Here is a 57671-nt window from a genome sequence, read left to right as displayed (position 1 = left end):
GCTGCCGGCTTCGGCGCTTCGTCGTCGTCCTGCTCGGATTCGGGACGCAGCGGCGCCGGGCTCGCCGGCACGACGCGGCTCACGGCCGGCCGTTCCGGTTCGGCGCTCGGCTGCGCCACCTGCGGCGGCGGCGTCGTGACGATCGGCGTCAGGCGGTCGTAGCTCGGCCGCTGGTTGTCGCCGATGTCGGCGGCCTTCAGGCGCTGGATTTCAAGATGCGGCGTTTCGAGCTTCTCGTCGGCGACGATGATCACCGCCACGTCGTGACGCTGTTCGATCTCGCTGACCTGGCGGCGCTTTTCGTTGAGCAGGTAGTTGGCGACCGTCGAGGGCGCCTGCACCAGCACCTGGCCGGTGTTGTCCTTCATCGCGTGTTCTTCGACGAGGCGCAGCGCGGACAGCGACAGCGACTCGACGCTGCGGATGCGGCCGTGGCCGGTGCAGCGCGGGCAGACGATCTGGGTCGATTCGCCCAGGCTCGGGCGCAGGCGCTGGCGCGACATTTCCATGAGGCCGAAGCGCGAAATGCGGCCGAGCTGCACGCGCGCGCGGTCGAGCTTGAGCGCGTCCTTGAGCGTTTCCTCGACTTCGCGCTGGTGCTTGGGGCTGTCCATGTCGATGAAGTCGATGACGATCAGGCCGCCGGCGTCGCGAATGCGCAGCTGGCGCGCGATCTCGATCGCCGCCTCGCGGTTCGTGTTGAACGCGGTTTCCTCGATGTCGCCGCCCTTCGTCGCTTTCGCCGAGTTGATGTCGATCGCGGTCAGCGCTTCGGTCTGGTCGATCACGATCGAGCCGCCCGACGGCAGACGCACGTTGCGCTCGAACGCGTTTTCGATCTGCGTTTCGATCTGGAAGCGCGAGAACAGCGGCGTCGTGTCGCGGTAGAGCTTGAGCTTGCGCAGGTTGTTCGGCATCACCTGCTGCATGAAGTCGCGCGCGTCGGAGTAGAGATCCTCGTGGTCGATGAGGATTTCGCCGATGTCGTTGCGCAGGTAGTCGCGCAGCGCGCGGATGATGAGTTTCGATTCCTGGTAGATCAGGAACGGTCCCGGGCGCGAGGTCGCGGCTTCCGAGATCGCCTTCCACAGCTGCAGGAGATAGTCGAGGTCCCACTGCAGTTCTTCCGCGTCGCGGCCCATGCCGGCGGTGCGGATGATGAGGCCCATGTCGTCCGGGCACTTCAGGTGGTCGAGCACCTCTTTGAGGTTCGCGCGGTCTTCGCCTTCGATGCGGCGCGACACGCCGCCGGCGCGCGGGTTGTTCGGCATCAGCACCATGTAGCGGCCGGCGAGCGAGATGAACGTCGTCAGCGCCGCGCCCTTGTTGCCGCGCTCTTCTTTTTCGACCTGGACGATGACGTCCTGGCCTTCCTTGAGCAGTTCGCGGATGCCGGCGCGATTGTGGTCGACGCCCGGGGTGAAGAATTCGCGCGCGATTTCCTTGAGCGGGAGGAAGCCGTGGCGCTCGCCGCCGTATTCGACGAAGCAGGCTTCCAGCGAAGGTTCGACGCGGGTGATGCGGCCCTTGTAGATGTTGGCCTTTTTCTGTTCCTTCGACGGAATCTCGATATCGAGGTCGAACAGCGACTGGCCGTCGACGATGGCCACACGCAACTCCTCACGCTGAGTTGCGTTGATCAACATACGCTTCATTTCGTAGTCCTTGATGCGCTCTACCGCGGACGGCGCGACAGGCGCATACCTCGCAGGTGACCCTGCGGCACGCGGCGAAGAGCTGCGTGCGGAAAGACCGGAAAAATCCGATCGGCGGACGACGGTGGCGCGATGCGCCGGTCCGGCGCCGTCCTGGTTGCGCGTCTCTCACGACGAAGCGGGAGCGCTTTTTGTCTCTATGAACCGGGAAGACTTGCGGTCTCCCCAGCGGTTGTTTGTTGCCGTGCGCGACCGGAAACCCTCGCGGCGCTTGCTGCGCTGCGGGCAATTTCCGACCCGATCCGCTACGATGCCTCAAGGCGCCTTGCGCGGCTCCGGTCAGGATTACCGACGGGGCCTTCAAGGCACGAAGCGGACGAATGCGCCGCCGCTCGAACGTGTTTTCTCCGATCCGGTGTTCCGAAAGCCGGGTTTTTCACGTTTCAGTTGGCGCGAAGCGCGTCGCCAGTCTACCAGTTGACAGCAGATTTTTTCAATCGTGGCGCGAACTTCTGGCGTTTCCCCAGACGCGGGCTCCGGTGTGCGCATCGTCCGTGTCCCGGAAGATCGCGACGGGCAGCGTATCGACAATTTCCTTTCCGGCCAGCTCAAGGGCGTGCCGAAGAGCCTGATCTATCGGATCGTGCGTACCGGGCAGGTGCGCGTGAACGGCAAGCGCGCCAAACCCGACACCCGCCTTGCCGCCGACGACGAGGTGCGCATCCCGCCGGTGCGTGTCGCCGACAAGGAGGAAACCGGTGCGCCGGCCAAGGGGCTCGTCGAGCGCGTCGGCGAAGCGATCCTGTTCGAGGACAAGGAATTTCTCGTGCTCAACAAGCCGGCCGGCATCGCCGCGCACGGCGGCAGCGGCGTCAGCCACGGCGCGATCGAGCTGTTGCGCGCGCTGCGCCCGAACGACACGCTCGAACTCGTGCACCGGCTCGACCGCGATACGAGCGGCGTGCTCGTGCTCGCGCGCAAGCGCTCGGCGCTGACCGGGCTGCAGGAACTGATCCGCGAAAACCGCACGACCAAGCAGTACCTCGCGCTGCTGCAGGGGCGCATGGCGCGTGCGACGAAGAGCGTCAACGCGCCGCTGCGCAAGTCGATCCTGCAGGGCGGCGAACGCATGGTGCGCGTCGACGACACGGGCAAGCCGTCGCTGACGCATTTCAAGGTGATCGAACTGTACGGCCCGGCGAGTCTCGTCGAGGCGACGCTCGAAACCGGCCGCACGCATCAGATCCGCGTGCATTCCGAGCACATGGGCCATCCGATCGCCGGCGACGACAAGTACGGCGACGCCGCGTTCAACAAGGCGATGAAGGTGTACGGCTTGAAGCGTCTGTTTCTGCACGCCAAGCGGTTCGAGTTCGAACTCGGCGGCAAGACGCGCAGCTTCTCCGCGCCGCTCGCGGACGATCTGTCCGCCGTGCTCGACAAGCTGCCGGCGCCGTAGACCGCCTGTAACGGCTACAGAAAGAAACGCGCGCTGACTTCGGCCGACCGCAGGATCTCGGGCGGCAGGCAGGCGAGCAGGATCGTCGCGCTGGCCACATGGGCCGCGACGATCGGCAGCAACGCGCGGTGCCGCACCCAGGTCGCGCTCCAGATCAGCCCGCCGGCGAACGTCGCGAGCATGAGCGCGGCGTTGGGCGTGTGCAGCAGCGCGAACACGAGCGCCGCCGCGAACGCGATCCAGCGCTGCGGCAGGCCGACGAGGCTCAGCCGGTCGGCGAGCACGACGCAGATCAGGTACTGCTGCAGCGCCGCCCAGGCGAGATAGCGCACGAGCATGATTTCGTCGGGCCAGTGAAAGCCGTCCTCGGCGCGATGTCCCCAGGCGGCGACGCCGATCGCGAGAACGACCGTGGCCAGCGGCGCGAAGCCCGCGGCCGGCGGACCGAACCAGCGCCACGGCGGCAGATTGTCGACCGGTCGCAGACTCAGCGCGAACGCGAGCGCGGCCGTCGCGACGAGCGCGGTCCAGGCGTCCGGGTTGTCGCCGACGAACCCGCCGATGACGAGGCCGAACGGCGCCGCGAGCGCGCCGGCGGCTTCGAGCGCGCCGCGCAGGCGCGCATGACGCGGCGGTCGCAGGCGCAGCGCAACGAGCGCCGCCACGTAGAGCGCGAGCGCCGGCCAGCGCAGGTCGAGCGGACGCGCATCCGCGTCGCGCAGAGCGAGCGCACTCGCGGCGGCATCGACGCGTTCGGCGGCGTCGACGCCCGCTGCGAACAGCGCGGCCGGCGCCTGCAGCAGCAGACGGTCGCGCTGCGCCATCGCCGCTTCGAGCGGCTGGCCGTCGTCGAGCGCATAGCGCGGCACGGCGTCGGCGGACGGTTCGGCGACGTTGATCGGGCCGGGCGCGACGGGCATCCACGGTGCGTAGTAGACCCTTTCGTGCATCGGCACCATGCGCGCGGCGGTCAGCCGGAACGCGTCGCCCCGCGGCGGTCGCGCCTGGACGCGCAGCATCGCCAGACGCTTCGGCGTTGAAACGGCGGAACCGAATTCATCGGTCCACGGCAGCGACGCCAGATCGATCATGCGCGCGCCGGTCGCGAGACGCGCAAACCGCATCGGGCCGCTCAACGCCTCGCGCACGACCAGCGTCGTCTGCGCGTCCGGCGTGTCGACGGCATCGAGTTCGAGCCGTCCGTAGACTGCAAGGTCGATCGCGCCGGCGAACGGGAGACCGACCTGGAACGTCTCGCCGTTGCCTTCCACGCGCAGGCCGCGCTCGTCGAACTCGTAGGCGCTGCTCCCGAACAGGCGGCCGGCGACGAGATCGCGTTCGCGGCGGGGCGCCCAGCGATACGGCGTGTCGCCGCGATCGAGCAGGAGGATCGTGCGCGCGGCGTCGCGCGCGAGGTGCGCGCGCCACGCCTGCCAGGCGAGCGCATCGAGGCACGCCGCCGCGGCGACGATCGCCAGCGCATAGGCGATCCAGCCGGCGACGTCGCGGCCGCGCTCGGGAAGGCGCATCACGCGGCGATGACGTCGACCTTCGCGGCGCAGATGAAATCGTTCAGCGACAGCCCGCCGACGTCGTGCGTCGAGTAGCGCATGCGGCAGTAGTTGTAGCCGACTTCGAGATCCGGGTGATGGTCTTCGCGGTTCGCCATCCAGGCAACGGCGTTGACGAAACCCATGGTGTGGTGGAAATCGCGGAAACGGAACTCATGTTGCAGCTCGCGGCCGTTCGCGGCGAGCGACCAGCCCGGCAGCTGCGCGAGCAGTTGCGCGACCGACTCGCTCGACAGCGCATGGTCGGGGCCTTTGAGCGGCTGGCAATGCGCGGCGGCGAGTTCGGCGTGGTTCATGGCGGGCTCCGTGAAGAATCTTGAGATTATAGACGCCGCATACGCGGCCGCGTTGGCGGTCGTGCAAATCAGGACTACAATGGTCCACATTCATTCGGAACCGACATGATCAACATCTCCGAACGCGCGCAGAAGCATTTCCACAAGCTGATCGAGCAGCAGGGCATCGACGGTCTCGGCATCCGCCTGCGCGCGGTCAAGGCCGGCACGCCGTCGGCCGACTGTCAGCTCGAATTCTGCGAACCGGCCGATCTTGCCGGCGACGAATGGCAGATCGAATGCACCGGCTTCATGCTGTACGTGGAGGCGGCGAGCGCGCCGTTTCTCGACGCGGCCGACATCGACTACGAGACGAGCGCGACCGGCGGACAGCTGACGATTCGCGCGCCGCGCATCAAGGGCGACGCGCCGGGCGAGGGCGCGAGCCTCGTCGAGCGCGTGCGCTACGTCATCGAGACCGAGATCAATCCGCGCGTCGCCTCGCACGGCGGCCGCGTCAGCCTCGAAGAAATCACCGCCGACGGCGTCGTGCTGCTGCGTTTCGGCGGCGGCTGCCACGGCTGCGGCATGGCCGACGTGACGTTGAAGCACGGCGTCGAAAAGACGCTGCGCGAGCGCATTCCCGAAATCACCGCGGTACGCGACGCGACCGATCACGCGACCGGCGAGCAACCGTATTTCAAGCGCGAGCAGGAAGGCAAGTCGGCACTGGTGTGACGCAGCGGCAGAACTTGCGCAAGTAAAACGCCGCTTTCGCGGCGTGGTCGTGCCTGATGTAAAAAACGCCGCTTTCGCGGCGTTTTTTTGGAAGAAACGTCGAGCGCTCAGCGACCCTGGACGTGATGGTCGAGGTCGGAAAGATCGCTCGGCAGGCCGGCGAAGTACGCGGCGAAGTCCTTGATGTCCTGATCCGACAGCGGCGTGGCGAAGCCGGTCATGATCGGGTTCTTGCGCTTGCCGGACTTGTATTCCTTGAGCGCCTGTTCGAGGTAGTCGCGGTACTGGCCGGCGAGCTTGGCATACTGCGGATCGGTCGGAACGCCCTGCGCGCCGTGACAGGCGGCGCACGGCTTGACGCGATCTTCGACGGTCGCGGCGGTAGCGATGCTCGACAGCGCGGCCAGGGCACCGAAAGCGATCAGCGAAAACGTACGGTTCATCGGTGGCTTCCTTTCGATCACTTGGCCGGAGCGGTAGCGAGGCTGGCGAGGTAGGCGGAGATGTCTTCGATGTCCTGCTGCGACAGGCTCTCGCCCTGCGCGCGCATCGTCGGGTGTTCGCGCTCGCCCTTCTTGTAGCCGGCGAGGGCGGAGACGAGATATTCGTAGTTCTGGCCGGCGATGCGCGGCACGTGATAGTTCGGATACGCGTTCTTGTAGCCCGGCACGCCGTGGCAGCCGGCGCAGGTGTAGACCTTGGTCCGGCCCGCTTCCTTGTCGCCGGCGGCGTGTACGGTGCTGGCGAAGGCGGTGGCGGCAAGGAGGGAAGCAAGCAGTAGCGGTCGGGTCATCGTTGTCGTTTCCGGCGGTGGCATGAAGCCTGGCTGGTACAAAGCGGCGAGTATAGCGTGCGCGAGCGCCGGCGCTCCACCTCCGCCGTCGCTGAACCGGACGCTACCGCCGAAAGGGGCTGTGACTACCGGCTCAAGATTCCGGCTAAACGGAATTTCATACTTCGCATCGAATGCGGAGGGCAACCGCATCCTTTCCCGGTGGATCTGCATCCATGGTGGCCATGGATGCGCTTGCGGTCTATGGTGATGTAGTTTAGTATAACACCATCATACCAGCACACAGGGCGCTCCGTGCCCTCCGGTCGCAGTCGGCTTCAAATGGGGAAAGTGAGATGTCGCGCATAGCAGCATTGATTCTTGTCGTGGCCGTGGGGCTGGCCGCGTGCGGTAAAGGGGGCCCGGACAAGGGCAAGGAAGCAGAAGCGGTCGCGACCGTACCGGTCGAAGCGTCCGTCGCGGCGCGCAGGCCGATCAATGCGAGCTATTCGGGCACGGCGACGCTCGAAGCCGACCGCGAGGCCGACGTCGTCGCCAAGACGAACGGCGTCCTGCTCAAGCTGATGGTCGAGGAAGGCGACGTGGTCAAGGAAGGCCAGGTGCTCGCGCGGCTCGACGATTCGAGCCCGAAGCTCAACCTCGCCAAGACCGAGGCGACGCTGCGCAAGCTCGAGGCCGACTATCGCCGCGCCGACGAGATGTTCGCCAAGAAGCTCCTGTCGATCGAGGAGCACGACAAGATCAAGTTCGATCTCGACAACCAGCGCGCCGCGCACGACCTCATGCGCCTGGAGCTGTCGTACACCTCGGTCGTCGCGCCGATCGACGGCGTCATCGGCAAGCGCATGGTCAAGGAAGGCAATCTGATCCAGCTCAACCAGGCGCTGTTCCACATCGTCGACTTCGATCCGCTGCTCGGCGTGCTCAACGTGCCCGAGCGCGAACTCAACACGCTGAAGCCGGGCCAGTCGGTCAGCATGGTCGTCGATGCGCTGCCGGGCCGGCCGTTCGCCGGTACGATCGATCGCATCAGTCCGGTCGTGGAAGCCGCCAGCGGCACGTTCCGCGTCACCTGCCGCTTCAAGCCCGAACCGAATTCGCTCAAGCCCGGCATGTTCGGCCGCATCGACGTCGTCTACGACCGCAAGCAGGACGCGCTGACGATCCCGCGCGCCGCGCTGATCGAAGAAGACGGTCAGACGGCCGTCTATCTCGTCGTCGACGCGCCGCCGCCGGCCGCGCCGGCCGACGCGAAGAAGGCCGCGCCCGGCGATGCGGTCGCCGCGACGCCGCCCGAACCGGCCAAGCCCGACGCGAAGATCGACGCCGGCAAGACCGACGCGCCGAAAGGCCCGGCCAAGCAGGCGCAGCGCCATATCGTGCAGGTCGGTTTCGCCGACGGCGAATACATCGAAGTTCGCGACGGCCTCAAGGAAGGCGATCAGGTCATCACGGTCGGCCGCAACGCCGTGCGCGACGGCACCCTCGTGCAGGTGCTGGAGGCCGGCAAATGAGCATTGTGGAACTGGCTACCCGCCGCCGCGTGACCGTCGGCATGGTCACGGTGACCTTCGTGCTGTTCGGCATCATCGCGCTCGCCGGGCTCAAGGTGAACCTGCTGCCCGATCTTTCGTATCCGACGCTGACCGTCCGCACCGAATACGAAGGCGCCGCGCCGCTCGAAATCGAAAACCTCATCACCAAGCCGGTCGAGGAATCGCTCGGCGTCGTCAAGAACGTGCGCAAGCTGCATTCCGTGTCGCGCACCGGCCAGTCCGACGTGATCCTGGAATTCACCTGGGGCACCGACATGGACATGGCGAGCCTCGAGGTTCGCGACAAGCTCGAAACGCTGCAGCTGCCGCTCGAAGCGAAAAAGCCGCTGCTCTTGCGCTTCAATCCGTCGACCGACCCGATCATCCGCTACGGCCTGGGCGCGGCGAAGCCGACCGCGACGTTCAACGAAGCGCAGTTGAAGCAGCTGCGCCGCTTCGCCGACGACGAGCTCAAGAAGCGCCTCGAACCGATCGGCGGCGTCGCCGCGGTCAAGGTCGGCGGCGGCCTCGAAGACGAGGTCGCGGTCGAGATCGACCAGCAGAAGCTGTCGCAGCTGTCGCTGACCGTCAGCGACGTCGTGCAGCGCCTCAAGGACGAAAACGTCAACATCTCCGGCGGGCGCATCGAAGAAGGCTCGCAGCGCTACCTCGTGCGCACGATCAACCAGTTCGCGAACCTCGAGGAAATGCGCGAGCTGCTGGTCAAGATCGACAACGGCGTGCCGATCCGGTTGAAAGACGTCGCCAAGGTTCACCAGAGCTACAAGGAACGCGAAGGCATCGTGCGCATCGACGGCGCCGAGGCGATCGAGCTTGCGATCTACAAGGAAGGCGACGGCAATACGGTCAGCGTCGCGCAGGGCGTGAAGAAGGCCGTCGAAAAGCTCAAGACGACGCTGCCGCCCGACGCGAAGCTGTCCGTCATCGACGACCAGTCGATCTTCATCGAGCACGCGCTGCACGAGGTGAAGATCGACGCGCTGATCGGCGGCCTGCTCGCGATTCTCGTGATCTTCTTCTTCCTGCAGGACAGCTGGAGCACGTTCATCATCTCGCTGTCGCTGCCGGTATCGCTCGTCACGACGTTCTTCTTCATGGGCCGCGCCGACCTGTCGCTCAACGTGATGTCGCTCGGCGGCCTCGCGCTCGCCACCGGCATGGTCGTCGACGACTCGATCGTCGTGCTCGAAAACATCGCGCGACTGCGCGAGAAGGGAATGTCGTACGTCGAAGCGGCGATCCAGGGCACGAAGGAAGTCGGCATGGCGGTGACCGCGTCGACGCTGACGACGGTCGCCGTGTTCTTCCCGCTCGTGTTCGTGCAGGGCGTCGCCGGCCAGCTGTTCCGCGACCAGGCGCTGACGATCACGTTCGCGATGCTGATTTCGCTGATCGTCGCGATGACGCTGATTCCGATGCTCGCGTCGCTCAAGGGTCAGAAGCCGCTCGCGTTCGTCGAAGAAGACGAGAACAAGGCGCGCGTCCGCACGAAGCCCGAGCGCCGCCCCGGCGTGTTCGGCTGGCCGGGCTGGCTGTTGCGCATGCTCGGCTACGGCATCGGCGTGGCGATTCGCGCGATCGTGTGGCTTGCGGCGATCGTGATCGGTTTCGTCGCCCGCATCGTCGGCGCCGTGCTGCGCTTCGTCGGCAAGGGCGTGCTGCTGCCGTACAACGCGATCGCCGCCGGCTATACGCGCATGCTGCCCGGCGCGCTCAAGCACCCGTGGCTCGTGCTCGCGTTTTCGGCCGCGTCGTTCGTCGGCTCCGTGATGCTCGTACCGACGCTCGGCATGGACCTCATTCCGCAGCTCGCCCAGGGCCGCTTCGAAATGACGGTGAAGCTCGCGCCGGGCACGCCGCTCGCCGACACCGACGCGCTCGCGCGCGAACTGCAGTTGAAGCACGCGGACGATCCGAACATCGAGTCGATCTACGGCGTGTCGGGCGTCGGTACGCGCCTCGACGCCAACCCGACCGAATCGGGCGAGAACATCGCCAAGCTCCTGATCGCGCTCAAGCCCGGCGTCGGCGAAAAGGGCGAGCGCGCGGCGATCGAAGCGCTGCGCAAGACGATGACCACGCACCCGGGCGGCGACACGAAGTTCTCGCGACCGCAGCTGTTGTCGTTCTCGACGCCGCTCGAAATCGAGATCCGCGGCTACGACCTCGACGTACTGGAAAAGGCCGGCAAGAAGCTGGCGGGCCTGTTGCGCGGATCGCCGCGCTTCGCCGACGTCAAGTCGACCGTCGAGGGCGGCTATCCCGAAGTGCAGATCCGGTTCGACCAGGATCGCGCCGCCGCGCTCGGCCTCACCACGCGCACGATCGCCGACCAGGTGGTGCGCAAGGTGCGCGGCGAAGTCGCCACGCGCTACAACTTCCGCGACCGCAAGATCGACGTGCTGGTGCGGGCGCGCGAAGACGACCGCGCGAGCGTCGACGACATCCGCAACCTCATCGTCAATCCCGGCGCCGAAAAACCGATCCGCCTGTCGGCCGTCGCCGATGTCATCGCGACCGAAGGCCCGAGCGAAATCCATCGCGTGAGCCAGGAGCGCGTCGCGATCGTGTCGTCGAATCTCGCCTACGGCGATCTCGGCACCGCGGTCGAGGACGTGCGCTCGATCCTGGCGAAGAATCCGCTCGCGGCCGGCGTCGCGGTCAATATCGGCGGCCAGAGCGAAGAGCTCGACCAGTCGACGAATTCGCTGATCTTCGCGCTGGGTCTTGCGATCTTCCTCGTCTATCTCGTCATGGCCTCGCAGTTCGAATCGCTCTTGCATCCGTTCGTGATCATGTTCTCGATCCCGCTCGCGGCGGTCGGCGCGGTGCTGGCGCTGAAGCTCACCGGCAACGCGATCAGCGTCGTCGTGTTCATCGGCCTCATCATGCTCGTCGGCATCGTGGTGAAGAACGCGATCGTGCTGATCGACCGCGTCAACCAGCTGCGCGAGGCCGGCGTGGAGCGGCGCGAGGCGATCGTGCAGGGCGCCGAGTCGCGCCTGCGTCCGATCGTCATGACGACGCTGTGCACCCTGATCGGCTTCCTGCCGCTCGCGATCGGCCTGGGCGACGGCGCCGAAGTGCGCGCGCCGATGGCGATCACGGTGATCGGCGGCCTCGCGGTGTCGACGCTCCTGACGCTCATCGTGATTCCGATCGTCTACGACCGCCTCGATTTCCGCGGCGACGCCTGGTACCGCGCGCGCGCCGAGCGCCACGCGGCGAAGCAGGCTTCCGCGACGCTGGAGCATGCGTCGTGACGCTCGCGGAGCTGAGCCTCAAACGGCCCGTCACCATCATCATGTTCTTCGTGTCGATGATGGTGATCGGCCTGATCGCCGCGGTCCGGCTGCCGCTGGAGAAATTCCCCGACATCGAAGTGCCGTTTCTGTTCGTCGACGTGCCGTATCCGGGCTCGACGCCGGCCGAGGTCGAGCGCGTGCTCGCGCGGCCGATCGAGGAGGCGCTCGCGACGATCCCGGGCATCCAGCGCATGCAGTCGACCTCGCGCGCCGACGGCGCGCAGATCTTCCTGCAGTTCAAATGGGGCAACAGCGTCGCGGTCAAGGCCGTCGAGGCGCGCGAGAAGATCGACGCGATCCGCAAGGACCTGCCGTCCGATCTGCAGCGCTACCAGGTGCTGAAGTTCTCGACGTCCGACGAGGCGATCCTGCAGCTGCGCGTGTCGAGCGACATGGACATGTCGAACTCGTACGAACTGCTCGACCGCAAGGTCAAGCGTCCGCTCGAGCGCATTCCGGGCGTGGCGCGCGTGCAGATCCAGGGCGTCTCGCCGCCCGAGCTGCAGATCGAGCTGTCGTCCGATCGCATCGCCGCGACCGGCGTGAGCCTCAACGAGCTGTACGAAAAACTGCAGAAGGCGAATTTTTCCGTCTCCGCCGGCCAGATCCTCGACGGCCAGACGCGCTATCGCGTTCAGCCGCAGGGCGAGTGGAAAAATCTCGACGACGTGCGCAGCCTCGTCATCAACGACCGCGGCCTGAAGCTCGGCGACGTCGCCGACGTGAGCCTGAAGCCCGCGCGCCTGGACTACATGCGCCGCCTCGACACGCGACCGGCGATCGGCATCGACATCTTCAAGGAGCGCAACGCGAACCTCGTGGAAGTCGGGAAGCTGGTCAACGAGGAGGTCGACCGCATCAAGCAGTCGCCGGAAATGCGCGGCATCGACGTCTACGCGCTCGAAGACCAGGCCGACGCGGTCACCTCGTCGCTGTACGAGCTGTCCGAGGCCGGCATCATCGGCACGCTGCTGTCGGTGTTCGTGCTGTTCTACTTCCTGCGCGACATCAACTCGACGCTGATGGTGTCGCTCGCGATTCCGATCTGCTTCGTGATGACGCTCGGCTGCATGTACTTCTTCGGCATCACGCTCAACATCCTGTCGATGATGGGGCTGCTGCTCGCGGTCGGCATGCTCGTCGACAACGCCGTCGTCGTCGTCGAAAGCATCTACCAGTACCGCGAGAAGTACCCGGAAAAGCCGTGGTACTGCGCGGTGCAGGGCACGCAGGCCGTGGGCGTGGCCATTGCCGCGGGCACGTTCGCGAGCATCGTTGTGTTCCTGCCGAACATCTTCGGCACGAAGAACCAGATCAGCATCTTCCTGACCCAGGTGGCGGTCGCGATGTCGATCGCGCATCTCGCCTCGTGGCTCGTCGCGGTCACGATCGTGCCGATGCTGTCGGCGCGCCTGCCGACGCCGAAGTTCGTCGGCAAGAAGACGTTCGTGACGCGCCTGCAGGACAGCTACGCGCGCCTGATCGACTGGACGCTCGCGCATCGCAAGATCACGACGTTCTGCGTGCTGCTGCTGACCGTGGTCAGCATCGCGCTGCCGATGACGAAGACGAAGTTCGACATGTTTCCGTCCGGCGAAGGCTCCACGCTGCGCCTGCAGTACGACCTCAACGGCCTGTACCGCCTCGACGAGCTGAAGAAGTCGATCGCGAAGGTGGAAGAGTACCTTCTGTCAAAAAAGAAAGAGTTCCAGATCAAGTCGGTGTACAGCTACGCCGACGAGCGCGGCAACGCGATGACCAACGTCATCCTGATCGACGCGAAGGAGATGACGCGCACGTCGCAGGCGGTCATGGAGGACATCCGCAAGGAGCTGCCGAAGATTCCGATCGGCAAGGTGACGTTCGACCGCAACGGCGGCGGCAACAGCGAGGGCCTGCGCATTTCGCTCAGCGGCGACTCGATGGAGCAGCTGCACGAGCTGTCGGAGGCCGTGATGCCGGTGCTCGCGCGCGTGCCGGGCCTGCGCGACGTGCGCACGGCCGAACGTACCGGCGACCGCGAAGTGGCCGTGCGCGTCGACCGCGAACGCGCCAAGTCGTACGGCTTCTCGGCGACCGAGGTGGCGAGCTACGTCGGCATCGCGCTGCGCGGCGCGCCGCTGCGCGAGTTCCGCAACGGCGACACCGAGATCCCGGTGTGGCTGCGCTTCCAGGGCGCCGACGCGCAGAGCGTCAACGACATGGCCGACTTCAAGCTGCGCCGCGCCGACGGCACGCTCGTGCCGCTCCTGGCGATGGTCGACGTGCGCACGCAGGAGGCCGCGTCGGCGATCCAGCGCGACGGCCGCCAGACCTCGCTGCCGATCGCCGCGAACCTCGCGCCGGGCACGACGATGGACGATGCGAAGAAGGCGATCGAGGCGGCGATGAAGTCGGTCAGCCTGCCGGCCGGCTATCGCTGGAGCTTCGGCCGCAGCTTCGACGAGGAAGACGAGGCGGGCCAGCAGATGGCGAACAACACGCTGCTCGCGCTCGTGCTCGTCTATGTGGTGATGTGCATCATGTTCGAGTCGCTGATTTTTCCGGCCGCGATCATGACGACGTTCGTGTTCTCGGTGTTCGGCGTGTTCTGGCTGTTCTGGCTGACCGGCACGGTGTTCTCGATCATGGCGTCGATCGGGATACTGATCCTCATGGGCGTCGTCGTGAACAACGGCATCGTCATGATCGTGCACGTGAACCAGCTGCGGCACGAAGGGCTGAGGCGCACCGAGGCGCTGGTCGCCGGCGCGCGCGACCGCCTGCGGCCGATCCTGATGACGATGGGCACGGCGATCCTCGGCATGGTGCCTCTGTGCATCAGCAGCACGGAAATGGGCGGCGACGGCCCGCCGTACTATCCGATGGCGCGTGCGATCGCCGGCGGCCTCGTCTTCTCGACGGCGGTGACGCTGCTCGCGCTGCCGGTGATCTACGCGCAGCTCGACGACATGCGCATGTGGGTGCGGCGCGTCTGGCGCGACGCCATGCGCGGCTGGATTTCGCGCAAGAGCGAGCCGGCGGCGTAACCGCAACCCTTTCCCTCGAGCTTGCTCGGGGAGAGGGCAGGGTGGGGCGACGCACGGGTGTCGTCGACCTCGACGCAGCGCGCCGCGTCGCCCCCTCACCCCGGCCCTCTCCCCCGACGGCGTCGGGGGAGGGGAGAAGTCCGACGTCTCGCATGTCTCGAAGTCCTGCGCCGCGCATCCGCGCCGTGAGCACTCCCGCACAAGCACCCCCGTTTTCGCTGGTATGATCGCCCTGATTGCGCGGCCGTCGGCCGCAACCCACGGCTTTTCGTAGCGGAGTGATCGCACGTGCTTGAAATCCTGATGGCGGGCGGCTGGGCGCTGGCGCCCATTCTGGTCTGTTCGGCGATGGCCCTGGCCATCATCCTGGAGCGCTTCTGGACCTTGCGCCGCAAGGCCGTGATTCCGCCCGAACTCGGCGAGCAGGTGCGCGCGTGGGCGCGTACGCGCAAGCTCGACCCGTCGCACATCGATACGTTGAGCAAAAATTCCCCGCTCGGCGAATTGCTCGCCGCCGCGCTGAACGTGCGCAATCGCCCGCGCGAAATCATCAAGGAACGCATCGAGGACACGGGCCGCCACGTCGTGCACCGCCTCGAGCGCTTTCTGAACACCCTCGGCACGATCGCGCTGATTTCGCCGCTGCTGGGCCTGCTCGGCACCGTCATCGGCCTGATCCGCATGTTCCTCGCGGTGATGGTGCACGGCATCGGCGACGCGCAGCAGATGGCCGGCGGCATCGGCGAGGCGCTCGTGTGCACGGCGCTCGGCCTCGTCGTCGCGGTGCCGGCGTACGTGTTCCACCGCTTCTTCCGCTCCAAGGTCGCCGGCCTCGTCGTCGGCATGGAGAAAGAGGCTACCTCGCTGCTCGACGAACTCGCCGCGCAGTCGGCCGCGGAAACCGCGGCCGCGCCAGGCGGTACCGTGCGCGCGGTGCGCTGAGGACGACGCATGAAGCTCGGCGCCGCCCGGCGTGAAGACGATTTCGAGATCAACGTGATTCCGTTGATCGACGTCATGCTCACGCTGCTGATGTTTTTCGTACTCACCGCCACCTTCGAGCAGCGCGCGCGGCTCAAGGTGAATCTGCCGCAGGCCAGCGAAACCGCGGAATCGTCGCCCGACCAGTCGCTGACCGTGCAGATCGACAGCGACGGCCGTTATTTCATCGATTCCAACGAAGTGTTGAATCCGAGCGTCGACACGCTCAAGGAAGCGCTCGTGCAGACCGCCGGCGACGACCGCACGCGACCGGTGACGATCCGCGCCGACGCGAAGACGCCGCACCAGGCCGTCGTCACCGCGATGGACGCGCTCGGCCAGGTCGGCTTCACGCGGCTGTCGATCGCCACTACGCCGTCGAAGGAAGCACCGAAAAAGTGAGCGCCGCGAAGCCGGCGTCGGCCGCCGTCACCTACCGACGCCTGCTCGGCTACAGCGCGCGGCACTGGCCCATCGCCTCGCTCGCGCTCGCCGGCATGGCGCTCGACGCCGGCATCGCGTCGCTGTTCGCGTGGCTGATCAAGCCGATGCTCGACGACCTCTTCGGCGCGCGCAATCCGACGACGATCTTCTGGATGCCGATCGTCATCGTGTCGCTGTTCGTCGTGCGCGGCATCGCGACGTGGTTCACCGACTACGGCGTCGCGCGCATCGGCCGCGGCGTGGTGCACCGGCTGCGCGAGGAAATCTTCGGCCGCTACCTTGCGATGCCCGCAAGCTTCTTCGATCGCGAGCCGAGCGGACAGCTGCTGTCGCGCGTGACGTTCACGGTGGAGCAGGTGGCCAACGCCAGCACCGAGGCGGTCAAGGTGATCGTGCTCGACAGTCTGATGGTCGCCGGCATGATCTGCGTGATGCTGTATCACAGCTGGCAGCTGACGCTGACGCTTTTCATCATGGCGCCGCTGATCGCGCTCGTCGTGTGGTTCGTCGGGCGGCGCTACCGGCGCATCGCGCGGCGCATCCAGGATTCCGTCGGCTCGGTCACCGGCATCGTCGAGGAAGTGGTCGGCGGCCAGCGCGAAGTGAAGGTGTTCGGCGGCAGGCGCTACGAGACCGGGCGATTCGCCGAGGTCAACGAGCAGAACCGCGTGCTCAATCTGAAAGTGGCGTCGACCAATGCGCTGTCGACGTCGCTCGTGCAGATCGTCGCGGCGTCGGCGCTCGCGATCATCATCTTTTTCGCCACGCGGCCGGCCACGCTCGAAACGATGAGCTCCGGCGCGTTCATGTCGCTCATCACCGCGATGCTGACGATGCTGCCGTCGCTCAAGCGGCTGACCACGGTGCAGGCGATGATGCAGCGCGGCGTCGCGGCGGCGCAGGACCTGTTCGCGATCGTCGACCTGCCGTCGGAGCCCGATCACGGCACGCACGAGCTCGACCGCAGCCGCGGCGAAATCGACCTGAAGCGCGTCACGCTGAAGTATCCGGACAGCCACGTCGACGCGCTGCGCGACGTGAGCCTCTATTGCGCGCCCGGCAGCGTCACGGCGCTGGTCGGGCGTTCGGGCGGCGGCAAGTCGAGCCTCGTGAGTCTCATTCCGCGGTTCTACGAACCGAGCGACGGCGAGATCGTCGTCGACGGGCGGCCGATCGGCGACTGGACGCTCGAGAGCCTGCGCCGCCAGATCGCGCTGGTGAGCCAGCATGTCGTGCTGTTCAACGACACGGTCGCGCGCAACATCGCCTACGGCGCGCTCGGCGGCGCGAGCGAAGCCGACATCGTCGCGGCCGCGCGCGCGGCGAACGCGATGGAATTCATCGAACGCATGCCGCACGGCATCCACAGCATGGTGGGCGAGGGCGGCGCGCTGTTGTCGGGCGGCCAGCGCCAGCGCATCGCGATCGCGCGCGCGATCCTGAAGAACGCGCCGATCCTGATCCTCGACGAAGCGACGAGCGCGCTCGACACCGAATCGGAACGGCTGATCCAGGATGCGCTCTCGCGACTGATGAAGGAGCGCACGACGCTCGTCATCGCGCACCGGCTCTCGACGATCGAACACGCCGACCAGATCGTCGTGCTCGACCACGGCCGCATCGTCGAGGCGGGCAGTCACGCCGAACTCCTCGCGCGCGACGGCCACTACGCGGCGCTGCACAAGATGCAGTTTCACGACGCGGTGTCTTAGGCGATGGAACGCCTCGGCACGGCATCGCTGCTGCGACAGGGAAAACTTTGGCGTCGCCCCCTCATCCCGACCTTCTCCCCCAACGCGGTTGGGGGAGAAGGCGTCGAGGATTCCGGCGCTGCGCCGCTTGAGCCCTCTCCCCCAAGCTCGCTTGGGGGAGAGGGTTGGGTGAGGGGGCTACGCGAACGATCGCCCCGAATTCCGATTCTCGCGATTGCGGCCCGCGGCAGTGTCTGACGCATCCCGCCACGAAGCCGTTTGGTACGGCAACACCGCACCGCCCCTTTCCTGGCGTCTCGCCGCCTCGCTCTACGCCGGCATCACCGCGCTGCGCCGGCGCCTCTATCGCGCGGGCATCCTGCGCACGCACCGCATCGACAAGCCCGTCGTCGTCGTCGGCAACGTCACCGTCGGCGGCACCGGCAAGACGCCGCTGACGATCGCGCTGATCGAGGCTCTGCGCGCGCGCGGCATCGCCGCCGGCGTCGTCAGCCGCGGCTACGGCGGCACCGAACGCGGTCCGCTCTGCGTCGATCACGCGACGAGCGCCGCGCAAGTGGGCGACGAACCGTTGCTGATCCATCAGCGCACGCACGCGCCGGTCGCGATCGGCCGCGACCGCGTCGCCGCCGCGCAGCTGCTGCTGCGTTCGGCCGAGGTCGATGTCGTGATCGCCGACGACGGCCTGCAGCATTATCGACTTGGCCGCGATGTGGAAATCTGCGTCGTCGACGGCGCGCGCCGCTTCGGCAACGAACGGCTGCTGCCGGCCGGCCCGCTGCGCGAACCGCTCGAACGTCTGGAACGCGTCGACTTTCGCGTGTGCAACGGCGGCGAGCCGCAGGGCGGCGAGATCGCGATGCGGCTCGTCAACGACGGCGCGTATCGCGTCGACGATGCGCTGTTTCGCGCCGAGATCGCCGCGTTCGCCGGACAGCGCGTGCACGCCGTCGCCGGCATCGGCAACCCGACGCGCTTCTTCGACGCGCTGCGCGCTTTCGGCATCGAACCGGTCGAGCATCCGTTTGCCGACCATCACGCCTACGCGGCGAGCGATCTCGCGTTCGGCGACGACGCGCCGGTGCTGATGACCGAGAAGGACGCCGTCAAATGCCGCGCGTTCGCGCCGACGCACTGGTGGGCGCTGCCGGTGGTCGCGCAGCTGCCCGACGCGTTCTTCGACGCGCTCGCCGAACGCCTCAAAGCGCGACCCTGATCTGCACCTGCGCGTAGCCGCCGCTCGCGGTCAGCGCCGTGATCGACTGCTCGCCCGCCTGCGCGAACTCGTGCACGAACGCGCGCGCCGCGTCGGTTTCGCCTTCGAGCCGGCCGTTGACGAGCCATTGCACGCGGCCCTGCGCGCCGAGCGCGCGCAGCGACAGGCGCGGCGCGCGTTCGCCGCCGGGCGCGCGGACGAGGGTCGCGCCCGGCGCCACGCCTTCGATGCGCAGGTTCGTCGCGGCGTCGAGTCCGTCGTCGGCGCAGCCGGCGCGTAGCGGCGGCAGGCGCGACGCGCGGCGCTGCGCCGCGCCGAGCCACGGCTGCGCGAGCGACGGCCAGCGCGCGATTTCGACGCTGCGCTCGACCGGCGCGCCGCACGCGGCCGAGAGGCGCCGGCCGTCGGCATCGACGCGCAGCCGCACGCGATGATCGTTCCACGCGAGCGCGTCGCGCTCGGGCAGCGTCGGCGGCACGACGCCCGCGAGCGTCCACGCGGTGTGCTTTTCGTGGCACAGCTCGGGATGCGCCGTATCGAACGCGACGCCGAGCGGCCAGCAGATGTCCGCTTCCGCCACCGTGGACGGCGGCGGCGACGGCGTCGCGTCGACCGGCGACCGCGGCAGGCTGTCGACCGCCTGGAACAACAGCGGCAGCGCGGTCATCGCGCCGTACTGGCCCGGCACCGGCGTGCCGTCCGGGCGGCCGACCCACACGCCGACCGTGTAGCGCCGCGTCGTGCCGATCGCCCACGCGTCGCGAAAACCGTAGCTCGTGCCGGTCTTCCACGCGAGGCGCGCGCGCGAACCGGGGTCGAACGTGTCGCGGCTCTGGCCCGGCCGCGGATTCGCCTCGAGCATGTCGCGCACGATCCACGCGGCGCCTTCGCTGAACGCGCGGCGCTCGACGAGCGGCGCGTCCGGCGTCAGGCGCACGTGCGCCGCGACGCCGCCGCGATTGAACGCGACGTAGGCGCCGACGAGTTCCTCGAGCCGCGCGCCCGTGCCGCCGAGGATCATCGCGAGGTTCGGCTGCGCGCCGCGCGGCCATTCGAGTTCGAGTCCCGCGTTCGCGAGCCGCGCGGCGAAGCGCGCGGGGCCGACGCGGTCGAGCAGGTCGACCGCCGGCACGTTCAGCGACAGCCGCAGCGCCTGCGCCGCCGACACCGGACCGTTGAACGCGAGGTCGAAATTGCCGGGACGATAGCTGCCGAACGACTGCGGCGCGTCGACGAGCAGGCTTTCGGAGTGGATCAGGCCGTCGTCGAGCGCGAGCGCGTACAGGAACGGCTTCAACGTCGATCCCGGCGACCGCGGCGCGCGCACCATGTCGACGTGGCCGAGGCGCGCCGCGTCGCCGAACGCGCCGGAGCCGACGTAGGCGAGCGTATCCAAAGTAACGTTGTCCACCAGCAGCAGCGCCGCCGACGTGCGTTCGGGCAGCCGCGCGAGATAGTTGCCGACGCGCGCTTCCATCGCGGCCTGCAGTTCGCGGTCGATCGTCGTCGCGACGACGCGTTCGCCGGCTTTTTCGCCGCGCAGGCGTTCGGCGAGCAGCGCGGCCGACAGCGGCGGATCGAGCGTGCGCGCCGAGACGGTTTCGATGCGCGCGTCGGCGATCGTGTCGGCGCTCCAGCGCGCGAGCGCGGCCATGCGATCGAGCACCTTGTCGCGCGCGCGCCGCGCGCCGTCGGCGTTGCGGTCGGGCCGCAGCCGGCTCGGCGCCTGCGGCAGCACGGCGAGCAGCGCGGCTTCGGCGTGGCTCAGGCGCTTCGCCGGCTTGCCCAGGTACGCCCACGACGCCGCCTCGACGCCTTCGATCGTGCCGCCGAACGGCGCGTAGTTGAGATACAACGTCAGAATTTCATTTTTGCTCAAATGCGCTTCGAGCTGCAGCGCGCGCAACACCTGTTTGCACTTGCCCCACGCCGTGCGCGAATGCGGATCGAGGATGCGCGCCACCTGCATCGTCAGCGTCGAGCCGCCCGACACCGCGCGGCCGTGCCGCGCCATCTGCGCCACCGCGCGCGCGATGGCCACCGGATTGACGCCCGGATGCGCGTAGAACCAGCGGTCCTCGTACGTCAGCAGCGCATCGAGATACAGCGGCGACACGTCGTCCGGCGTCACCGGATAGCGCCAGATGCCGCGATCGTCGGCGAACGCGCGCAGCGGCGTGCCGTCGCGCGCGAGCACCACGGTGCTGCCGGCGCCGGGCGCCGGCAGCGGCAGCGGAAACGCGAGATCGAGCGCGAACGCGGCGACGGCGAGCGCGAGCGCCGCGCCGCCGGCGATCTTCGCGGCGCGCCGCGCGCGTTCGCGCCACGTTCGCTTCATCGCGGCTCGACCACCTTGATGCGCGCCGGCTCGCTCTTGCCGACGCCGCGAATCTCCGGCCGGTACATGTCTTCGACCTGCGTCGGCGGCACGACGTACGTGCCGGGCGACACCGCGCGCACGAGATAGAACACGTGCGCCTGCTGGCCCTGCGACAGCGCGAGCGCGGCGACGTAGCGGTCGTCGCGGAACTCCTCGTGCTTCACGTCGGCCGCATACGCGCGTTCGGTCACCGTCACGCCGTCGACGACGACGCCGGCCCACTGCTTGGCGTCGGTGAGGTTGAAGTTCTCGATTTCCAGGCCGCCCGGCAAGAGGTCGGTGAGGATCGCGTCGGGCATCGCCTCGCGCGCCTCGAGCTTGATGCCGACGATCAGGCCTTCGCCTTCCTTGAGATCGCCGCCGTCCCACGGCTCGCCCGCGAGCGTGTACCAGCGCCGTTCGATCGAGACTGCCTTGTCGTTCGCCGCCGGCGGCGTGCGCGGCACGCCGGCCACGTCCTCGCTGACGTACAGCGCGCCTGACGACAGCGGCGCGACACGCACGCCGCCGCGCAGTTCGTCGGCACCGAAGCCGCGGCTCCACAGCGTGACCGGATCGATCGGCGTCGTCGTGCCGGCAACGGTCACGTCGCCGGCCACCTTCGCGTCGCCGTCGCCGACCAGAGCCTTGCCGAGCCGCGCGAGCGCGCTCTGTTCCTGCGTCGAGTACCAGCGCCACTGCGAACTCTTGCGCGCGACCAGATCGCGGCCGAGCGCGATCACGCGTTCGTCGTACTCGGGCTTGTCGAGGTCGAACTGGTGCGTCAGCGCGACCATCAGCGCGTCGTCGCGCAGGTCGCTGCCGTAGTCGCCGAGATAGCGCGGCCGTTCGAATTTCTTCGCGAACGCTTCGGCCAGCGCCTTCTCGCCGCGCGCCTTGTCGCCCTGCAGCGCAAGCGCGATGCCGAGGTGCACGAGCGGCAGCGCCGTGAGCGACTTGCCGCGCTCGTTGTCGTACAGCGCGCGCAGCGTGCCGAGCGGCGCGCGCTGTACGCGCGCCAGCACGTACGCCGACCACGCCTGATCGGCGAAGCGCAGGTGGTCGGGGTTTTCGTAGCTGTAGTACGGATGGCCGCCCGACAACAGATCGTCGTTGAGGCGCTTCAACGCCTTCTGCAGCACCGCGTCGGGCACCGCGAAGCCGGCGTCGCGCGCGTCGAGCAGAAACTCGGTCACGTACGGCGTCAGCATCTCGTTGACGTAGCTTTCGCCGCCCCACATCGAGAAGTGGCCCGACGGAATCTGCATCGCCGTGATGCGGTTGAGCGCGGTCGCGATGCGCTCGCCGCGCACCGCGTCGGGCAGCGGCTTCACGCCGAGGTTCTTCGCGTTCGCGGCGTCGAGCAGCAGCAGGCCGTAGCCCCGGCTCGTCGTCTGTTCGACGCAGCCATACGGATAGTCGATCAGGCCCTTGATCGAACTTGCGAACGGCAGCGGCGGCAGTGCCGAAATCGTCAGGCGCGCGTCGACCGAATCGGGCAGGAAGCCTTCCATCGCGTCGACGCCGAGCGCGACCGACGCACCGCCCTTGTCCAATACCTGCGGATTGCTGCGCAGCACCGACGGCCAGGCCGGCCGCACGGCGATTTCGTATTCGCGACGGATCTTCACGTCGCCGCCGTCGGCGACGAGGCGGAACTTGCCGACGCCAAGGCCGTCCTCGGCGGACAGCGGAAATTGCAATGTGGATTTCGCGCCATCCGCCAGCTTCACCGAACGCTGCGCGTCGCCGATGCGCAGCGGGCGATCGGCCTCGAAGCGCACGGCGAACTCGCGTTCCGCACCGGAGAAGTTCGTCACGTCGAGCGTCAGCACGCCCGTGTCCCCGGGCGCGAGCACGCGCGGCGTCGACACCTCGGCGACGAGCGGCGCGCGCACGATCGTTTCGACGTCGGCGCCGCCGTAGCGGTCGTCGCCGAACACCTGCGCCGACACGCGCAGCGTGCCGTTGAAGTCGGGCACCGGCAGCGAGAGCTTCGCGTTGCCCTGCGCGTCGAGCGCCACGACGCCGGAGAACAGATCGACCGTCTGCACCTTCGCCGTCGGCCGTCGCGACTGCGGCAGACCCGCCAGCATCAGGTCGCCGCCGTAGCGCAGTTTCGCCGTCGCGCCGTCGTAGCTTTCGATCACGCGGCCGTAGAGGTCGTACGAATCCACGCCGAGGCGGCGCTGGCCGAAGAACCACGCGTTCGCGTCGGGCCGCGCGAAGCGCGTGATGTTGAGGATGCCGACGTCGACCGCCGACACCGTGACGTACGCCGTCTTGCCCGCGAGCGCCGGCGCCTTCACCTCGACCGGCAGCGCGGTCTCCGGCTTCATCTGCGGCGGCGCGGTCACTTCGACCGCGATCTTGCGGTCGCGCCGGTCCATCGTCACGTGCGCGACGCCGACCGCGCGCGCCGGCGTGATCTTGCTCGCGGCCGAACCGCCGCGCAGCACCAGCGCGCTGACGTAGACGTCGTGGCGTTCCCAGTCGGCCGTCACCGGTATCTCGAACGTCGCGCTGTCCTTCACGTCGACGCGTTGTGTAAACAGCAACTTGTCGCTTTCGACGACGAGGATGCCCGAGCCCGCGTGCGGCGGCGTGACCGTCACCTTCACGGTGTCGCCGGCCTTGTACTGTTCCTTGTCGAGCGCGAGCTTGATCTTGTCCGGGCGTGCTTCCTTGCCGCGGTTTTCGTCGTCCCAGCTCCAGCCCGCGACGAACGGGTAGCGCATCGTCAGGCCCGTGGCCGGGTCGAGAATCTCGACGCGGTAGTTGCCCCATTCGACCGGCACGTCGAACTTCGCCGACTGGCCCGCGGCCACGTCGAGCGTGCGCGTCTCGCCGTTCTCGTAGCTCTGTGTGTAGTCGAAGCGCCAGCCGGAATCGCGGTCGTAGCTCCAGTGATACGCGCGGCGTTCGCGCACGAGCGTCATCTTCAGGCCCTGCGCCGCGACGAGTTCGCCGCCGCCGCTCGCGCGGATCACTTCGAAGCCGGCGCGCGCGTTCGCGGTTGCGCCGTCCTTCGGGTCGAACAGCGGGCGCACGCCGACGAGCGCGTCGGCCGGCCACACCGTGCGTTTCATCGTGCGCGTCACGGTACGGCCGCCGCTTTCGTACACGCTGCCCGACACGATCGCTGCGATCGGCGCCGTAGCCTTCACGTCGCCGAGCACGTCGATCGTTGCGCTGAGCTTGCCCGTGTCGTCGAGCGCCTCGTCGACGACGTCTTTCGCGTCCTTCGGCAGTTCGAGCGTCGGGTCGCCGAAGAAATAATCCTTGTGCGCATCGAGCGGATGCGCGTCGTTCGCGATCGTCAGCCGCGCGGTGAAGCGATTGCCCGCGGCCGGTGCGCCGTAGAGGTAGTCGCCCTGCACGTCGAGCTTGAGCGGCTCGCCGGGCTTGATGCGCGGCTGCGCGGTGGCGAGATCGAGCTTCAGGCGCTCGGGCAGGAATTCCTCGATGCGGAACGTCAGCGCCTGGCTCGCCTCCTTGGCGGCCGGGTCGGTGCGGAATTCCACCTGCCAGCGGCCCGTGGGCGCGTCGGCCGGCACGGTGTGCGTCCACTCGACGTAGCCGAGTTCCTTCGGTTCGAGCTTCGCCTGCGTCCAGTTGCGGCCGTCGGGCTGCTTCAGCGTGAGAAACAGCGTCTGCGGCTTGACCGGCTTGCCGTCGCTGTCGCGCAGCAGCGCGGACAGGCGCAGCGTTTCGCCGGGGCGGTACAGGTCGCGGCCCGACCAGGCGAACACGTCGAACCATTGCTGCGCGCGGCCGGCCACCGCGAAGTCCGACAGATCGAGCGCCGGCTGGTTGAACGGCAGCATCGACACGTCGCGGCCGTTTTTCGCCACCAGCACCTGATCGGCCTTGAGCGCGTAGTTGAGCAGCGCGTTGCCGTCGGCGTCGGTGCGGCCGGCGAGGATGGTGTCGCCGCGCGCGTCGAGGATCGCCAGTTCGATGTCCTTCAACGCTTCGCCCGACTTGAGCGACGCGGCGTGAACGAACAGCTGCTCCTTGTAGGCGCGCGTATGCAGGCCGATGTCGCTGACGAAGAAATAGCTCGTTTCCCACTCGCCGCGAAAACTGTTCGCGCGCTTCATCACGGCGAAGTAGAGACCGGGCTCGGACAGCTCCGGCAGCTCCTGGATCGGCAGGTACGACAGCGTGCGCTCGTTCTCCTTGCCGGCGAGCGCGAAGCGGTTCGCGTAGACCGAATCGGCCATCGCGTTGATCGGCCACTTGCCTTTCTGCCACCAGCCCGAATCGCCGTCGAGGTCGTAGCCCGAACGGCGGCCGTTGTTCTGGTAGCTCGCGAAGAACTTCGACAGTTCCTTGTCGCGCACGCGCAGGAATTCGACGTCGACTTCCTTGACGTTGACCGACACGACCGGCACGCCGCGCGTCTCGCGCGCCGGCAGCACGTTGCCCTGCGACGCGAAACCGACGGCGGGCTGCAGCGGACCGGTGTAGACCTCCTTGCGCACCTCGCTCGCGACCGTCTTGCCGTCGGCGGCGGCGAGCTCGGGCTTGATCGTGACGGTGTAGTTCCGGTTCGCCTCCACATAGGGAAAACGCAGCGTCTTGCCGTCGTCGTCGAGCGCCCAGCTGCCCTTGACGTCTTCGCCCTTCGGGCCTTTCACGGCGATGAGGCCGTCGAACGCCTGCGAACCGGCGAGCGGCTGCGTGAATTCCAGGCTCAGCGCGAGTTGGCCCTGGTATTGCGCGGCGACGGCGCCGGCCAGCGCGAAGCCTTGCGGCGCGGCTTGAGCGGCTGCCGCGACCGGCGGCTTTTCGCCCTGGGCTTGCGGCAGTTGCGAAGAGGAGCGGTCGCAGGCGGCGAGCGCGGCGGTGAGCGCGAAGAGCGCAACGGTGCGCCATCCGGCGCGACGGACAGAGGCGGGCAGAGCCATCGTCGGTTTCCCTACGGTTGAAGGCACGAGGAGTATAAGGGCCGGCGCAGGGCAAACTGCGGCGCGGTTCGGGGCGCGAGGCGGGCATACGTCTCGCTGTGCGGCGCGCGAGCGTTTACCCTCGCGACATTCCGACGACAGGATCGCCCCATGTTCGAACGTCGTTTCCCGCGATGAGCACCGCTATCGTCTGGTTCCGCCGCGATCTGCGCCTGGCCGACAATCCCGCGCTCGATGCCGCGCTCGCCGCGCACGCGCGCGTGCTGCCGCTCTACATCCACGCGCCCGACGAAGAAGCGCCTTGGGAGCCCGGCGCCGCGAGCCGGTGGTGGCTGCATCACTCGCTCGCCGCGCTCGCCGACGATCTGGCGCGGCGCGGCGCGCGCCTGCACATCGCGCGCGGCGCGAGCCTCGACGTGCTGCAGGCGCTCGCGCACGCGACCGGCGCCGACGCGGTGTACTGGAACCGCCTGTACGAACCGGCGATCGTCGCGCGCGACAAGCGCGTAAAGCACGAACTGCGCGCGCAAGGCACCGCGGCGCACAGCCACAACGGCGCGATGTTCGCCGAACCGTGGGAGATCGAAACGGGGCAGGGCGGCCCGTATCGCGTGTTCACGCCGTACTGGCGCAAGCTGCGTGCGACGCTGGAGCCGCGGACGCCGCTGCCGGCGCCGGCGCGCATCGATGCGCCGGCGCTCGCCGGATCGCTCGCGCTCGACGCATTGGGCCTGCTGCCGCGCATTCCGTGGGACACCGGCTTCCACGAAAACTGGACGCCCGGCGAGGCCGGCGCGCACGCGGCGCTCGCGGATTTCTGCGGCGACGGCCTCGTGGACTACGCCACCGACCGCGACCGGCCCGACCTGCCCGGCACGTCGCGCCTTTCACCACATCTGCACTTTGGTGAAATTTCGCCGCGGCAGATCCACTGGCAGCTCGACGCGTATGCGCGCGACGCGGGCGGGCGCACGCAGGGGCTGCGCGCGGCGGCCGAGCCTTACCTGCGCGAACTCGGCTGGCGCGACTTTTCGTTGCACCTGCTGTACCACTTTCCGCACACGCCCGAGCGCAATCTCAACCCCGCGTTCGACGCCTTCCCGTGGGCGCCGCGCGACGACGACGCACTCGCGGCGTGGCGGCGCGGACGCACGGGCGTGCCGATCGTCGACGCGGGCATGCGCGAGCTGTGGCACACGGGCTGGATGCACAACCGCGTACGCATGGTCGTGGCAAGTTTTCTGACGAAGAACCTGCGCCAGCACTGGAGCCACGGCGCGCGCTGGTTCTGGGACACGCTCGTCGACGCCGATCTCGCGAACAACACGCAGGGCTGGCAGTGGACGGCGGGAACGGGCGCGGACGCGTCGCCGTATTTCCGCATCTTCAACCCGGTGTCGCAGGGCGAACGGTTCGACCCGGACGGCAGCTACGTGCGGCGGTGGGTGCCGGAGCTGGCGCGGTTTCCGGCGAAGCTCGTGCATGAGCCATGGAAGGATGCGACGCTGCTCGCGCGCAGCGGGTATCCGGAGCCGGTGGTCGATCTCAAGGAATCGCGCGAGGCGGCGCTGGAGGCGTATCAGGCGATGAAGGGCTGATCGCGGCGCCGTCGCCGTTCGCGTTCGCTGCTGCGCGTCGTTATCACCGAGATGCAGCAGCCCGGCATGCATCTCGTCCGCCGCTGCCGAATCGCCGATGCGTACTCATCGCCCCTGCCGGACCTTCCCATGACGACCGCAACCGCCGACGCCGCCGACATCGAATACCTGCTCGACGGCCTAAGGAACGGGCGCGCCGACGCATCGGATCGCCTGTTCGCGCTGCTCTACGACGACCTGCGCTCGCGCGCGCAGTCGGTGCTGCGCATCGGCCCGCGCCAGACGCTGTGCACGACCGAACTCGTCAACGAAACCTGGCTGCGCCTCAACGGCCGCGCGCTGCCCGCCGAGAGCCGCCTGCATTTTTTCAACCTCGTCGCGCGCGCGATGCGCCAGCTGCTGATCGACCGCGCGCGCCTGCGCAACGCCGACAAGCGCGACGGCGGCGAGCCGCTGACGCTCGGTGCCGCATCCGACGTTGCCGCCGACGAACCGTTCGACGTGCTCGCGCTCGACCGCGTCATGACGTCGCTGACGGCGACCGACCCCGCGCTCGCGGAACTCGCACAGATGCATCTCTTCGCCGGCCTCGGCTTCGCCGAGATCGCGCAATTGCGAGGCGTCAGCGAACGCACGGTGTTTCGCGACTGGCGCGCCGCGCGCATGTTCCTCTTGCGCTTCATCGCCGACACCGACTGAGCGGTTCAGCCGGCGGCATCGCCGCTGCTGTCAGTCGCACCCTTTCGGATTCGTAAGGCTCTTTCGAACCCGTTGCGCGGGCCGTCCGTCCGCGCCGACCGATCGAGGACCTTCGAACCATGTTATTGCGCCACTTCGCGATCGCGCTCGCGATCGTCGCCTGCGTGCCCGTGCCGTCGGCACGCGCCGCAAGCTTCTGCGTCGGCAGCGTCGCCGAACTCGCCAACGCGCTGACCTACTACGACCTCGTCGCCCAGGACGGCGAAACCGTCACGATCCGCGTCCGCCAGGGCACCTACGCCGTCGGCGGCGCGCTGGCGCACTTCTACGGCGCGCACGCGAACGACGACGTGACGCTCAAGCTGCTCGGCGGCTATACGGCCGGCTGCGCGAGCCGCCAGCCCGATCCGCGCAACACCGTGCTCGACGGCACCGACGCGCCGGGTTCGGGCATCGGCCTCATGATGCAGGGCACGGGCGGGCTCGTCGTCGAAGGATTGACGTTCACGCGCTTCACCGGCGCGACGACGCTCGCGAACGCGAACGGCATCGTGCTGTCGGACGGCGAAACGCTGCTGATCGACAACGACGCGCCGACCGCCAGCGACGAGGCGGTCTACGAGGTGCGCCAGAACCGTTTCGTGCGCAACGCCGGACAGACCGTCGTCCGCATGGGCGGTGCGCAGATGCGCTTCGTCAACAACGTGATCGCGCAGAGCACGCTCGCGCCGGCGCAGCCGGGCAGCCTGCTCCTCGGCGCGTTGACCGTGACGCTCGATGCCGACGTCGACGCCGCGATCACGGCGACGAACAACACGATCACCGGCACGACCGGCGGGCCGGCGCTGCGCGTCAACACGCTCATCACCGGCGACAGCGCGCGGCTGAGCGAGGTTGCCGACAATATCGTCTGGGGCAACGCCGGCACCGATATCGTGTTCTCGGGCACGCCCGAGCACGTCTACCCGCTGGTCTCGAACTTCAATCTGTACGCCTCTTCAAACAGCAACTATCCGCAGGGCGCGACCGACCTGCACGTAGATCCGCGCTTCGTCGACGCGGCGAACGGCAACTACCGGCTCGCGGCGAACTCGCCGGCGGTCAATCGCGGCGCATTCGTGCAGTTGCAGGGCTTTCCGCCGCGCGACGCCGACGGCGCGGCGCGCATCGTCGGCAGCCGCGTGGACATCGGCGCGTACGAATCGACGATCGACGACGCGACCACCGCGATCGTCACGACGACGGCCGACAACGGCAGCAACACGGCGCCGACTGCAGGTTCGCTGCGCGCGGCGATCCGCTTCGCGCTCGCGGCCGGCTGTCCGAGCCTGCTGTCGCTCGCCGGGCCGATGCTCGACATCACCGGCGACGTGACGATCGACGGCACGACGCAGCCGGGCTGGACGCCGAACGAACACTTCGGACAGTTCGACGGCACCGTGTGCCTGTACCTCAACGGCGGCGGCGCGGCGTGGGGGCTGCACGTGCCGTCGACCGCGCCGTCGAGCGCGCGGCTCGTCGTGCGCGGCATGGGCTTCGCCGGCTTCAGCGACGCGGCGATCAAACTCGAAGGCGGCCGCAACCACCGCGTCTGGGGCAGCCAGTTCGGCGCGGTGCCGCTGACCGTGGCCAATCGCAACGCGATCCGCGTGACCGGCAATTCGGGCGGCGCGTTCGTCGGCGGCTACGACGACGAGGGCGCCGTGAATCTGTTCGCCGGCAGCACCGCCGATGCGATCTACCTCGACAACGCGGCCGGCGGCTCGACGCTCGCGAACAACGTGATCGGCTTCCAGGCCGACGGTGCCGGCAACGGCGGCAACGCCAGCGGCGTCACCGCGTTCAACGCGAAAAACAACGTGCTGCAGTACAACTACATCGGCAACAGCACGTCGAACGCGGTCACGCTGTCGGGCAGCGCGACGAGCGGCAACGTCGTGCAGTACAACACGATCGGCCGCAGCTACACGGGCGCGCTCGCGGCCAACGGCGGCGCCGGCGTGCTCGTCAACTTCGCCGCGAACGGCAACACGATCGGCGCGCCGCTGACGGCGACGTGGGGCGGCAACTTCATCGCCGGCAGCGGCGGGCCCGGTGTGTGGATCTCCTCGAGCGGCGGCGCCGGCAACCGCGTGCTCGACAATTCGATCAGCGGCAGCGGCGGGCTCGACATCGACCTTGCGCAGGCCGGCCCGAACGCGAACCAGCCGACGAATCCGGCCACCGGCCCGAACCTCCTGCAGAACTGGCCGGTGCTCGCGAGCGCCGTGCGCGATACCGCTGCCGGCGGCGTCGAAATCGTCAGCGGCACGCTGACGAGCGCGCCGTCGACGACGTACCGGCTCGATCTCTACTACGGCATCGAATGCAGCACGCCGGCGCCGGGGCGCGGCCTCGCGCTGTTTCCGATGATGAAGACGACGGTCACGACCGGGGCACAGGGCGTCGCGTCGTTCACGGTCGCCGTGCCGTTCCAGGCCGCGAAGCTGCTGCCCGGCGGCATCAGCGCAACCGTGACCGACCCCGCCGGCAACACGTCCGAACTCGGCAACTGCGTGCCCGAAACCCTCGACGACACGATCTTCAAAAACGGATTCGATCCATGAGCACGATAAAATCGATAAAAGTGACTTTGTTAACCGCCTTCGCGCTGTGGGCGAACGGGACGTCCGCCGCGACGTTCTGCGTCGGCACGGTGAGCGAGCTTGCGAGCGCGCTCGACTACTACGACACCGGCGCTCAGTCTGACGAGGTCGTGACGATCCGCGTGCGGCAGGGCAGCTACAACGTCGGCAATGCGTTGACGCGGTTGTTCGGCGCGAACGCGGCCGACGGCGTGTCGCTGAAGCTGCTCGGCGGCTACACGGCGAACTGCGCGAGCCGCCAGCCGGACCCGCGCAACACGACGATCGACGCGGGCAACGCGTTCGGGTCGGGCATCGGCATCATGCTCAAGGGCAAGGGCGCGGCGACGATCGAAGCGCTGACGTTCTCGCGGTTCGACGGCGCGACGTCGTTCGTCAGCGCCGACGGCGTGAAAATGTCGCGCGGCGAGGTTCTGCTCGTGACGCGCGATTTCTCGGGCGACAGCGACGAGACGTTCTGCGAGCTGCGCCAGAACCGCTTCGTACGCAATCGCGGCAACAGCGTCGTGAGCCTGTGGGCGGCGCAAATGCGCTTCGTCAACAACCTGGTCGCCGACAACGCGCTGGTGCCGGCGATCGGCACGCAGAGCGACGGCGCGGCGATGTTCACGCTCGAATCCGATACCGACGCGCAGGTGACGGCGACGAACAACACGATCGTCGACAACACGCTCGGCCCCGGCATGCTGATCAACGGCCGGGCCGATTCCGGCGGGTCGGGCGAGAGCGATCGCCTGAGCGAGATCGTCGACAACATCGTGTGGAACAACCCGACGGACATCGTGTTCGTCAAGCCTTCGGGCTACGTCTATCCGCTGGTCGCGAGCCACAACCTCTACCGTTCGGCGAGCGTCGGTTTTCCGCAAAGTCCTTCTACGGACGTCCGCACCGATCCGCGCTTCGACGACGCGCTGGTGGCGACGTACCGGCTCGCGTCGAACTCGCCGGCGATCAACCGCGGATCGTTCATCCAGCTGCAGGGCTTTCCGCCGCGCGACGCGGAAGGCAAGGCGCGCATCGTCGGCAGCCGCGTCGACATCGGCGCGTACGAATCGCCGATCGACGATGCGACGACCGCGATCGTCACGAACACCGGCGACAACGGCAGCAACGCATCGCCGACGCCGGGCTCGCTGCGCGCGGCGCTGAAGGCCGCGAGCGCCGCGAGCGGGCCGTTCTCGATTCGCTTCAACATGGCGGCGGCGTGTCCGGCCATCGTCTCGCTCGCGGCGCCCTTGCCCGACGTCACCGGCGACGTGACGATCGACGGCACGACGCAGCCGGGCTGGTCGCCGACGCTGTTGTTCTCGCAGTTCAACGGCCGGCACTGCGTGTTTCTCAACGGTCTGGGAAAACCCTGGGCGCTGCACGTGCCGCCGACCGCGCCGTCGACCGCGCGCCTCGTCGTGCGCGGCATGGTGTTCTCGGGGTTCAGCGACGCCGCGATCAAGCTCGAGGGCGGCCGCAACCATCGCATCTCGGGCAGCCAGTTCGGCCTCGTGCCGCTGACCGTGCCGAACCGCAACGCGATCCGCGTGACCGGCAATTCCGGCGGCGCGTTCATCGGCGGCTACGACGATCCGGCCGAGCAGAATTTCATCGCCGGCAGCTCGGCCGAGGGCATCCTGCTCGACAACGCCGCGGGCGGCTCGACGCTCGCCAACAACGTGATCGGCTTCCAGGCCGACGGCTACGGCTATGCCGGCAACGCGACCGGCGTCGCGATCCTCAACGCGAAAAACAACCTCCTGCAACGCAACAGCATCGGCCACAGCACGGGCAGCGGCGTGCTGCTGTCGGGCGCCGCTTCGACCGGCAACCTTCTGCAGGACAACGGGATCGGCGTCGGCACCAACCACGGTTCGCCCAACACCGGCGCCGGCGTGCTGGTGAACTTCGGCGCGCACCACAACACGATCGGCTCGCCGCTCGACGCATCGTGGGGCGGCAACTATTTCGTGGCCGACACGTCGCCCGGCGTGTGGATTTCGCCGAGCGGCGGCAACGGCAACAGCGTGCTCGGCAACCGGGTCTACGGAAAGGGTCTCGACATCGACATCGGCCAGGCCGGACCGAGCGCGAACGTGCCCGTCAATCCCGCATCGGGCCCGAACAACCTGCAGAACTGGCCGGTGCTCGCGAGCCTCACGTACGACGCGGCCCACGGCATCTCGTACCTCGCCGGCACGCTCAACGGCGCGGTGAAAACGGCGTATCGCATCGACGTGTACTACAGCTACGGCTGCAGCGCCGGCGCGCCCGGCCGCGGCGCGGCGCAGGTTTCGCTGGCGCATACGCAGATCACCACCGGCCCGCTCGGCGTCACGCCGTTCACGATCGGCGTACCCGACGGGCCGGTAGGGCCGGGCGGGTTTCTCAGCGCAACCGCGACCGACCCCGACGGCAACACGTCGGAAATCGGCAATTGCGTGGCGCCGACGCCGTGATGCGCGTTCGCGGACGAACGAGATGTGCCGTCCGCTTTGCGCGCGCTACGATCGCGGTTCGACAGGGGACATCATGGACATCGACTCCGACCGCACCGAGCGCGTGCGCCGCGCGCTCGCGCTCGTACGCGCCGCGCTCGACCATCCCACCGGCGAACGCGAAGGCTGGATCGCCGCGCGCAGCGCGAACGATCCGGCATTGCGCGCCGAAGCGCTCGCGCTGCTCGCACGCGACGCCGCGCCGACGCATGGCTTCGACCGCGCGGGCGAGGCCCCGGCCGACGATCCGCTGCACGGTACGCAGATCGGCCCGTATCGCATCGTGCGGCGGCTCGGCAGCGGCGGCATGGGCACCGTGTATCGCGCCGAGCCGGTGGAAGGCGTCACGCGGCTGCCGGTGGCGGTCAAGCGCATCAAGCGCGGCATGGACTCGGAAGAGGTGCTCGCGCGCTTCGTGCGCGAGCGCGAGATTCTCGCGCGGCTCGAACATCCCAATATCGCGCGGCTGATCGACGGCGGCATCGACGGCGACGGCCGACCATGGTTCGCGATGGAACTCGTCGACGGCGAACCGCTGGCGGCGTGGTGCGACGCGCGCCGGCTCGACGTCGACGCGCGCGTCGCGCTGTTCCTGCGCGTGTGCGACGCGGTGGCCTACGCGCATCGCAACCTCGTCGTGCACCGCGACCTGAAGCCCGCGAACGTGCTCGTCGCAAGCGACGGCGCGGTCAAGCTCCTCGACTTCGGCATCGCCAAGTTGCTCGATCCCGGCGACGACGCCGCGACGCGCGGCACGCGCCCGCTGTTCACGCCCGAGTACGCGGCGCCCGAACAGTTCGAGCGCGGGCCGATCACGACGCAGACCGACGTGTTCCAACTTGGCGTGCTGCTGTACGAACTCTTGTGCGGCCTGCGCCCGCCGGCGCGGTTTGCCGGCGAGGCGCCGCGCATGGAATCGCGGCTGCGCGACGGCGACGCCGCGCTCGTGCAGGCGATCGCGCAGGCACGCGCGACCACGCCTTCCGGCCTGCGGCGCAGCCTGCGCGGCGATCTCGACCGCATCGTCAAGCGCGCGATGCACGCCGACCCCGACCGTCGCTACGCGAGCGTCGGCGCCCTCGCCGACGACCTCGCGCGCTGGCGCCGCGGCGAGCCGGTCAGCGCGACCGACGGCACGCTCGGCTATCGGCTGCGGCGATTTCTGCGGCGGCATCGCGTGGCGGTGGGCGCAGGCGCGGCGATCGTGCTGTCGCTCGCTGCGGGGCTCGGTCTCGCGCTGCGCGAAGCCGAGCGCCTGCGCCGTGCCGAACGCGCGACAGAGAGCGCGCTGGCGTTGCTCGAAGACGTGTTCTTCGGCGCCGATCCGTATCGCGCGAAAGGCGTCGACACGCGCGCGAGCGATCTTCTGTCGCGCGCGACGCTGCGCGTCGAGGCCGAAGCCGCCCGGCAGCCGGCGATCGCCGCGCGCCTGCTCGGCGGCATCGGCGCGACATACGTGTCGCTCGGCGACCGCACGGCGGCGCAGGCGGTGCTGCGCGCGACGGTCGACGCCGGCGAGCGCGCGGGCGGCGCGGCCGTCGCGCCGACCGAAGCGGCGCGCTCGCGCCTCGCGCACTACGCGCTCGTGCTCGACGGCGACGAGACGGCGCTGGCCGATCTCGACACGGCGATCGCGCGCCTGCGCGCGGCGGGCCCGCCGGCGCGCCAGGTGCTCGCGCAGGCGATCGAGTTCAAGACCGACTATTTTTTCAACGCCGGCGACTACGCGGCGATACCGGCGGCAGCGGCCGAAGCGCTCGAACTGCATCGCCTCGCGAACGGCGAGGCGTCGGGCGAATACGCGATGGCGCTCGGCAACTACGCGTCGCTCCTGCGCGCGATCGGCCGCGAAGGCGACGCGCTCGCGCCGGCGGAACGCGCATGGCGCATCGTCGAGGCGCAGGGCGCCGCGTCGTCGCCGGGCACGCGGCTGTACGTCGAGCAGCAGTACGCCGGCGCGCTCGGCGCGAACGGCCGCGGCGTCGAGGCCGAGCCGCTGCTGCGGCACGCGCTGGCGCAAGTGGAAGCGACGCCGGGATTCGACCGCAACCTCGCCGACGGCATCGCCTGGGAGCTGGCCGCCACGCAGAGCGCGATCGGGCTGTTCGACGCGGCCGCCGAAGGCCTGCGCGCGCTGCTCGGACGCATCGATACAAAAAGTGCCAATGTGGCCGCCATCCACAATGCGCTGGGCGACGCCGAACTCTCGCGCGGCCGTGCGGAGGAGGCCGAGGCGGCGTTCGCGAACGCCGTGGCGATCGTCTGCGCCGGCGCGGCGGCGTCGACACCGTGCCTCGCGGTGCGGCTCAATCGTGCCGAAGCGCTGCTGGCGCTCGCGCGGGCGGACGACGCGCGCGCGGCGCTCGCATCGCTCGATCGCGACATCGGTGCCGACGCAACGCGCGCACGGCAGCGCTGGTCGCGGCTCGAGGCGCAGTGGCGGTTCGCCGCGGGCGACGCGGCCGGTGCCGAGACGCTGATCGCCCCGCTCGCGACGGCCGCGCGAACGGCCTCGCCGGCATCGCTCGAAGACGCGAAAGTGCTCGCGCAGGCCGCCGCGATCGCCGCACAACGCGGTGATGCTGCGGCGGCGCTCGCCGACGCCCGCGCGGCCGAACGCATCCTCGGCGGCACATGGCGCGGCGAGCCGGCACCCGCGCCGCTCGCGGCGGTGCGCGCGCTGATCGCGCGGCTCGAAGGGGCGGCGGCGTAACCGTGGTCCGGCCAAACCCCGCCACGATCGTGTCGACCGTTGCACGTACCGGCGCCCGCTCGCGCGCTGCGGCCCGCAACGACGATGACGGAGCGTTCGCATGACATCGAATTCGATATTCCTGATCGCGGCGCTGGCGCTGTCGGGCGAGGAAGCTTCGCTGCCGACGATCGGCGACCTCGACGCGGAAGCCAGGGAATTCGCGAAAGCGGCGCATCTGAAACCGCTGGCGAAGTCGCGCAACGCACGCGAAGTACGCGTCTGGCAAACGATCTCGCTCGCGGACCTGGCTTACGGCTGGGTCGTTACCGAAGGCGAGATTCGCCGCTATTCGAACGAACGGATCGTCAACGGCGTGACGTTCGGCGGCACCCGGCTGCGTCTCGTCGAAACCCGGCGAGTACCTGACGCTTCGTCGATCCTGCAGCGGTTCGACGCGCTCGCGCCGCTGGCCGGAACGTCGATCGACTGCCACATTTTCGATGGCGCGCCGAAGCTCGTCGAGGTGAAGCATGGCGAGACGACGTTCGTTCTCAAGGCGATGAATCCGCGGGTCTGCAAGACCGATCGCGAGCGGACGGTCGATGTGGCGATCGGCGCGCTGTTCGACACGCTACGCGACTGACCGCGCCGCACCCCTCACGGCGCCTCGAAATCGTCGGTAAAAATCAGATCACCCGGCAGCCCGCAATACGCGAGCTTCACCGTGCCCGACGACAGTGGCCGGAACGCGACGACCGCTACGCCGTCGCCGCGCATCGCAAGGTCGTGGCCGACTTCGACGTTCGGCAGCGTGGTCGCGACGCGGCCGGTGGTGCAGTCGCGGTTCGCGCATTGGTACAGGTACAGCGACGCCGCGCCGCCGGTTTCGCCCCAGGTCGCTACGGCGCGACCGTTCGGCCGCAGCGCCATGCGCACGAGGCGCAGGTCGCGCTCGGTCGCATCCAGGGTGCGCGAAGCACCGGCCGTGCAATTGGCGTCGACGCAGTCGATCAATATCGGAAGGCCGTATTGCGGCGCCGAAGGCGGGTTGTAGAAGAGGCCGTAGACGACCAGCGGGAGCCCGTTCATGCGCCTGACCATCGCCGAATACGAGGCGCCGGTCGCGCCGGCCGGCGTTGTGTGCACCGGGTGGTCGAGTCCCGCCGAGCAATCGCTGTTGGCGCATTGATACACGAAGGCACCGTCGTAGCCTACGTGGCTGATCAGTGCCGTATCGTCGGTTCCGGGACCGGTGCGCCAGACCGTCGACGGATACAGACCCTTGGCGCCGACGCCGTCCAATGTGCGGCAAACGGTACTCGTGCACATTGCGTCAGCGCATCGGCACGCCGCGAGATCGTCCCGGCGCGAAACGGCGCCTTCGGGTCGCCGATCCCCGAACGCGACGAACGGTCGCTCTTCGGGCGACAGCGATACGCTCGTCGTAATGCCGTACTCGGGCTCGTTCGTCTGCATCCGGAGTGCACCGCTCGAACACGCCGCGTCGGCGCAGACGTAGATTCTGACGCCCGGCGAAGCGGGATTGCGGCTGTAGTACGACAGTACCGGCGCGCCGTCGCCGGGCCGCAGCGCGATCGACAGATCGACGCTTGCAGCCGCTGTCGACGTCTCGATCGTATGCGTCGTGCCGGTCGTGCACTCTGCATCGCTGCACAGGCGCAGGTACAGCGCCGCGTCAGGCGGATACGTCTGCGGCGTTCCCGGCGGCGGCAGGTTGTAGTACGCGACCACGGGATTGCCGTTCGGTCGCAACGCGACCACCTCGTTCGCGCCGCCGGTGCGCAGACCCGTCGCGATGTCGGGCGTGCCGACGCGACACGCGAACGGCGGCTCCGCCGCGACGGCGGCGCAAGACAGCAACAGCGCGGCGGTCGCGACGAACGGCGACTGCCAAGAACGAATTCCGATACGTTCCATCGCAAGACTCCGGGCTCGCCGCCGACGTCGGATGACGGCGTTCGCGGCAACGGAAGCGGAAATGTCGCTTGCGTCGCGAACCTCTCACAGGCGCCAGTGCCTGTTGTCGTCGCAAAGGGCCGCTACGGCGGATGCTGGTGGCCTGTAACAGACAAATCGGAACAGGGATCGCGAAGGACTGGTCGTGCAGGACGCCGCTGCGGAGCGAGGTCAATAGCACCCGCTATTGGCCGAGTGAGCAGCAAGTACTGCGCGGCCAGGACGAGCGAGCTACTTTTGATTTGTCTGTTACAGGCCACTAGAGTGCGTCCCCCGACTCTCCCGCACGATGCGACGACGAACCGCCGATGAAGACCAGGCCACGGAAGCCATACGCAACAATATTGCTGTTTTGTCTATGTACACAGATTTACGCGCAAGAACCGTCGGTGCCGGTGCAGGAAGCATCGTCCGCGGTCGAAGCGAGGATCGCCCGCGTCGAGCGAGGGCTTTCCGCGCCGGTCGTCGTCAAGGGCGCGCCGTCGCAGAAGATGACGCTCGTCGAGCGCATGGCGGTCCATCAGGTTCCCGCGGTCGGCATCGCCGTCATCGACAAGGGGCGCATCCAATGGGCTCGCGCCTACGGCGTGCTCGACAAGACTGGCAACAAGCCCGCGACGACGAAGACGCTGTTTCAGGCGGCGTCGGTCAGCAAGGCGATCAGCGCGATCGGCGCGTTGCACCTGGTCGAGCAGGGCAGGCTCTCGCTCGACGGCAGTGCGAACGGCCAGCTCGCCGCCTGGAAGATTCCGGACAACGCGCTCACGAAAGATCACGAAATCACGCTGCGCATGCTGCTCAATCACGGCGCCGGCCTGACCGTTCACGGCTACGACGGATATCCGGCCGGTCGGAAAATACCGACGCTGCTGCAGGTACTGGACGGCACGCCGCCGGCGAGCTCCGAAGCCGTTCGCGTCGATATCGTTCCCGGCACGACGTGGCGCTATTCGGGCGGCGGCTACAGCGTCGTCCAGTTGATGATGACCGAGGCGAGCCAACAGCCGTTCGCGCAGTACATGCAGGCGACGGTACTCGATCCGCTGGGAATGACCGACAGCACGTTCGCGCAGACGCTGCCGCCGCAATGGCGCGACCGCGCGGCGACGGCGCATGACGGCAACGGCAAGGCGATCGACGGGCGATGGCATGTCTACCCGGAATCCGCGGCGGCGGGTCTGTGGACGACGCCGACGGACCTGGCGCGCGTCATCGTCGAAGTGCAGCAGGCGCAAGCCGGACGATCGGACAAGGTTCTGTCGCGTGCGACGACCTCGACCATGCTTACGCGCGGCCTCGGCGAATACGGCCTCGGTTTTTTCGTCGAAAAACTCAAAGACACGACGAGTTTCAGCCACAGCGGCGGCAACGCTGGGTTCCGCGCGCAGATCTACGGGTACACGACGACGGGGCAGGGCGCCGTCGTGCTGACGAACGGCGACAACGGCACGGCGTTGATCGACGAGATACTGCGCAGCGTCGCCGCCGAATACGGCTGGCCCGAATTCGCCGTGATCGAAAAGACGGCGATGGCCGCAGACGCAGCCGCGAACCGGCGCGTGGCGGGCGACTATCGGCTGGCGAACAAGCCGGCGCGCGTCGTCGCCGAGGGCGAGCGCCTGTACTTTCAGAGCGACCTGTTCGGACCGAAACGCCTGGAGCTGTTCGCCGAATCGAAGAACGCGTTCTTCATGACGGCGCAGGACATGTCGATTCGCTTCGAGCAGAACGACGGCGGCGACGTCGTCGGTTTCTCCCTGATTCGCGGATCGAATACGTATCCGGCGACGAGGCAGTAGGGGAATCGGGCCGGCGCGCGGCGCGCATTTTTGCGCCGCTCGCGCGGTTATGGCACAGGCCCGTCCTTCTGCCTGAGCAGCGCCGCCAGCACCGGCGGCGTCACCATCGCGGTCAATAGCGACATCGCGACGATCACCGCATACGTCTTGTCGGTGAACACGCCGGCCGTAAGGCCCAGGCTGGCGATCACCACGCCGACTTCGCCGCGCGGCACCATGCCGACGCCGACGATCGTCGCGCCGCGCCGGCCGAGCGACAGCGCGCCGAGAAACCCGCCCGCGAGCTTCGACACGATCGCGATCAGCGTCACTACGATCAGCATGATCAGCGCGTCGGCGTTCGCGAGCTGCGCGAGATCGATCTTGCTGCCGGTGATCACGAAGAAGAACGGCGTCAGCAGCGCCAGCAGCGGCTGCGTCTGGTGCTCCAGCGATTCGCGCTGCGTCGTTTCCGAGGCGATCATGCCGGCGAGAAACGCGCCGATGATCGCCGCGAGCCCGAACTTCGTCGACAGAAACGCGAGGCCCAGACACAGCGCGAGCACGATCGTCAGCGGCGACAGCGGGTTCACCGGTCCTTCGAGCCAGTGCGACTTCCTGCGCATCACGCGCGTGCCGACCCAGCCGATCACGAGCAGAAAGCCCACGGCTTCGACGAGCACGACGGCGAGCGACCCGATGTTGACCGAGTCGCCGGCCTGCAGCGCCACGACCACGCCGAGCAGCAGCATCGCGAGTATGTCGTCGATCACGGCGGCGCCGAGAATCACGCGGCTCTCCACGCGCTGCAGCGCGCCGAGTTCCTGCAGCACGCGCGCGGTGATGCCGGCGGAGGTCGCCACGAACGCGGCGGCGATAAAAAGCGATTTGTTCCACGGAAACCCGCTCAGGTGCGCCCAGGCCGAGCCCATGACGAACGGAATGATCACGCCGAGCACGCCGACGAGAAACGCGCTGCGGCCGACGCGCTTCAAATCGTCGAGGCGCGTTTCGAGGCCCACGGAGAACAGCAGCAGCACGACGCCGATTTCCGCGAGCACCTCGAGCGGCTCGTTCGGCACGACCCAGCCGAGCACGGACGGGCCGACGATGCAGCCTGCGGCGATTTCGCCGACCACGCCGGGCAGTTTCAGCCTTTGCGCGAGTTCCGCGCCCAGTTGCGCGGCCACGAAGATGATGAACAGGCTGAGGAGGATGTCGCTGGCGTGGTGCATGGGGTTTCCTTGTCGGCGGGTCGGCCTCGCGCGGCGTTGCCTTTTTCGTTTGTTGCCGGGATGCTACACGGCACGGACAGATCGCGGCCAGACCGCGGCGGGGAGACACCGATGTTTGAAGTGCTGCGCGGCAAGCGCGACGCCATGTCGAAAGTCGATACGGCGTGGCTGCGCATGGAAAGCCCGACGAACCTCATGATGATCACCGGCGTTCTGATGTTCGACGACCGGCTCGAACTTCCCGCGCTCAAGAAGCTGCTCGCCGAGCGCTTTCTCGCGTACCGACGCTTTCGGCAGAAGGCCGTCGACAGCGGCAGCTCGGCGGCCTGGGAAACCGACGGCGACTTCGACCTCGACTGGCACGTGCGCCTCACCGCGCTGCCCGGCGCCGCCGGCAAGGAAGAACTCGAGCGGCTCGTGAGCCATCTCGCGTCGACGCCGCTCGATCATTCCAAACCGTTGTGGCAGTTCCATGTCGTCGAAAACTACCGCGGCGGCAGCGTGCTGATTTCGCGCATCCATCACTGCTATGCCGACGGCCTGGCGCTGGTGCAGGTGCTGCTGTCGCTGACCGACGCGAACCCGAACCCCGAGCAGCACGCCGAACTCGCGCGCGTGTGGCTCAAGAAAGACCAGGGCAGCGTGATCGATCGTCTGCTCGAACCCACGCGCGCCGGCATCGCCAAGGCCGTGGCGGCCGGCGGCAAGGCGTGGGACAAAACCTTGGAGATGTGGAAAGATCCGGAAGTGGCCGCGACGCTCGCGCGCGAGGGTTCCGAGATCACGCGAGAACTCGCCGTTGCGCTGGCGCTGCCGGACGATCCGCCGACCGCCTTCAAAGGCCCGCTCGGCGTGAGCAAACGCGTGGCGTGGGCCGATCCGCTGCCGCTCGAAGACGTGAAAACGCTCGGCAAGGCGCTCGGCTGCACGGTCAACGACGTGCTGCTCGCCTGCGCCGCCGGCGCGCTGCGCGGACATCTGCGCGAGCGCGGCGAGGCGGTCGACGGCATTACGATTCGCGCCACGGTACCGGTGAACCTGCGTCCGCTCGAACACGCCAAGAAGCTCGGCAATCATTTCGGCCTCGTGTTTCTCGACCTGCCGATCGGCGAGGCGAACCCGCTGCGCAGGCTCGAGCGCGTGGCGGCGAACATGCGCGAACTCAAACGCTCGCGGCAGGCGGCGCTGACGTTCGGCCTGCTCGCGGCGGTCGGCATGGCGCCGGTCGCGGTACAGCGCATGGCGCTCGAACTCTTCAGCCGCAAGGCGACGGCGGTCGCGACGAACGTGCCGGGGCCGCAGATGCCGCTGTACCTGGCCGGCAGCCGCGTGCGCGAGCTGATGTTCTGGGTGCCGCAGAACGGCTCGATCGGCATGGGGCTGTCGATCCTGAGCTACAACGGCAACGTGCATTTCGGGCTGATCGTGGACGCGAAGCTCGTGGCCGACCCGGAAGACGTCGTGCGGCGCTTCGCGCAGGAATTCGAACGGCTGGTGCTGGTGTCGCTGATGGAGGACTGGGAAGGCGATCTTTCCGCCGCCGATGCCGAGGCGACGATACGGCACTTTGCGGGGGAGGCGGCGCCGAACGTGCCCGCCCCGGAGGCGAAGGCGAAGGCGAAGGCCAAACTCAAGCGCGCGGCGAGCGAGGTGGCGAAGCCGGTGAAGAACGCTGTGCCGGAATCGACGCCGGACGTGGGATTCGCAGCGGAATTGGCGAAGTTCAAAAAGAAAAAAGTAAAGGCTAGTCCTTCGGCCAGTTCTGCGGCGCCGACAGCAGCGCGACGGCCTGCTGAAATTCGTGCGGCCGATCGAGAAACGCGTAGTGCTGTGCGCCGGGCAGTCGAACCACGCGCTTGACCGGCGCGTCGAGCTTCGCGGCGTAGTCGAGCACGAGCGATTCGGGCGTCACCCAGTCGTCGCTGCCGATGATGGCCAGATACGGCACGGCCAGACGCGGCACGTCGCGTGTCGCGTCGAAAGCGACGATGCCGCGCAGGGCCAGATTCCAGTTGTACCACCAGTTCGGCGAATCGGCGATGAGCTTGCACGGCCCGCGGTAGACGAGACGGCACGACTCTTTGAGCGAATGGCCCGGCGCGGTCAGGTACTCGACCCAATGCGCCTTCGCCGTGTGCTGCCGGAAGATGTTCATGATGCCGTAGTGCTCCTGCCAGCGCCGCAGCACTTGCACAGCGTTGAAGTCGACCAGCGTCGGATCGCTCGGCTTGACGAGGTCTGGCGGAATTTTCGCGAGTTCGTCGAGCGCGCGCCGATTGCTTTCGGCGTTCGCGCGGCGCAACAGTTCGGCGTGCGCGAGCCGGTTGCCGGCGCGCCAGTCGACGGTCTGGCCGACGGTGGCAACGGCGCGGACTTTTTCCGGCCAGGCCTGTGCCGCGCGCAGCGCGAGTGCCGAGCCGAACGAGTGGCCGACGAGATAGACCGCGTCGCGGTCGTAGCGCGAGCGCAATGCGTCGATGACTCTGCCGGTGTCGGCGACGAGGTCGTCGAACGACGGCGTCGCCGCGTAGTCGGGACTGATGCCGACGCCGCCCATTTCGATGTGGACGACGACGAAGTCGCGTTCGAGTTCGCGGTGAAGACCTGCGCGAGCGGTAGGAAACTTTCACCGGGACCGCCGGGCAGGAACAAGAGTATCGGTTTGGTGCGATCGAGCCCGCGAACGAACAGATACTGATCGCGATGCCGGATGTCGACCCAAACGATTTCCGCGATGCCGCCGAGCGGCACATCGTAGAACGCCTGTTGGCGTTGTGCGCGCCACAGATGCAATGCGGCGATCGCCGCGGCCATACAGACCGCGAAGGCAAGGGTCAGGCGCTGCCGGCGTTTCACGAGCGTTTCCTCGTAGGACGTGAAGAAGGCAGTCTAGGTCGTGTGCTGGCCGGAACCGTACCTATGCGGCGAAATGCCGCGGCAAACGCACGTTGTGCTGCTGCACAAATCGCGAAGTCAGGGAAGCGAGCAGTTCCAACGCGCGATGGCCGAGTCGATCGTGTTTGACGAACGCTTGCAGGCGGCTAAGGCGTTGATTGACGAATGCCTGCGCGACTGGACCGAAGGCGCGCGCAGCGAGTTGCGCACGCTCATCAGCGACGCGTTCCGTGTCGATCAGGCGGGCAACATCCGAACGGGCAGCGTGCTTGCGCTGCGGCGCATGGACATCACGGACGAACGTTGGCTGCGCGCGATGCAGGCGATCGGCGATGCGGTGCAGGTCGTCGGCTTGAAAGCGTACGTGCGTGTGTACGAGCGCGACGCGAACGGCCAGTACCAGCCGATCGGCCTCGATATCACGGCGGTCTGACCATGGGAAAAGCCGTCTACAGCCGCACGCACGAGCAACGCCGCCGGGAAATCGCGGCGATCCATGCCGGCCGTCGGCAACTCCGTATGGACGACGCGACTTATCGCGCGATGCTCGCGCGCGTGTCGGCCGAACACGGCCCGGCGCTGCGCAGCAGCGGCGAGATGAACGCGCGGCAGCGCCGCGCGGTGCTCGACGAACTGCGCCGGCTCGGCGCCGGCCGAAAGCACGCCGGCAAGCCGCACAACTTCGACGCGCCGCAGATGCCCGACGGTATCGCGAAGGTTGAAGCGCTGCTGGCCGACATGAAGCTGGCTTGGGCCTACGCCGACGCGATTACGCTGCGCATGCACGGCATTGCGAAGCTCGCGTGGGTGCGGGACGAAAAGCAGCTTGCGACGATCATCGCCGCGCTGCATGCGGAGAAGGAAAAGCGCGATCTGAACGCCGCGATCAACGCCTCGTTGCGTGCGGTCGATTGGGCGCCGGAACGCATCGTCGAACTGTTGTCGCCTCTACGCCCGAACTGGCGCCGGCACCGACCGTCGCTGCGGCTGGTCGCCGAATACCTCGCGGCGCAGGTAGTCGCTCACGGCGGCGCAGGAGCGCAGCAATGCGCGTGACGTGTCCATGTTGCGACAACGAGTTCCCGATCGAAGCCGGCTTCATTGAAGGCGATGGCAAGCGCTTCGCAGCTCTCGTCGCCGAGTTGGAGCTGGCATTGGGGCGGGCGGTGCTGTCGTACCTGCGTCTGTTCAAGCCGGCGAAAACCGCGCTGCGCCTTGCTCGCGCGGCGCGGATCGTCGATGACCTCGTGAGCTTGGTTCGGTCCGGCACCGTCTGCAAGGACGAGCGCGTCGGCGTCCGGCGGCCGGCGAATCAGGCGTTATGGGCCGCCGGCATCGAACAGATGTTGTCGAGCCGCGACGCGCTGTCACTGCCGTTGGACAACCACAACTATTTGCGCGCCGTCGTGTTCGGGTTGGCCGACAAGATCGACGCGAAAGCCGAACAGGCTCGCGAGACCGTCGCGCGCTCGCGCTCGGCTGTCGGCCCAAGTCCGGAGCGGCGCGGCGAAAGCCCGACAGAGGCGCACCTGCATTGGCTGCGGCAGTTGTTCGAACACGGGCGGATGAGCGACGCCGAGTGTCAGAAGGCCGTCGCCGAGGCAAAATCCAAGGTGGGACAAGACGTATGAGCGGACAAGGTGAAATGTTCGACGCGTTGACCGTAAGCGTCCGGCGCCGCCACATTCTCGAACCCGATCATCAGAGCAATGCTTGTCGCTCACCTTCTCGGAGCGCCAAACGTGCAAGCATCGAAGACCGAAGCATTCTGGCGTCGTCACGTTGAAGCGTGGCGATCGAGCGGCCTGACGCAGAAGCAATATGGCGCCAAGCTTGGTATCAATGCGTTGACGTTGGCGCATTGGAGCTACCTGCTCAAGCGCAAGTCGAGCACGCCTGGGCAAGCTCTGGTGCCGGTCCGCGTGGTCGGCAACACACTGCCGGCGACCATCGAGTTGCAGCATGGCGCCTGGCGTATCGCCGTGCCGGTCGGAACGGATCCACGCTGGCTCGCTGCATTGATCCGCGAGACCTTGGCATGTTGAGCCCGACGTCATGGTGGATCGCGGTGGAGCCGATCGATCTGCGTCGTGGCATGGATGGCTTGTTGACGGCGATTGCGATGCAGTTCGGTCACGACGGACTCGCCGGTGGCGCGTACGTGTTCCGCAATCGCAGCGCCACGCGGATCAAGGTGATCTGCGCCGACGGCAGCGGCGTGTGGATGTGCGTGCGGCGCTTGCGCGAAGGCCGCTTCATCTGGCCGCGCAGCAGCGATCGCGTCTGCGAGATCGACGCGCAGTCGTTCGCGTGGTTATGCACGGGTGTGGACTGGCATCGATTGTGCGCAAAACCGCTGGCCGGCGCGCTGGTATAACTTTACAATCGGCGCATGAGTGTTGATGCATCGACCAACGACGATCTGCAAACGCGGTTGCGCGAAGCGCTGGCTGCGTTGGCTGACCGCGATGCCCTCATTGCCCAGCGCGATGCACAGATTACCGAGATGGCAGCGGTCGGCGCTTACCGCGCCGCGCGCATCAAGGTTCTCGAAGCACAGATGGCGGCGATGAACCGCGCCCTGTACGGCCGCCGTTCCGAACAACTCGACCCGGCCCAGCGGCAGCTGTTCGAGGAGTCGCTCGAAGAAGACATCGTCGCGATACAGACGGAGCTGGAGACGCTCAAGGAATCGCCGTCTGCACCGCGGCGCCAGCCCAAGCGCCTGCCGTTGCCGGAACACCTGCCGCGCGAGGAGGTTCGTCACGAGCCCGCCTCGTGCACGTGCACGCAGTGCGGCAACGCGCTGACGCCGATGGGCGAAGACGTCACCGAGCAGCTCGACTGCAAGCCGGCCGAGTTCTTCGTGCGCCGCCACATCTATCCGAAGTACGCGTGTCGCGCGTGCGAGACGGTGACGGCCGCTCCGAGCCAGGCGAGCGTGATCGAACGTGGCCGACCGGCGCCGGGCCTTCTGGCACACGTGCTGATCAGCAAGTACGCCGATCACCTGCCGCTGTATCGCCAGCAGCAGATCTACCAGCGCAGCGGCGTGGAACTGGCCCGTTCGACCCTGGCCGACTGGACCGGTGCCGCCGGCGTCGCGCTGATGCCGCTGGTGTCTGCGATGAAGGCCGATCTGTTGCAGCGCCCGGTGATCCACGCGGACGAAACGCCGGTTGCGCTGCTCGATCCGGGCGCGGGCAAGACAGCACGTGCGTATCTGTTTGCCTACTGCGCCACGGACGGACCGCCGATCACGATCTTCGACTTCTGCACCAGTCGCAGCGGCGAACATGCCAAGAACTTCCTCGGCGCCTTCCGTGGCCATCTCGTCGTGGACGACTACGCGGGTTACAAAGCCCTTTTTGCAGAAAACATCACCGAAGTGGGCTGCTGGGCGCATATTCGCCGCCTGTTCTTCGAGTTGCATGCGGCGAAGGCCAGCGCGCACGCTGAACCGGCATTGCGCTACATCGCCGAGCTGTACCGGATCGAAGCCGAGATCAAAGGTCTGGATCCGCCCGAACGGCTTGCCCGACGACAACGCGATGCGCAACCGGTGCTCGATGCGTTCAAGCAATGGATCGACAACCTGTTGTCTGCCGCTTCACCCAACAGCGGCCTCGCCAAAGCGCTCGCGCATACCCGCAAGCGCTGGCCGGCGCTCGTGCGCTACGTCGACAACGCTTCGCTGCCCATCGACAACAACCCGGTCGAGCGTTCGATCCGGCCCATCGCCGTGGGCCGCAAGAACTGGTTGTTCGCAGGCTCCAAAGCCGCCGGCGAGCGTGCCGCCGGCATCATGAGCCTGATCGCCACCGCCAGGCAGAACGGCCATGAGCCTTACGCCTATCTCAAGGATGTGCTGACCCGCCTGCCGACACATCCCGATCGTCGCATCACCGAACTTCTGCCGCACCGCTGGGGCTGACTATCGCGGCTGATGGGGTTGTGGGGAAGGTGGTGAGGCCGAGCGCTTACCGTTGACCTGCGATCCGCTGGACCTGATCGAGCGTGGCGGCGAAGTGCTCGCGGACAAAGCGCGTTGGCCGCAGCGCTTGGTCGAGTTGTATGACGTGCTGTTCGCTTACGCGCGAAAGATCGGCTTCGACGACGAAAAAGCAGCGCGCGACGCGAGCGAGCGCGCTGTGCTTATCGCCGACTATCTCGGTGGTTCTGTGATCTACCTGCCGCGCGGCGACGCGCTGCGCAAGGCCGTTCGCGACAGTGAGGCATACCGTCGGCACGACGGTCGGAATACAGACGCGCTCGCGCGCGAATACGGGATGAAAACAACTAAATTCTACGAGCTTCTGGCTCGCGAGCGAAAACGACGCCTCCGAACGCTGCAAGGCGAGCTATTCAAGTGAGAAATCATTGTGCTCATTTTCGCCTACGCTATTTGCGCTCGTTCAGCTTTTTGCCAGAATCCAAACGCTTCTTCGGAACTCCTGCCTGCCTAGTGGTTTCCTCTAGTCGCTCGCGCTCAGCCGAGTCTGCTTTTTCTGACTGAGTCTCCGTTGCCTCTGGCCTCAAAAATTCGTCGACCGCTTCAAGCGAATCCGCAATTTGTGCCTGTAAGACCAGCAGCCGGCAAGAGCTTTTATTCAATGGCCGAACCCACTTATTCGAACTCTCACCTACGGCATTCGACAATAATATTGGGGGGCTCGCTGGAGACATATCCCAGCTATTGACGCCCACCAAAGAGGATTTAACTACGTTGGCGTTACGATAGGAAGACTTTTGAGGAATCAAATAAGTAATTTCTGCTTGGCTCAAGTCGGACCATTGAAACTGCGATCTGCCGCTCGTCGTAACCTTGGCACCTCTAAGGTCCGCGCATCTAAACGAGACATCCCATTCGTAATCGATGTAGTCTGGAGCCGGCTCGTAGTCAATAGTTGAGTTGCGAAGATCGGCGAGAGTGAAGTCAGTCCCGCCGACCTTGATGTCAGCTACTATACTATTTTGTAGATTTGCGCCGACAAAAATTGCACCTGTTAGGTCTGACCCAGAGAAGTCCACAAAAGCAAGATCCTGCCCCGATAGGTCGACGCTCTTCAAGTTTGCCCTCTTGAGATCAATATATCTTGAGGGAAATGGATCGCCTGCCGCCATTATAAGATGCTCTACCTCCGACATGACTCGTGTAACAATGGTTCCAGCGCCCAATTTATTTGGCACTTCGCGCTTTGCTTCACCTGAATTTTCGAAAGTGGCCCGAGCTGTTTGAGGTGCCAATGACTCGCGCCTCACCTCTTTTTCTTTATTTTTCTTTCTTTCCCTTTCTATCGCTAAATATTCGACCACGGCCTCAGTTCTTGCTTTCCAGTTTGATCTTTCAGTGCTTTCACCTCCAAAGATCTGCGCTATTACGTCGGCGCGACGCCTAGCCAGCTCGGTTTGACGCTGCATTTCAATCTGACTTTGAATTTTTCCGTTCTGCTCACGGAAGGCCTCGTTCTGCTCCCGAAGCAGAGCCGTTTGCGCATACATCATTAAGAGTGTTCCTACTGCAAGCGCGCCGCCGGCCGTTGCTGCGGATGCTGGCGAGAAGACCCACCACAATAGTGCGCTCCGTACCGCAGCTCGACGAGGGTCATCTATCGTCCATTGCTTGCGCTGCAAATAGTTTTGGATTACTCGAATAGATCGATGCTCTTGCTCAAGCAGCTTTGTCTCTAGTTCGATGTCCATACGACCCTTCGAAGAAGAACAGTTGAATCCCACGATCTACTGACGGATTGTCGTTCGCTCTAGGGAAAGTCTGAATAAGCGTCGAGTTTTGGGTTCTGAGGATTCCGCATATCCCCACAACCCTGGCCAAACCCCTGCTTTTCAAGAGTTTGGCCGCCCCCTAGAGTCAATGGGGCTCCAACGGCAAAGCAGACTCCGACTTTTTCAGACGTTCCCTAGATATTAAAAGATATGCACCTTGTCGACTGTTGACGCCACGCCGCGTTTTTTGCGACGTGAATGTCATGTGGCACTAAAGTGAAACTCCTCCCATAGTCCACACCGCGCACTCTATCACTGCCGGGTAGCTCCCCGTCCCGGCGTCGCGCGGGCGGCGGCCCTCCCCAAGACTCCTACGCCGCCCGCGCCTTTTTGGAGGCGCGATGAATCCCAAGACCCCGTTACCGGCGACGCTGCGCGACAAGCTGCGCGCAAGTCCGCTGCTTGTTCTATTCGCCGTCGCGTTCGCGATCACCGCGTTTCTCAAACCCGCTAAGGTCGGCTTGACCGTGTGGGGAATCGCCAAGCTCGGCATGGGCGGCTACGTCGGTTACTGGATTGACCGGCTGATCTTTCCCTACGCTCGGCCGCACGACCTGATTGGCATCGAAGCCGGCACCTCGTGGAAGCGCCGCGCCGCGATCGCGTCGGCGACGATCCTCGCTGCGGCGTTCACGCCGTGAAGCGCCTGATCGTCGCTATCACGCTCGTCGCAGCGAGCACCCTTGCTGCCGCCGCGTCGCCGGTGCGCATCCCCGAAGCATCGACGCGCTACCGCCTCGCACTGGAACGCGAGGCCGTGGCGCGATTCGGCCTCGACGCCCCAATCGCGCGCATCGCCGCCCAGATTCACGCCGAAAGCACCTGGGAGCCGACCGCCGAAAGCCCCTACGCGCAGGGACTGTCGCAGGTCACGCCGCCGACGGCCGCGTGGCTGCCGACGGTATGCCCCGAAGTTGGCCCACCCGATCCGTGGGATGCCGGCCGGTCGCTGCGCGCAATCACCTGTTACGACGCATGTCCATGAAGCTCCCGACGCTTTCACAACCTCTCGTTTCCTACGCGCTGGCGGCGGCGGTCGTCGCTGCAGGCTTCGCAGGCGGTTGGACCGCGCGCGGCTGGCGTGAAGCCAAAGCCGATTTGAAGGCCGTCCGCGCCGATGCCGCCGCGATCGAGAAGGAAACCGCCCGCCGCCAAATCATCGGAGCCCGCTATGAGCAAGAGCGCGAAGCCGTCGACCAGTTCTACCGCTCGCTGCCGGATTGGTGGCCTCGCGTCGTGGCTGATCGTCCTGATCTTGAGCCTGTCGATATCGGCCCTGTCCGGTTGTGCGTCTGGAACCAATAGAACGCGAGACCGGGCAGCGTCTACACCTGCGCTGCTGGTGAAGCGTTGACGACGTTGCGGCATAGAGCGCTGTGGACAGCGGCAGCATCGCATGTACCGCGCGCGGACATGCCGATTGCGCATATCGACGCCCTCGCGCTTGTCATGAGTCGTGCTCAGTATGTACTGTTGTACCGGTACATGGATCAGGGCTTTCCGATGACGCTCTTTCATGCGACGACACGGTCGTTGCAACTACCGCCCGACGGCCTGCTCGAACGCGGCTTCCCGATCTACCGCGCGCTGCTCGACGGCCGCGACGCTGCGCGCATCGCGCTGTTCGAATCGCTCGGCCGCCACTCGATCGACGCTCGCTCGTCGCTGATCGCGCTCGATCCCGTGCTCGACGTGAACGTGTACGGTACACGCGTGGCGATTTCCGGCCATGCCGTTCCGCTCGCCGCCGTTGCGGCGACACTACGAGACTATGCGTCGACGCGGAGCGACGCCGGCATCGACTACACGCTCGCCGAACGCGCGCAGATCTGGGATTTCCTGCGCGCACTCGAATCGGCGTTTCGCGTCGAACGGTCCGACGGCGCCGCACCGCTCGCGCTGTTCGGTTATTTCGGCTACGACACGATCCGCTATATCGAATCGGTGCCGCGTACGCGGCAGGTCGTTGAAGGAACGCCTGAAGTTTCGTTGTCGCTGTATCGCACGCTGATCGCGATCGACGCGCATTCGGCGACGCTCACGCACTACCGCTACGACGGCGACGCGCCGGTCGATCTCGGCGCGATCGGGCGCACCTGCGAAACCGCGCGCGGCCTGCCGGGCGACGGCGACGAGCCGACGCCGCGCTATGCCGTGCGCTTCGAAACGCGCGAGGCGGACTACCTCGCCAAGTGCGAGCGCGCGCTCGAACACATCCGCGTCGGCGACGTCTATCAGATCCAGATCGGCCAGAAGGTGCGCGTCGAAACCGCGCTGACGCCGCTCGCGCTGTACGCGCGGCTGCGCCGCCAGAACCCGTCGCCGTACATGTATCTGTTCGCCGCCGGCGGCGCGACGATCGTCGGCGCGAGTCCCGAACTCTTCATTCGCACCGACGGCCGCGATCTCGTCATGCGGCCGATCGCCGGCACCGTCGGCAAGGCCGGCGGTCGCACGCGCACCGACGCCGAGCGCGAGCTGCACGGCAGCGAGAAGGAAACGGCCGAGCATCTGATGCTGGTCGACCTGTGCCGCAACGACATCTGCCGCGTGTGCGAGCCCGATTCGCTGCGCGTCGACGATCTGATGCAGATCGAAGAGTACTCGCACGTGTTCCACATGGTGTCGAACACGACCGGCCGCCTGAAGCCCGGCTGCGACAAGTACGACGCGATCCGCGCGACGTTTCCGGCCGGCACGATGACCGGCACGCCGAAGGTGCGCGCGGTCGAACTGATCGAGGCCATCGAAGACAGCGCGCGCGGCCAGTACGCGGGCCTCGTCGGCATGCTCGGCATCGGCACCGACTGGCTCAACACCGCGCTGTGCATCCGCAGCGCCGTGCACACGGACGGCGAGTACACGCTGCGCGCGTCGGCCGGCGTCGTCGCCGATTCCGTGCCGCAGAACGAATACCGCGAAACGCTGCTGAAGCTCGGCTCGGTGTTCCGGGCCATCACCGGAGAGGAACTGTCATGCGCTGCCGCGTAACCATCGTCGACGCTTACGACAGCTTCGTGCACATCCTCGTCGACTACGTGCGCCGCCTCGGCTGCGACGTGCGCGTGCTGCGCAAGGACGAACCCGGCCTCGTCGACGCGATCGACCCTTCGCGCTGCGACGTGCTGCTGCTGGGGCCCGGGCCGGGGCATCCGCGCGACTCGGGCTATCTCGCCTTGCTCGAACGCAACGCGGGCCGCGTGCCGGTGTTCGGCGTGTGTCTCGGCCATCAGGCGATCGGCCTGTACTACGGCGCGACGCTGGCTTATGCGCAGCGCCTGATGCACGGCAAGACGAGCCGCGTCGAGCACGACGGCAAGGGCTGCTTCCGCAACGTGCCGCGCGGCTTTCGCGCGATGCGCTATCACTCGATCGTCGTCGATGCGGCAACGCTCGGCAACGAACTCGTCGCCACGGCGACATCGGATACCGACGGTTATCTGATGGGCCTGCGCCACGCAAGCCTGCCGATCGAAGGCGTGCAGTTCCACCCCGAAAGCATCGGCACGGAATACGGGCTCGAGATCATCCGCAACTTCATCGAAGTCCACGCGCGCGGCGGCGGCGCGACCGCGTCGCTTGCCGCGTAGCGCCCGAACGGGGCGTGCTTCCTATCGCCGCACCGCGGTGTTGGGTATGCTCGAACGCAGACCGGCGCGGCGCCGGCTTGCGAGACCTCATGCGCGATCCGCTGTACACGAAACTCGCCGAACACATCGCGTCGCTCAAATCGGCCGACGAGGTGGTCTGGCTGCTCGATCAGCTGCTGACCGACGGCGAAATCCGCGACGTGCGCGACCGCGTGCGCATCTACAGCCTGCTCGCGGCCGGCACGCACAGCCAGCGCGACGTGGCGCGCCTCGCCAACGTCAGCATCAGCAAGGTCATTCGCGGTGCGGCGAATACGCATTCGCCGAAGGTGCGCGCGTATTTCCGCAAGCATTTTCCGGACGACAGCGGCGATTGAGCGGCCGTTTCCGGAACGTCACGCGTTGCCGGTTTCGACGCTGCGCTCGTCCCACGCGTCGGGCCTCGGCCGCCAGTGGCCCTCGCCGAGAATCGCCGTGGCGAGCTGCGTGAGATCGAAGCCGTACGCGTGCAACAGCGCCGCGTCGCCGGCGTCCTCGGCATCGGCCGTATTGAGCAGCGTGCGATAGCGCGGGTAGTCCTCGGCGAGCAGCTTCACCATGCGCTCGGCGAGGTCGTACGACAGCTCCGCGCCTTCGTCGGGCCGGCGGAACGACGTGCCGGCCCAGTATTCCTGGATCGTGCGCGCGTTCCAGAATTTCGCGTGGCGTCGTTCCATTTCGCGCGGCGTATACAGTGCGTTGCGCGGCGACGCCAGATGCGGCACGAGATGCTTCTCGGTGTTCACCGCCGTGCCTTCGTTGAGCCACAGCGGAATCGGCAGGTGCGACACCAGTGCATGCGTCAGCTCGTGCGCAACGATCGGCTCCATGCGATCGAGGTCCGACTTGACGAAGATGTAGTGACCGTAGCCGCGATTGATGAACATGCCGGCCGACATCGCTTTGTCGTCCTCGTCGGGCACGTAGTGCAGCAAGTATTCGTGGTATTGCTCGATGTCGTCGAACACGATGACGACGTGCGGGCGATGGCCGGCCGCGCGAGCGACGCCGTCGAGCGTCTTGAGAATTCTCCGGTGCGCGCGTTCGCTGAAGTCGATCGCGAGTCTGCGCTGGCGTGCCGACAGTGACGACAGCAGCAAGAAGTGTTCGGATCCGGCGATCGCGAACCCTTCGCCGAGGTTGAACGACAGCGCCTGCAGCCACGCGTCGGCGGCGTCGCGCCAGAACGCACCGAGCGCGACGGCGTCGTCTGGCGCGGTGCGCTCGACGAGATCCCAGTTCGGGATCGGCATCGTCGTATCGGGCGTCCAGCACCAGTCTGGCAGCGTCTTTACCGGCGGCGCCGAAACGACGAGCGTTTCGTGCGCGGAGGTCTTGCGGCCGAACAGCGATTTCAGGAACTTCAAGACTTTCCCTCGCACGACGACGCCGGAGCCCGCGCGCGGCGGACTCCGGCATGCAACGTCATAAGCCCCGGCCGTTACCAACCCATGTAATGCCCGCCGTTGATCGACAGGTTCGCGCCGGTGATCCACGCCGCTTCGTCGGGCATGAAGAACGCGACCGCGTAGGCGATTTCCTCGGGCGAGCCCAGGCGGCCGACCGGAATCTGCGCCGCGATCTTCGCGCGCACTTCTTCGGGCACGGCCATGACCATTTCCGTGCCGACGTAGCCCGGCGACACCGTGTTGACCGTGATGCCGAACTTCGCGTTCTCCTGCGCGAGCGAGATCGTGAAGCCGTGCATGCCGGCCTTCGACGCGGCGTAGTTCGCCTGGCCGTACTGGCCCTTCTGGCCGTTGATCGAGCTGATCTGGATGATGCGGCCCCACTTGCGCTCGCGCATGCCGTCGATCACCTGGCGCGTCACGTTGAAGCAGGAGTTGAGGTTGGTGTTGATCACCTCCTGCCACTGCACCGCGCTCATTTTGTGGAAAGTGGTGTCTCGTGTAATACCGGCATTGTTGACGAGAATATCGACCGGGCCGAGCGTGTCTTTCAGCTCGTTGATCATGATCTCGGCCGATTCGGGGCTCGCCACGTCGCCGGCGACGAGCGTCACGTCGATGCCGCTCTTTTTCAGCGCTTCCTGCCACGCGGTCGCTCTCGCGTGATCGCGATAGTTGGTCGCGACCTTGTGGCCCATCGACGCCAATTTCTTGACGATCGCCGAGCCGATGCCGCCCGTGCCTCCGGTAACCAGTGCTACGCGTGACGTCATGATCCACTCCCGTTGATTGGTTCGTGCTTTTGTGCAGCCATGCTTGGCCTCGTTTTTGAGCGGCCGGCGATGCCGGCCGCCATCCCTGTACGACGGTTCCCCCGCAAACCTTTCTCGATTCTACACAACGCGCATGTCGCGTCATCGGTGGTCGGCGCGTGCGTCAGCGTCCGGATTCCGATACGGGCAGCACGGGTCGCGGTACGTTCGCGAGATCGAAGCGGTCGACCGCCGTGCGCAGCAATCGCGGCGGCGACGACGCGGCGGCGAGCAGCGGCGCGGGCAGGCCGAGAAACGCGAGCGCGGCGCGCAGCGCCGGCAGCGGATCGTCGCCGTCGACCGGCCGCGCGCTGTCGGTCTTGCTGAGCTTGCGGCCGTCCGGGCCGAGCGCGAGCGGCAGGTGCAGATAGGCCGGCGTCGGTACGCCCAGCGCGCGCTGCAGCCAGATCTGCCGCGGCGTCGAATCGAGCAGATCGGCGCCGCGCACGACTTCGGTGATGCCCTGGTACGCATCGTCGACGACGACCGCGAGCTGGTACGCGTAGAAGCCCTCCACGCGCCGCACCACGAAATCGCCGGCCTCGTTCGCCAGGTGCTGCGCGTAGTCGCCGGCCAGCGCGTCGCGAAACGCGACGACCTGCGCCGGCGCGCGTACGCGCCAGGCCGGCGCGCGCGACGCGTCGGGCGCGGCGACGCAGGCGCCGTGGTGGAGGCCGCCGTGCGCGGCGAGGTCGGCGCGGCTGCACCAGCAGGCGAACGCGAGATCGTTCTCGCGCAAGCTCGCCAGCGCCGCGTCGTAGGCGTCGGTCCGCGCGTGCTGCCAGAGCACGGGTTCGTCCGGGTCGAGGCCGAACGCGGCGAGCGTCGCCAGGATGTCGTCGGCCGCGCCGGGCACTTCGCGCGGCGGGTCGATGTCTTCAATGCGCACCAGCCACGTGCCGCCCGCCGCGCGCGCGCGCAGCCAGCTGCCGAGCGCGGCAATCAGCGATCCGAAGTGCAGGCGGCCGGTCGGCGACGGTGCGAAGCGGCCGCGGTACGGCGGGGACGGTGAACTCATGTCGCAAGCCTGCCACGGTTCACGGGCTTGATGTAAAGCTGTGCCGACCCAAATACTCCGGTTCGTGCGACCGAGCCAGAACCCGACCGAGGACGGAGTCCAGCCCATGCGTATTTTTCTACTGATCGCCACCAACCTTGCCGTCGTCTTGCTGCTCAGCATCGTCATGAGCGTGCTGGGCCTCAATCCCGGCCGCAACGGCGACATGCAGAGCCTCCTCATCATGTCGGCCGTCATCGGCATGGGCGGCGCGTTCATTTCGCTCGCGATGTCGAAGTGGCTGGCCAAGCGTTCGACCGGTGCGCACGTCATCACGCAGCCGCAGAACGAAGTGGAGCAGTGGCTGTACACCACCGTGCGCCGCCAGGCCGAAAAGGCGGGCATCGGCATGCCCGAGGTCGCGATCTACGACGCGCCGGAGATGAACGCGTTCGCCACCGGCATGAACAAGAACAGCGCGCTCGTCGCGGTCAGCACGGGCCTGCTGCAGCAGATGGACCGCCAGCAGGTCGAGGCCGTGCTCGGCCACGAGGTCAGCCACGTCGCGAACGGCGACATGGTGACGATGACGCTGCTGCAGGGCGTGCTCAATACGTTCGTCGTGTTCATCGCGCGCATCGTCGGTTCGGTCGTCGACGGCTATCTGCGCGGCAACAGCCGCGAAGGCGGCCCCGGCATCGGCTATTTCGTCGCGACGTTCGCGGCGCAGATCCTGCTCGGCCTCGGCGCGTCGATCATCGTCGCGTGGTTCTCGCGCCGCCGCGAATTTCGCGCGGACGCGGGCGGCGCGAATCTCGCCGGCCGCGGCTCGATGATCTCGGCGCTGCAGCGCCTCGGCGGCGAACAGGGCGCCAACACGCTGCCGAAGGAAATCGCCGCGTTCGGCATCTCCGGCGCGTGGGGCAAGCTCTTCGCCAGCCACCCGCCGATCGACGAGCGCATCGCGGCGCTGCGCGGCGGCGGCGCGTAACGTCGACGTTGCATACCTGCCGCGCGCCTCGGGCG

At 67.3% G+C, this 57671-nt stretch carries 44 protein-coding genes and 1 pseudogene (1 of these 45 cut by a window edge); 31 read left to right on the top strand and 14 right to left on the bottom strand.

The window, feature by feature from the left end; genetic code table 11:
- Positions 1-1655 carry the start of an Rne/Rng family ribonuclease gene (locus OD750_RS21935; RefSeq protein ID WP_263544227.1) on the bottom strand. The gene continues 1999 nt to the left of window position 1, outside the view, so only the first 1655 of its 3654 coding nucleotides appear in the window; its start codon is at positions 1653-1655; its stop codon lies off the left edge, out of view.
- Between the two features lie 496 nt (positions 1656-2151).
- Between OD750_RS21935 and rluC the strand changes: the two genes are divergently transcribed.
- Entirely contained in the window at positions 2152-3114 is a 963-nt protein-coding gene (gene rluC / locus OD750_RS21930; protein ID WP_263544387.1) for a 23S rRNA pseudouridine(955/2504/2580) synthase RluC, read from the top strand.
- 14 nt (positions 3115-3128) lie between these two features.
- On the opposite strand, the gene OD750_RS21925 is transcribed toward rluC, so the two are convergent.
- Entirely contained in the window at positions 3129-4643 is a 1515-nt protein-coding gene (locus tag OD750_RS21925; RefSeq protein ID WP_336407583.1) for a CPBP family glutamic-type intramembrane protease, read from the bottom strand.
- Positions 4643-4981: a 4a-hydroxytetrahydrobiopterin dehydratase gene (locus OD750_RS21920; protein WP_263544225.1), complete on the bottom strand. Its 339-nt coding sequence runs from the start codon at positions 4979-4981 to the stop codon at positions 4643-4645. Before OD750_RS21920 ends, OD750_RS21925 begins: the two co-directional genes overlap by 1 nt.
- Positions 4982-5086: 105 nt before the next feature.
- Here OD750_RS21920 and OD750_RS21915 point away from each other — a divergent pair, with 105 nt between their 5' ends.
- Positions 5087-5698 carry an NfuA family Fe-S biogenesis protein gene (locus OD750_RS21915; protein WP_263544224.1) on the top strand — a complete coding sequence of 204 codons (612 nt, stop codon included), beginning with the start codon at positions 5087-5089 and terminating at the stop codon, positions 5696-5698.
- A gap of 107 nt (positions 5699-5805) precedes the next feature.
- On the opposite strand, the gene OD750_RS21910 is transcribed toward OD750_RS21915, so the two are convergent.
- Together OD750_RS21910 and OD750_RS21905 are read right to left on the bottom strand one after the other, a co-directional pair.
- A complete protein-coding gene (locus tag OD750_RS21910; protein ID WP_263544223.1) occupies positions 5806-6141 on the bottom strand; it encodes a c-type cytochrome in 336 nt (111 codons plus the stop codon).
- A gap of 17 nt (positions 6142-6158) precedes the next feature.
- A complete protein-coding gene (locus OD750_RS21905; RefSeq protein WP_263544222.1) occupies positions 6159-6491 on the bottom strand; it encodes a c-type cytochrome in 333 nt (110 codons plus the stop codon).
- Positions 6492-6826: 335 nt separating this feature from the next.
- Here OD750_RS21905 and OD750_RS21900 point away from each other — a divergent pair, with 335 nt between their 5' ends.
- The 7 genes from OD750_RS21900 to lpxK all read left to right on the top strand — a co-directional run bounded on the left by OD750_RS21900 (position 6827) and on the right by lpxK (position 18734).
- The gene (locus OD750_RS21900) at positions 6827-8005 is read left to right on the top strand and encodes an efflux RND transporter periplasmic adaptor subunit (protein ID WP_263544221.1); all 1179 of its coding nucleotides are present in this window, start codon (positions 6827-6829) and stop codon (positions 8003-8005) included.
- On the top strand, positions 8002-11310 hold the full coding sequence (locus OD750_RS21895) for an efflux RND transporter permease subunit (RefSeq protein WP_263544220.1): 3309 nt from the start codon (positions 8002-8004) through the stop codon (positions 11308-11310). Before OD750_RS21900 ends, OD750_RS21895 begins: the two co-directional genes overlap by 4 nt.
- Complete coding sequence (locus OD750_RS21890; RefSeq protein WP_263544219.1) at positions 11307-14381, top strand: efflux RND transporter permease subunit; 3075 nt, start codon at positions 11307-11309, stop codon at positions 14379-14381. The genes OD750_RS21895 and OD750_RS21890 overlap by 4 nt, the downstream gene beginning before the upstream one ends.
- A 303-nt stretch (positions 14382-14684) precedes the next feature.
- Positions 14685-15323 carry a MotA/TolQ/ExbB proton channel family protein gene (locus tag OD750_RS21885; RefSeq protein ID WP_263544386.1) on the top strand — a complete coding sequence of 213 codons (639 nt, stop codon included), beginning with the start codon at positions 14685-14687 and terminating at the stop codon, positions 15321-15323.
- 9 nt (positions 15324-15332) lie between these two features.
- Complete coding sequence (locus tag OD750_RS21880; protein WP_263544218.1) at positions 15333-15764, top strand: ExbD/TolR family protein; 432 nt, start codon at positions 15333-15335, stop codon at positions 15762-15764.
- The gene (gene msbA, locus OD750_RS21875; protein WP_263544217.1) at positions 15761-17518 is read left to right on the top strand and encodes a lipid A export permease/ATP-binding protein MsbA; all 1758 of its coding nucleotides are present in this window, start codon (positions 15761-15763) and stop codon (positions 17516-17518) included. Before OD750_RS21880 ends, msbA begins: the two co-directional genes overlap by 4 nt.
- 229 nt (positions 17519-17747) lie before the next feature.
- Complete coding sequence (lpxK, locus tag OD750_RS21870) at positions 17748-18734, top strand: tetraacyldisaccharide 4'-kinase (protein ID WP_263544216.1); 987 nt, start codon at positions 17748-17750, stop codon at positions 18732-18734.
- Here lpxK and pbpC read toward each other — a convergent pair.
- Positions 18718-21072 carry a penicillin-binding protein 1C gene (gene pbpC / locus OD750_RS21865; RefSeq protein WP_263544215.1) on the bottom strand — a complete coding sequence of 785 codons (2355 nt, stop codon included), beginning with the start codon at positions 21070-21072 and terminating at the stop codon, positions 18718-18720. The two genes, lpxK and pbpC, sit on opposite strands and share 17 nt — an antisense overlap.
- Positions 21069-26006: an alpha-2-macroglobulin family protein gene (locus OD750_RS21860; RefSeq protein WP_263544214.1), complete on the bottom strand. Its 4938-nt coding sequence runs from the start codon at positions 26004-26006 to the stop codon at positions 21069-21071. Before OD750_RS21860 ends, pbpC begins: the two co-directional genes overlap by 4 nt.
- Before the next feature lie 173 nt (positions 26007-26179).
- On the opposite strand from OD750_RS21860, the gene OD750_RS21855 reads away from it, so the two are divergent.
- From OD750_RS21855 to OD750_RS21830, 6 genes are all read left to right on the top strand, one after another.
- On the top strand, positions 26180-27604 hold the full coding sequence (locus tag OD750_RS21855) for a cryptochrome/photolyase family protein (RefSeq protein WP_263544213.1): 1425 nt from the start codon (positions 26180-26182) through the stop codon (positions 27602-27604).
- Positions 27605-27733: 129 nt separating this feature from the next.
- A complete protein-coding gene (locus OD750_RS21850) occupies positions 27734-28303 on the top strand; it encodes an ECF-type sigma factor (protein WP_263544212.1) in 570 nt (189 codons plus the stop codon).
- Between the two features lie 119 nt (positions 28304-28422).
- Positions 28423-30909: a choice-of-anchor Q domain-containing protein gene (locus tag OD750_RS21845; RefSeq protein ID WP_263544211.1), complete on the top strand. Its 2487-nt coding sequence runs from the start codon at positions 28423-28425 to the stop codon at positions 30907-30909.
- Entirely contained in the window at positions 30906-33395 is a 2490-nt protein-coding gene (locus OD750_RS21840) for a right-handed parallel beta-helix repeat-containing protein (RefSeq protein ID WP_263544210.1), read from the top strand. Before OD750_RS21845 ends, OD750_RS21840 begins: the two co-directional genes overlap by 4 nt.
- Before the next feature lie 73 nt (positions 33396-33468).
- On the top strand, positions 33469-36147 hold the full coding sequence (locus OD750_RS21835; RefSeq protein WP_263544209.1) for a serine/threonine-protein kinase: 2679 nt from the start codon (positions 33469-33471) through the stop codon (positions 36145-36147).
- A gap of 100 nt (positions 36148-36247) precedes the next feature.
- Complete coding sequence (locus OD750_RS21830) at positions 36248-36772, top strand: hypothetical protein (RefSeq protein ID WP_263544208.1); 525 nt, start codon at positions 36248-36250, stop codon at positions 36770-36772.
- A 14-nt stretch (positions 36773-36786) separates the two neighbouring features.
- Here OD750_RS21830 and OD750_RS21825 read toward each other — a convergent pair whose 3' ends face one another.
- Positions 36787-38067 carry a hypothetical protein gene (locus OD750_RS21825; RefSeq protein ID WP_263544207.1) on the bottom strand — a complete coding sequence of 427 codons (1281 nt, stop codon included), beginning with the start codon at positions 38065-38067 and terminating at the stop codon, positions 36787-36789.
- Positions 38068-38495: 428 nt separating this feature from the next.
- Between OD750_RS21825 and OD750_RS21820 the strand changes: the two genes are divergently transcribed.
- Positions 38496-39905, top strand: coding sequence for a serine hydrolase domain-containing protein (locus tag OD750_RS21820; protein WP_263544206.1), 1410 nt, complete (start codon positions 38496-38498; stop codon positions 39903-39905).
- Between the two features lie 47 nt (positions 39906-39952).
- On the opposite strand, the gene OD750_RS21815 is transcribed toward OD750_RS21820, so the two are convergent.
- Complete coding sequence (locus OD750_RS21815; RefSeq protein ID WP_263544205.1) at positions 39953-41119, bottom strand: cation:proton antiporter; 1167 nt, start codon at positions 41117-41119, stop codon at positions 39953-39955.
- Between the two features lie 111 nt (positions 41120-41230).
- Here OD750_RS21815 and OD750_RS21810 point away from each other — a divergent pair, with 111 nt between their 5' ends.
- Positions 41231-42979, top strand: coding sequence for a WS/DGAT/MGAT family O-acyltransferase (locus OD750_RS21810; protein ID WP_263544204.1), 1749 nt, complete (start codon positions 41231-41233; stop codon positions 42977-42979).
- Here OD750_RS21810 and OD750_RS21805 read toward each other — a convergent pair.
- Positions 42864-43709, bottom strand: a pseudogene (locus tag OD750_RS21805) (alpha/beta fold hydrolase); the annotation flags it as partial. The gene OD750_RS21810 and the pseudogene OD750_RS21805 sit on opposite strands and share 116 nt — an antisense overlap.
- Positions 43710-44069: 360 nt before the next feature.
- Here OD750_RS21805 and OD750_RS21800 point away from each other — a divergent pair.
- From OD750_RS21800 to OD750_RS21770, 7 genes are all read left to right on the top strand, one after another.
- Complete coding sequence (locus OD750_RS21800; protein ID WP_263544203.1) at positions 44070-44447, top strand: DUF3164 family protein; 378 nt, start codon at positions 44070-44072, stop codon at positions 44445-44447.
- A gap of 86 nt (positions 44448-44533) precedes the next feature.
- Positions 44534-45070: a regulatory protein GemA gene (locus tag OD750_RS21795; RefSeq protein WP_263544202.1), complete on the top strand. Its 537-nt coding sequence runs from the start codon at positions 44534-44536 to the stop codon at positions 45068-45070.
- A complete protein-coding gene (locus OD750_RS21790; RefSeq protein ID WP_263544201.1) occupies positions 45061-45645 on the top strand; it encodes a hypothetical protein in 585 nt (194 codons plus the stop codon). The genes OD750_RS21795 and OD750_RS21790 overlap by 10 nt, the downstream gene beginning before the upstream one ends.
- A gap of 111 nt (positions 45646-45756) precedes the next feature.
- A complete protein-coding gene (tnpA, locus tag OD750_RS21785; RefSeq protein WP_263542428.1) occupies positions 45757-46059 on the top strand; it encodes an IS66 family insertion sequence element accessory protein TnpA in 303 nt (100 codons plus the stop codon).
- Positions 46053-46391 (top strand): IS66 family insertion sequence element accessory protein TnpB, encoded by a 339-nt coding sequence (gene tnpB / locus OD750_RS21780; RefSeq protein WP_263542429.1) that lies wholly within the window; start codon positions 46053-46055, stop codon positions 46389-46391. Before tnpA ends, tnpB begins: the two co-directional genes overlap by 7 nt.
- 15 nt (positions 46392-46406) lie before the next feature.
- A complete protein-coding gene (gene tnpC / locus OD750_RS21775) occupies positions 46407-47948 on the top strand; it encodes an IS66 family transposase (protein ID WP_263544200.1) in 1542 nt (513 codons plus the stop codon).
- Positions 47949-48000: 52 nt separating this feature from the next.
- Complete coding sequence (locus OD750_RS21770; protein ID WP_263544199.1) at positions 48001-48387, top strand: Mor transcription activator family protein; 387 nt, start codon at positions 48001-48003, stop codon at positions 48385-48387.
- Positions 48388-48415: 28 nt separating this feature from the next.
- Here OD750_RS21770 and OD750_RS21765 read toward each other — a convergent pair whose 3' ends face one another.
- A complete protein-coding gene (locus OD750_RS21765; protein WP_263544198.1) occupies positions 48416-49717 on the bottom strand; it encodes a pentapeptide repeat-containing protein in 1302 nt (433 codons plus the stop codon).
- A gap of 422 nt (positions 49718-50139) precedes the next feature.
- Here OD750_RS21765 and OD750_RS21760 point away from each other — a divergent pair, with 422 nt between their 5' ends.
- From OD750_RS21760 to OD750_RS21735, 6 genes are all read left to right on the top strand, one after another.
- Positions 50140-50439, top strand: a complete 300-nt coding sequence (locus OD750_RS21760) for a putative holin (RefSeq protein WP_263544197.1) — start codon at positions 50140-50142, stop codon at positions 50437-50439.
- Positions 50436-50783, top strand: coding sequence for a hypothetical protein (locus OD750_RS21755; RefSeq protein ID WP_263544196.1), 348 nt, complete (start codon positions 50436-50438; stop codon positions 50781-50783). Before OD750_RS21760 ends, OD750_RS21755 begins: the two co-directional genes overlap by 4 nt.
- Entirely contained in the window at positions 50774-51103 is a 330-nt protein-coding gene (locus OD750_RS21750; protein ID WP_263544195.1) for a hypothetical protein, read from the top strand. The genes OD750_RS21755 and OD750_RS21750 overlap by 10 nt, the downstream gene beginning before the upstream one ends.
- Positions 51104-51331: 228 nt before the next feature.
- Complete coding sequence (locus OD750_RS21745) at positions 51332-52789, top strand: anthranilate synthase component I family protein (RefSeq protein ID WP_263544194.1); 1458 nt, start codon at positions 51332-51334, stop codon at positions 52787-52789.
- Complete coding sequence (locus OD750_RS21740) at positions 52774-53388, top strand: anthranilate synthase component II (protein ID WP_263544193.1); 615 nt, start codon at positions 52774-52776, stop codon at positions 53386-53388. Before OD750_RS21745 ends, OD750_RS21740 begins: the two co-directional genes overlap by 16 nt.
- Before the next feature lie 89 nt (positions 53389-53477).
- Complete coding sequence (locus OD750_RS21735) at positions 53478-53765, top strand: trp operon repressor (RefSeq protein ID WP_263544192.1); 288 nt, start codon at positions 53478-53480, stop codon at positions 53763-53765.
- 18 nt (positions 53766-53783) lie between these two features.
- Here the strand turns inward: OD750_RS21735 and OD750_RS21730 are convergent, their stop codons facing one another.
- The 3 genes from OD750_RS21730 to gluQRS all read right to left on the bottom strand — a co-directional run bounded on the left by OD750_RS21730 (position 53784) and on the right by gluQRS (position 56666).
- Positions 53784-54794, bottom strand: a complete 1011-nt coding sequence (locus tag OD750_RS21730) for a gluzincin family metallopeptidase (RefSeq protein WP_263544191.1) — start codon at positions 54792-54794, stop codon at positions 53784-53786.
- A 74-nt stretch (positions 54795-54868) separates the two neighbouring features.
- Positions 54869-55609, bottom strand: a complete 741-nt coding sequence (gene phbB / locus OD750_RS21725; RefSeq protein WP_263544190.1) for an acetoacetyl-CoA reductase — start codon at positions 55607-55609, stop codon at positions 54869-54871.
- A 163-nt stretch (positions 55610-55772) separates the two neighbouring features.
- Positions 55773-56666 carry a tRNA glutamyl-Q(34) synthetase GluQRS gene (gene gluQRS / locus OD750_RS21720; protein ID WP_263544189.1) on the bottom strand — a complete coding sequence of 298 codons (894 nt, stop codon included), beginning with the start codon at positions 56664-56666 and terminating at the stop codon, positions 55773-55775.
- A 106-nt stretch (positions 56667-56772) separates the two neighbouring features.
- Between gluQRS and htpX the strand changes: the two genes are divergently transcribed.
- Positions 56773-57636 (top strand): protease HtpX, encoded by an 864-nt coding sequence (gene htpX / locus OD750_RS21715; protein WP_263544188.1) that lies wholly within the window; start codon positions 56773-56775, stop codon positions 57634-57636.
- Positions 57637-57671 lie beyond the last annotated feature (35 nt).

Source organism: Tahibacter soli (assembly GCF_025717065.2).
Classification (GTDB): domain Bacteria; phylum Pseudomonadota; class Gammaproteobacteria; order Xanthomonadales; family Rhodanobacteraceae; genus Tahibacter; species Tahibacter soli.
This window is presented reverse-complemented; position numbering and strand designations above follow the sequence as displayed.

Coding starts and splice junctions, on each gene's coding strand:
- phbB (WP_263544190.1), bottom strand. CDS start 55,609: ATGACGTCACGCGTAGCACTGGTTACCGGAGGCACGGGCGGCATCGGC.
- OD750_RS21840 (WP_263544210.1), top strand. CDS start 30,906: ATGAGCACGATAAAATCGATAAAAGTGACTTTGTTAACCGCCTTCGCG.
- tnpB (WP_263542429.1), top strand. CDS start 46,053: ATGTTGAGCCCGACGTCATGGTGGATCGCGGTGGAGCCGATCGATCTG.
- OD750_RS21830 (WP_263544208.1), top strand. CDS start 36,248: ATGACATCGAATTCGATATTCCTGATCGCGGCGCTGGCGCTGTCGGGC.
- OD750_RS21920 (WP_263544225.1), bottom strand. CDS start 4,981: ATGAACCACGCCGAACTCGCCGCCGCGCATTGCCAGCCGCTCAAAGGC.
- OD750_RS21790 (WP_263544201.1), top strand. CDS start 45,061: ATGCGCGTGACGTGTCCATGTTGCGACAACGAGTTCCCGATCGAAGCC.
- OD750_RS21905 (WP_263544222.1), bottom strand. CDS start 6,491: ATGACCCGACCGCTACTGCTTGCTTCCCTCCTTGCCGCCACCGCCTTC.
- OD750_RS21760 (WP_263544197.1), top strand. CDS start 50,140: ATGAATCCCAAGACCCCGTTACCGGCGACGCTGCGCGACAAGCTGCGC.
- OD750_RS21765 (WP_263544198.1), bottom strand. CDS start 49,717: ATGGACATCGAACTAGAGACAAAGCTGCTTGAGCAAGAGCATCGATCT.
- OD750_RS21835 (WP_263544209.1), top strand. CDS start 33,469: ATGGACATCGACTCCGACCGCACCGAGCGCGTGCGCCGCGCGCTCGCG.
- OD750_RS21895 (WP_263544220.1), top strand. CDS start 8,002: ATGAGCATTGTGGAACTGGCTACCCGCCGCCGCGTGACCGTCGGCATG.
- OD750_RS21735 (WP_263544192.1), top strand. CDS start 53,478: ATGCGCGATCCGCTGTACACGAAACTCGCCGAACACATCGCGTCGCTC.
- OD750_RS21750 (WP_263544195.1), top strand. CDS start 50,774: ATGTCCATGAAGCTCCCGACGCTTTCACAACCTCTCGTTTCCTACGCG.
- OD750_RS21795 (WP_263544202.1), top strand. CDS start 44,534: ATGGACGACGCGACTTATCGCGCGATGCTCGCGCGCGTGTCGGCCGAA.
- htpX (WP_263544188.1), top strand. CDS start 56,773: ATGCGTATTTTTCTACTGATCGCCACCAACCTTGCCGTCGTCTTGCTG.
- OD750_RS21740 (WP_263544193.1), top strand. CDS start 52,774: ATGCGCTGCCGCGTAACCATCGTCGACGCTTACGACAGCTTCGTGCAC.
- OD750_RS21850 (WP_263544212.1), top strand. CDS start 27,734: ATGACGACCGCAACCGCCGACGCCGCCGACATCGAATACCTGCTCGAC.
- OD750_RS21825 (WP_263544207.1), bottom strand. CDS start 38,067: ATGGAACGTATCGGAATTCGTTCTTGGCAGTCGCCGTTCGTCGCGACC.
- OD750_RS21880 (WP_263544218.1), top strand. CDS start 15,333: ATGAAGCTCGGCGCCGCCCGGCGTGAAGACGATTTCGAGATCAACGTG.
- OD750_RS21845 (WP_263544211.1), top strand. CDS start 28,423: ATGTTATTGCGCCACTTCGCGATCGCGCTCGCGATCGTCGCCTGCGTG.
- OD750_RS21915 (WP_263544224.1), top strand. CDS start 5,087: ATGATCAACATCTCCGAACGCGCGCAGAAGCATTTCCACAAGCTGATC.
- OD750_RS21860 (WP_263544214.1), bottom strand. CDS start 26,006: ATGGCTCTGCCCGCCTCTGTCCGTCGCGCCGGATGGCGCACCGTTGCG.
- OD750_RS21815 (WP_263544205.1), bottom strand. CDS start 41,119: ATGCACCACGCCAGCGACATCCTCCTCAGCCTGTTCATCATCTTCGTG.
- pbpC (WP_263544215.1), bottom strand. CDS start 21,072: ATGAAGCGAACGTGGCGCGAACGCGCGCGGCGCGCCGCGAAGATCGCC.
- OD750_RS21900 (WP_263544221.1), top strand. CDS start 6,827: ATGTCGCGCATAGCAGCATTGATTCTTGTCGTGGCCGTGGGGCTGGCC.
- OD750_RS21810 (WP_263544204.1), top strand. CDS start 41,231: ATGTTTGAAGTGCTGCGCGGCAAGCGCGACGCCATGTCGAAAGTCGAT.
- OD750_RS21910 (WP_263544223.1), bottom strand. CDS start 6,141: ATGAACCGTACGTTTTCGCTGATCGCTTTCGGTGCCCTGGCCGCGCTG.
- OD750_RS21855 (WP_263544213.1), top strand. CDS start 26,180: ATGAGCACCGCTATCGTCTGGTTCCGCCGCGATCTGCGCCTGGCCGAC.
- OD750_RS21925 (WP_336407583.1), bottom strand. CDS start 4,643: ATGCGCCTTCCCGAGCGCGGCCGCGACGTCGCCGGCTGGATCGCCTAT.
- tnpC (WP_263544200.1), top strand. CDS start 46,407: ATGAGTGTTGATGCATCGACCAACGACGATCTGCAAACGCGGTTGCGC.
- gluQRS (WP_263544189.1), bottom strand. CDS start 56,666: ATGAGTTCACCGTCCCCGCCGTACCGCGGCCGCTTCGCACCGTCGCCG.
- OD750_RS21885 (WP_263544386.1), top strand. CDS start 14,685: ATGGCGGGCGGCTGGGCGCTGGCGCCCATTCTGGTCTGTTCGGCGATG.